Origin of the sequence: Kribbella sancticallisti (genome assembly GCF_039530625.1) — a bacterium.
Classification (GTDB): domain Bacteria; phylum Actinomycetota; class Actinomycetes; order Propionibacteriales; family Kribbellaceae; genus Kribbella; species Kribbella sancticallisti.
The window spans coordinates 89,032-131,256 of sequence record NZ_BAAAOS010000038.1 but is presented as its reverse complement, the minus strand read 5'-3'; the positions used below and the strand labels follow the sequence as shown (position 1 = coordinate 131,256).

The following is a 42,225-nucleotide window of genomic DNA, read 5'->3' as shown; positions in this document are numbered from 1 at the left end:
CTACTGACCGCTGAAAGTGAACGAAGAGCCCGGTTGGGTGACGATGTCACCGTCCGCGGAGTTGGTGACGGTCACGTTGGACAAGATGGCGTTCCCGCGGGCGCCGCCCATGGCGAGGATGCCCGCGCCGTTGTTCGACCTGTCGATCCGCACGTTGGTGATCCGGACGTCCTGCATGACGCCACCACCGGTCTTGAACTGGATCCCGTCGTACGTCGAGTCGATGATCTCGGTGTCCCGGATGGTGACACCGGGGATCGGCAGGTTCTGCGGGAACAGCGTGATCGCACCGAACTCCTGGTCCTCGTTCCAGAACACACCGCCACAGCGGTAGAGCCCGTTGTTCGCGATCAGCGTGGTGCCGGAGAAGGGCAGCGGGTCGTGGTCGGTGGCCAGCATGATGCCCGGGTAGTTCATCGTGTCGTAGATCAGGTTGTTCTCGATCTTGTTGCCGTAGCCGCCGTAGATCGCGATGCCGTTCGCGCGCCAGGGCAGTTGCACGGTGTTGTTGGTGAAGGCGTTGTCGTGGCCGACGTCGACCGACTGGTCCTTCACGTACTTGTTCGCCCAGACGGCCAGCGCGTCGTCGCCGGTGGTCCGGAAGGACGAGTTGAACACCTTCGAGTTCCGGCTGCCGTTGCTCAGGTTGATGCCGTCGGCGTAGGTGTTGCGGATCCGCATCCCGCTGAACTCCAGCCCGTCGGCCGGGCCCCACAGGTCGGGGATGTTGTCGTAGTCGCGGCCGACCCAGACCCCGACGTTGGCGTGCTCGATCCAGACGTTGGTGATCTTGGTCCCGGTGCCGAACCGGCCGTTCAGGCCGACGCCACCCTCGGCGTTGCCGTCACCGCCGCGGATCCGGCCGGACCCGAAGATCGCGAGGTCCGAGATCTGCGTGAACTTGTCGATGTCGAAGCCGAAGTTGCCCTCGTGCGGGTGGTTGATGCCGTTCGCGTTCTGCGGCTCGATCGTCGAGTACAGCTGCGAGTGCCACATGCCGGCGCCGCGGATGGTGACGTTGCTGATCCCGACCTGGTTGAACTGACCCCGGTTCAGCGGGTCGTCGGTGAGGATCTTCTTCTCCTGCCGCCACTGGCCGGCCGGGATCCAGACGCAGCCGATCACGCCGTTCTGGTCGTCGGTGACGGCCCGCTGGATGGCGTCCGCGTCGTCGATCCCGTCACCCGGGACAGCGCCGTACTGCGTGATGCTGGTGCAGCCCGCGGGCTGGCTCGACGCTCCGGCCACCTGCTCGAGGTCGATCGTGTCGATGATGTAGAACGACGCGGTGTCGCCGGAGTCGCGCTGCAACTTGAACTTCGTTCCGGGCGGGTACGACTGCGACAGCAGCGCGTGCGACTCGTCGAACAGCCGGCGGGCGTCGCCACCCGGGGTGTTCGTCAGCGCCTCCGGACCGTCGGAGTTGCCGTAGAGCCAGCTGTGCCGCGAGGACAGCGTCAGCTTCCGCGCGAAGGTGCCGTTGACGTACAGGCTGATCGTCGCCTCGAGGCCCTGGCCGTTCGCCGAGTCGGGGATCGAGTTGCGGACGACGATCGAGTTGGACTGGTTGGTCGAGGTGAACTCGACGAACTGGCCCGTGCTGTTCAGCCGCACCGACTGCCGCCCCGAGGACTCGGTGGCGAAGTTGGTGTGCCCGAAGGTGCGCAGCGGGTCGCTGACCAGCAGGGTGCCCTGGTAGCTGGCGGCTTCGGCCTCGTAGGAGACCCACGGCACCGCCGCACCTCGCCCGACCACGATCGACCGGGACAGCGAGTTGTTGGTCTCGTTGGTCTCGGCGACGACGTTCGCCGAGTCCGCGGTGGCGTTGAGGGTCGCTCCCCCGCTGGTGGCGGTCCAGCTCCCGCTGATGGCGACGCTGGCGGTCGCTCCCGCCGCGATTGACGCAGTACTGCCGGTGAGAGTGCTGCTGCCGACGGTGAGCCGCGTAGTACTGGCTGCTGCTGCCGCCGTACCCCGGTTGTTGACTGCCACGGTGAAGGTGACCTGTGCACCGACGGCTGGGTTCGGCGGGTTGGAGGTGATGCTGAGGACCTGCAGATCGGGGCCGGGCGCCTGCGCGACCACCAGTTGGGTCGGCGCGGTGAAGGTGTTGTTGTCGTTGTTCTGTTCGACGATCGTGTTGGTCGGATCGACCACGGTGGACACGCTGTAGGTGCCCTCTGCCCGCGGCCCGGCGGTGAACGAGACAGTTGTCGAGGCGCCGGCGGCGAGGGCGCCTACCGCTGCACTGCCGACGACCGTGCCGCCGAGGTTGAAGTTGACCGTGGTCGCGCCCGCGGCGGCGGTGCCGATGTTCTGCACGGTCGCGGACAACGCGATCGGGCTCGTCTCGTTGGGCGACGCGGGAGTCCAGTTGGTCGAGGTGACGACGAGGTCCGGGTTCGGGGCCGCGGTGCCGATGACTTGCAGTTCGGCGACCTGACCGCCGGGTGCCCCGGTGTTGCTGAACATCTGCAGCCGGAGGTCGGCGACGCGGCCGGCGACGGGGATCGTCACCGTGTTGCCCGACGCGGGACTGAAGTCGTAGTTGGCGCGGGCCTTCAGCGTTGTGAAGCCGGTGGCGCCTTGGTCGCGACCGAGCACCTCGATGCTCTGCGTCCGGGGTCCCCACGCCTGGTCGGGGTTCAGCTTGACCACGACCGAGTTGAGGTCGGCGTTCGAGCCGAGCTTGACCGTGAGGGTCGACGGGAAGCCGTTGGACTCCCAGTAGGTGGTGAGGTTGTTGTCGTTGGCATTGGTCGCGACGAAGTTGTGGATCGTCGAGGACGCCTCGATAGGCTTGCCGTTGGCGAGGTTCGAGCCGTCGACCTGGCCGTTGCGGCGAACCCGGTTGCTCTCGGCCGACTGGTTGCCGGCGGCGTCGCGGGCGCGGACGTAGTACTCGACGGTCGCCGAGGCGGGCTGCGACTCGGTGAAGGTGAGGACGTTGCCTGCGACGGTGGTGACGACGGCGTTGTTGCGGTAGACGACGTAGCCGGTCACCCCGACGTTGTCGGTAGAGGCACCCCAGGCAAGCCGGATCTGCCCGGAGGTCGGCTCGGTGAGCGCGAGGGTGCCGGGGGTCGTCGGCGCCTGGTTGTCGCCGCCGGTGTCCGGGCCGTGGAGCTCGAACTCCGAGAGCTGCCCGGCGGGCCAGCCGGTGTTGCCGGTGATGTTCAGCCGCACGTAGCGGGTGGTTGTCGCCGGGAAGGTGATCGTGACGGTGTTGCCGCCGGCGGGCGTGAAGTTGTAGCCGGCGCTCGCCACGCGATCGGAGTACGAGGTGCCGTCGGTGCTGGTCTGGACGGCCAGGGTCTGCGTCCGGGCGCCCCACGAACTGGGCAGCTTCAGGACCAGCCGGTCCACCGCGACGGATCCGCCGAGGTCGGCCCGGATCCACTGCGGGAACGCGTTGTTGCTGGATTCCCAGTACGAGTTCTGGTTGCCGTCGCCGGCGTTGCCGACCGGGTAATCACCCAGTGAGCTGCCGGCGGTCAGAGTCTTCGTCAGGACCGCCGTGGCGGCCGCGGAGGCGGAAGTGGGCACGAGCCCGGCGAGGATCAGCACTGCCACCAGGCCGGCGCTGATCACCCGCCAACTGAGCTGCTTGCGTTTCATGGGCGTCCTAAGGGCGGAGGGACGGTTGACCTAGCCGCCGCCTCGAACCTGCAGAACACTCTGTGGAACTTGCGTCATTTTTGCAAGCTTTTTGCGAGGCGGTAGCCAAAGGTTGCAGCCCAGGAACCGGTTCGTCAACGGCTCGGCAGCAAATCAAGCGCTGGTCAGCCGGGTCCAGCTGGGGATGTCCGACCAGAGGGAGTGCGGACTGAGGTACGGGCGGAGCAGGGCGGTCAGGACCGGGGAGCCCTCGGCGTGGAGTTCGGTGACCGCGATGTGGCGAGCGGCGCCGGCGAGGAGGTCGGCAAGTTGGACCCGGGGGTCGGTGCGGGAGTCGACCATGGTCAGCCCGAGCAGGGGCGGTGGACCCTGAGTGGTGTCGGCGAGGAGCGCGCTGATCCGGCCGACGCGATGCGGTGTCAGGGCGCTCTGCTCGTCGTGGACGATGGCGACGGAACGGCCGCCGGCGCTCCAGTGGCGGGCGGTTTCGAGGAGTGCCGGGAGGAGGGGTTCGAGCGGTGGAGGCACACTCGAGCGTTCGCCGAGGAGTTCGGTGAGGACCTTCTCCACTTGCGGCCGGGCATCCCGCAGGCAGGACAGGTCGAGCCGGTCGGAGTCGAGCAGGTCGAGGTGGTAGAAGAACGCGTCCACGGCAGGACTGTTGATCACCCGGTGGCGTTTGGTGCGCATCATCGCCACGAACGCGGTGAGGAAGGCGTTCCACTTGACCTGGCCGAAAACCTCGGGGCCCTGGCGGTGCAGGGTCAGCGCCAGCGAGCGGAGTTCCGGCGCCAGGCTCGTGCCCGCGGCGTACGACGGATCGCCGATCAGCAGGTCGACCAGGCGGGTGACGACGAAGTACGACTTGTCGGTGAGGTGGACGTGGCCCCGGCCGGTCAGGGTGCGGAGCAGCCACTCCAACGCCGGGCCTTGCCGGAGCAACTGGGTGGACTTGTACTCCGTGGCCGAGTACCGGTATCTCGACCGGATCAGCGCGACGCACTCGGCCGCGGTCCGGGCGTCGACGTGGACGCTGGCGTGGGTGATGACTTCGAAGTTGGGGTCGAGGAGGTTGGTGCCGGAGAATCCGGACTCGTCACAGGCGACCTCGAGACGGCGCGACTGCATGAAAGGGTCTACTCCCTTGGGAAGGGCTGCACGCTGAGGGGACCCGGCGGGTGGCAGGGTCGTGGATCACGCGGGAGAACGCGGATCAGAAAGCGGCAGCAGCCTTCGCAGCAGACATGGGCTCATCATCGGCGAACCGGCAGACCTGCGCCACCGGTTTAGAACTCGCCGCCCCTCAGAGCTCGCGGGTTCAGAGCTCGCGGGTTCAGGTCTCGCGGGTTCAGGGCTTGCGGGTTCAGGTCTCGCGGGTTCAGAGCTTGCGGGTTCAGGGCTTGCGGGCGAGGCCGACCTGCAGGAGGCGGCTGGCTCCGGTCGGCGTGATCCGGTTGGGGCCGGCGGGCCACCAGTCGCTGACTCTGGTCAAGCCGGGCTCGAGCAACTCGACGCCGGCGAAGAGGCAGCGGATCTCTTCGGGAGTACGGAACGTCATCGAACCCCACGCGTTCCTGAGCTTGCCCTCCACCGCGTCCGCGAACTCGGCCAGCCGGCTGCCGTCGTGCGGATTGCTCAGGTGGGTGATCGCCAGGTAGGAGCCGGACGGGAACGCGTCCAGGTACGCGGCGACGATCTGGCGCGCCTGCTCGGTCTCCACGATGTGGTGCAGCGACATCCCCAGGATGATCCCGGTGGGCCTCGCCGATCGAGCGCGTTCGCGATGACGGGATCGGCGAGCACGGCCTCGGGCTCACCCAGGTCACCGGCGGCGAAGTGCACGTAGCGCTCGTCGGCCAGCAACGCCAGTCCGTGCGAGATCGCCGTCGGGTCGTTGTCGAGATAGACGACGGTCGCCTTCGGGTTGCACCGCTGGGCGACCTCGTGGGTGTTCTCGTTGGTGGGCAGGCCGGAGCCCAGGTCGAGGAACTGGTCGATCGCCGCCTCACGCGCCATCCGCTCCACCGCTTCACCGAGCCAGCGGCGATTCGCCCGGGTGACCTCGGGTGCTTCGGGAGCAACCTTCAGGACCTGCTGATAGACGTACCGGTCGACCTCGTAGTTGTCCTTGCCGCCGAGGAAGAGGTCGTAGACGCGGGCGATGCTCGGCCGGTTGGGGTTGACGTCGGACGCGCGCCGGCGGTCGCGGTCGTCCGCCTGGTCCATCAGACCGCCCTCGCATCCGAAAATCTCGATTACCGGAGGCTACCGCAGCCTCGCTCTCCGCAAACGCCACCCTCTCACGCAGGCCTTCCTGACCAGCACCGACAGACGTCGTTTCCCAGGCCTCCTTGAGATCCGCGGGAACCTCCCCGCCCCGTCAGACACAAGCTGGACGCAAGGGCAAAGCGTGTCGACGAGGGATGGGAGCGCGCGGATGGGCAGCGTGAAGACCGGGAACAGCTCGTGATCAGTCTGCGGGCCGGGCAGACTGGCGAGATCATGGCGACGAGTTCGGACCGGAGTCTGTGGGAGCGGGCCGCGGAGGGGGACTCGGAGGCCTTCGGGCAGTTGTACGACCGGCATGCCCGGGCGATCTACAACTTCCTCTACCGGCGAACCGCCTCGTGGAGCGATGCCGAGGACCTCACCTCGGCGGTGTTCCTGCACGCGTGGCGACGGCGTACGGAGGTCGTGCTCGATCGTGACTCCGCGCTCCCCTGGCTGCTCCGGACGGCCGACTACACGGTCCGGAACGAGTGGCGCTCCAAGCTGCGCTATCGGCGCGCACTGGCCGCCGCGCACCTGATCGCCGACCACGTCCGGGACCACGCCGACGACGTCGTCGGCCGGGTGGACGACGACCGGCAGATCCAGGCAGCCCGGGACTCGCTGAAACGCCTGCCCAGGCAGGAACGCGAGATCGTCGAGCTGTGCATCTGGGCCGGCCTCGACCAGCAGGCTGCTGCCGCCGCCCTGGACGTCCCGCTCGGCACGGTGAAGTCCCGGCTCTCCCGGGCCCGCAAACACCTGCGCGAGCTCGACCCTTCTTTCCCCCTGGAGACGCGATCATGAACAGCCAACTCATTCCTCCGCCGGACCACGACCTTCGGCCCGCCACCCGGGCCCGCCAGCGCGACGAACTGGTCGCCATCGTCGACCACGAGTCCGCCGCGGGCACGCCGCACCGGCGGTTCGTCCCGCTGGCCGCCGCCGCGGCAGTCGTCGCGGTCACCGCGGGCCTCGCGCTCGCCGTACCGGCACTGCGAGGCGAGGAGGCTCAGCCGCCCGTGGCCGGCCAGGACACCGCAGCCGCGAAACCTGCTGTCGAGCCATTGTCCGAAGCCGAGCAGGCGACCTATGGGAAGAGCTGCGTCGGCAAGGAGTTCCGAGGCCCGAAGGGCGATCAGACCTACACCGTGATCGACGGTTTCAGGTGGGTGAAACCTGCCGACCCCGCAGCGAGCGGCGTGGTCCTGATCCGACGGTCGAAGGGGATCCAGGCTTGCGCCGTCGATTCCAAAGGGCAAGCCAGGTTGATCGCCTTCGCTTTCCCCGGTGAGACCCAGGGGATGCCGGTGGTGGGGTCCGTTGCGGGCACCTACACGAAACAGGTGACCCGGATCACGGTCGCGGCCGGCAGCGGACCGACGACCGAGGCCGTTCTGCGCCACGGGTTCTTCTTCGCCCCGCTGAAGCGGGTGGACTCCCAAGGCCGGCCCGCTCCCGACTCCCCGCCTGCCTACACCGTCCGTGGCTACGACGCCGATGGCAAGCTGATCTATGCAACGCCCCAGACCTACCGGGGACAGCAGGCCGAGATCGACGCCTGCTTCACCGACCCCGAAGGCAAGCGGGTCGTCTACAGCAACATCGACATCCTGAAGAACCCCACCGTCGACCAGTGCAAGCGCGGCGTCGCCTGGAACTGGTGACACCCCCGCGATGAGTTTCTCCGGGCCGGCTCGTCTCTACTGAGGCAGAGCCGGTCGATCGGAGGAGACGCATCATGGCGAAGTTGTTGTACTCGGTGACGATGTCGCTGGACGGGTTCATCGCGGGTCCGGGCGGGGACATGTCCTGGATGACGGAGTACCTCGGGCCGAATCCCGAGGTCGACGAGTTGATCCCGCGGATCGGCGCCCTGCTGATCGGGAAACGCACCGCCACGGGCGACGATCCGCTCAAGGGCCAGGAGGGCGAGGGGAAGGCCTTCGGCGGAGGCTGGGAGGGCCCCGAGTTCGTCGTCACCCACGACATCCCCGGCACCGAGTCACCCGGTACGACGTACGTGGGCGACCTCCCCACCGCGGTGGCGCAGGCCAAAGCGGCGGCCGGCGACAAGTACGTCAACATCCTCGGGGCCAACGTCGCCAAGCAGTGCCTGGAGGCCGGCGAACTCGACGAGGTGCTCACCTTCATCGCCCCGGTGATGCTCGGCGACGGCGTCCGCCTGTTCGACCACCCGGGCGGCCGAACCGTGAGGCTCGAACGTCTCAGCACCAACCAGACGCCGATGGCAACAAGCCTGTGGTTCCGAGTGCTCTGACGTTGCCGTCACCGAATGGACGGTCCCGTCGACTCGCGTACGACGAGCCGCGGGACGAGGGATTCCTGCCGGCGAGGTGACTCCGGAGACGCAATCCGCGCGCGGAGGAGTTCCACCGCGAGCCGGCCGACCTCCAGCTTGGCCGGGGAGACGGCCGTCAGCGGCACCTCGGACAGGTCGGCGACCTCGTCGTCATAGCTGACCACCGACAGCTCGCCCGGTACGTCGATCCCCCGCGCCAAGGCGGCATTCAGCAGCATGGTGGCCTCACGATCGGCGAAGCAGATCACCGCGGTCACCTTCAACCGCAGGGCTTCGGCGAGGAACCGGTCGACCTCCGCAGCGGTCCAGCGATCAAGTGAGTCGATCAGCACCGGCACATTCCCGAGGCCCGCCCTGACCTGTGGAGCGGTGTGCGGACTGACGCGTTCGAGGTACCCAATCCGGGTATGGCCGAGCCCGCGAAGATGCTTCAGCGCGGCGCGAGCACCGGCCGCATGATTCGAGCCGACGAACTCGTGCAGCGTCGCCGGATCCTCCAACCCCCGCTCGACCAGCACGATCGGCAACTCGAGGTCCTCGAGCTGGGCCAGCCTCTGCTCGGCCGGCCCTGGTCCAGGCTGGTCAGGTGCGAGGATCAGACCGGCCACGCCCGCACCGATCAGCCCCTCGATCGCCAGCCGCTCCTCCGCCGGGTCCCACTCCGTACTGCGCAACAACATCTGCGCGCCATGCTTGGCCAGCTCCCGCTCGATGCCGACGATGATCCGCGGAAAGTAGTACGTCATCGACGGCACCGCGACGCCGATCAGCGGGCCGGTATCCGTGCTCGCGATGTACATCCCGGAACCCTGGCGGCGATAGACCAGCCCGTCCTGGACCAGCAGATCGACCGCCCGGCGCACCGTGTTCAGGCTGACGCCCCGCTCGGTCGCCAACTGCTGCTCGGTCGGCAGCTTGCCGCCGGGCCAGCGCAGCTCGGCGATCCCCCGCCGCAACTCCCCCGCCAGATGCCGCGCCTTCTGTCCGCGCGCCACCGCCGGCCCGGCCGCGGCACCGTCCGCCGGCACTTCCGATGCGCTCACAAGTCTCCCGTCGCCCACTCTGACCGCTGACTCTACTGGGTCACCGCGGGAAATTCATTCGCATGAATCCATTGACCCAAGGGATGACTTGCCACAGACTCATTCGACACAAGTCCTCAGTGAACCCGCCCCGCTGAAGGAGATCTCCCGTGAAACGACGGACCTTTCTTGCCGCCGGCACCGCTACGGCCACGGCGGCCATGACAGAGTTGACCATGAAGCTCCCCGCCGCGGCCGCACCCGCCGACTTCGCCTCGCTCAGGGCGAAGTGGGCCGCCGGCCTCACCGGCGGAGCTGCCCTCGAACCCACCGATCCCGACTACGCGGCCGCACTGACCCGCCTGGACACCGCGGTGCGGGCGTCACTGGCGAAGCTGGACCGCACAGCCACCCGCATGCTCGTCTTCAGCGACTACCCGCTGACCGCCGACCCCTCCGTCGCGAACACCTACGTCCGGTTGGAGCAGCTCGCGACCGCCTGGGCCACCCCCGGGTCGCAGTACTACGAGGACCCCGCGCTGCTGGCCGACGTACAGGCTGGGCTGGAGTCGATGGACCAGCTGATCTACAACCCGACCACCAAGGAGTTCGGCAACTGGTGGTCATGGGAGATCGGTGGCACCAGGCCACTCGCCAGCACGATGGTCCTCCTGTACGACGTCCTGCCGCCTGCCGCACGTGAGCGGTACTGCGCGGCCATCGACCACTTCGTCCCCGACCCGTACTGGATGTTCCCGACCGAGCGCAGGGTCCTGTCCACCGGCGCGAACCGCGTCGACCTCTGCCAGGCGATCATCGTGCGAGCCCTGGTCACCGAGGACGAGGCGATGTTGACCCATGCCCGCGACGGGCTGAGCGACACCTGGCAGTACGTGACGAGCGGCGACGGCTTCTACCGCGACGGCTCGTTCGTGCAGCACACCTGGGTCGCGTACACCGGCACCTACGGCCACGTACTGCTCAGCGGCATCGGCAAACTCCTTGCTCTGCTGGCGAACTCGCCCTGGGCGGTGACGGACCCGAAGCGGGAGATCCTGTTCGACTCGGTCGCCAAGGCGTACCTGCCGGTGGTCCACGACCTACGGATGATGGACTTCGTCCGCGGCCGGGCCGTGTCCCGCCACAACGCGTCCGACCACAACGACGGCTACACGGCGGCCGAGGCGATTCTCCGGCTCGCGGCAGGCGTCGACTCCACCCTGGCGACGCAGTGGCGGTCCGCGGTGGCCGGTTGGCTGCAGCGCGACACCTTCGGCAGCATGTTGTCAGGAGCAACCATTCCGCGGGTGTCCCTGGTCAAGTCGTTGCAAGGCGTCACGCCCGCACCCGAGCGGGACGGCCACACCCTGTTCGCCGGGATGGACCGGTCGGTGCACCGCCGCAGCGGCTGGGCGTACTCGATCTCGATGGCCAGCCGCCGCATCGCGTACTACGAATCCGGCAACGGCGAGAACGAGCAGGGCTACCACACCGGCTCCGGCATGACCTATCTCTACGACCACGACAACGGCCAGTACGCCGACGCCTTCTGGCCGACCGTCGATCGCTATCGCCTACCTGGCATCACCGTGGACAAGCTGCCGCTGCCGCCGAAAGCAGGTGGCGAGTGGGGAGCGGCCAGGCCACCGACAGCAACCTGGGTCGGCGGCAGCACTCTCGATGGCTACGCGGCCGTCGGCCAGGACCTCGAGGGTCCTGTCTCGCCGATGCGGGCGAAGAAGTCGTGGTTCTGTCTGGACGAGTATGTCGTCGCCCTGGGCGCCGGGATCACCGGAACCAGCGGGCATCCGGTCGAGACCGTCGTCGAGAACCGCAACCTGCACAGCGCCGGCACCAACGCCCTGACAGTGGACGGCCTCACTCGCGTCCCGCAACTGGGCGACACCGACAGCGTCAGCCGTGCTCGCTGGGCACACCTCGAAGGCGTCGGCGGCTACGTGTTCCCCAGCGGCTCTGACCTGCAACTCCGGCGAGAGGCCCGGACAGGTTCCTGGCGCGACATCAATACCGGCGGTCCGACGACCTCGATCACCCGCCGCTACCTGACTATGTGGCTGAACCACGGCACAGACCCGACCGCGGCGACGTACAGCTACCTGTTGGCACCGGGAGCATCTGCCGCCCGGACCAAGCAGCTCTCCCAAGCCCCTGGCGTCCTGGTACTGCGGAACACCGCCAAAGCCCAAGCCGTGCTCCATCTCCCCCAAGCGCTGACCCTGGTCAACTTCTGGCTGCCCGACCGAGTGGCCGATCTGGAAGCGGCTACGCCGTGCTCGGTGATCCGGCGGATCCGTGGCCGCGAGATCCAGCTGGCCATTTCGGACCCGACCCAGCTGGCGACCACCGTCCGGCTGTATGTGCACCTGCCGAGCCTGCGGGTGGCCGACGCTGACACGGGGATCACCACTCGTCGCACCGGGCGTAGTACGGAGGTGATCGTCGACGTGACCGGCGCGGCCGGTGCCAGCCGCTACCTCACCTTCAGGATCTAGTGTCCTGAGTCGGAGACGTGCACGAACTTCCGACTCAGACACTAGCTACCCTGAGCTTGGCACTCAGGGGGTGGAATGCAGCCAGGGCCGGGTCTTCTCGAACGGGATCGACCGATCGCGGAGCTGCTGGCTGCCCTCGATCACCCCGGCGGCTCGGTAGCCCTGGTCACCGGCGAGGCGGGGATCGGCAAGACCAGCGTCGTCCGGTCCTTCCTCGATCATCTCCCCGAAGGCGTTCGAAGCTTCCGCGGCGCCTGTGACGATCTGCTGACGCCGCCTGTCCTCGGCCCGCTCCGCGAGGCGTTCCGGGGCTCGGGCGGCGCCGCCGAGAAGGCCTTGTCGGGCGGGTCTCTGGACGTCGTGCTCGAAGGGATCACCGCGGACGTCAGCGGCTCCAAGCTGAGCGTGCTGGTGATCGAGGACGTGCACTGGGCCGACGACGTCACCATCGACGTACTGCGGTACCTGGCGCGCCGTCTCGACCGGACTCGCCTGCTGCTGGTGCTGAGCTATCGGCCGGACGCTGTCGATCGAACCTCCCTGCGAGCTTTGCTGGGAGACCTCCGCGGCGACAGGATCATCCGGGTCGAGCTCCCGCCGCTGTCACTGGCCGCGGTTCAGTCCCTCGCCGCGGGGTCCGCGCACGATGCCGACGAGCTGCACCACCTGACCAAGGGGAACCCGTTCTATCTGACGGAGACCCTGGCTGGTCCGGCTGGGCACGTCCCGGTCACGGTGGTGGACGCAGTACTAGCTCGGCTCGGCAGCTTGAGCGAACCCTGCCTGCGGTTGGTCGAGCAGCTGTCGGTGATCCCGTCGCAGCTGCCGCTCGCCTTCGCAGAAGACCTGCTGGGCAAGGACTTCGAGCGACTCGCGGAGGCCGAGCAGTACGGAGTACTGGTTCTGCAGGACGGTGCGATCGGGTTCCGGCACGAGATCGCTCGCCGGGCCGCGGAGCAGCAGTTGCCCGAGATCAGGCGCCGTGCCCTCAACAAGTCGGTACTCAAGGCTCTGCTGTCGGCGGACGAACCTGACCTGCCCAGGCTGATCCATCACGCCGCACAGGCTCGCGACGTCGACACACTGGTTGCCTATGGCCCTGCTGCCGCCCGCGCCGCCTCAGCGGCCGGATCCCACCAGCAGGCCGTGACCACCTTCGAGACAGTCACCCCGTACGCCGATCGGCTGCCGCCGGCCGAGCGGGCCGCGTTGCTCGACGACTATGCCTGGGAGCTCCACATCGCCCACCGGTTCGTCGACGCCGTCCAGGTCGGCGAGGAGGCGATCAAGCTCCGCGAGGAAGCCGGGGAGCCCGCTGCCCTGGCCGAGACGCTGCTGCGGGTCTCCCGCAGCCAGTACCTGTCCGGGCACACCGAGCACGCGATGACCGGGATCACACGAGCCGGCCGCCTCGCCGAGACCACTGATTCCAAGGACGTGCTCGCCTCCATCACGGCGTACCAGGGGATTCTGATCTCGGAGACCAGAGCTGGTCACGCTGTTGAGGAGCTGTGGAGGGCGCGGGAGCTGGCTCTGGAAGTCGGCCGCACGGATCTCGCGGCACTCTGCCTGAACTACATCGGTCTCAGCCACGCGTTCGACGGGAAGCCGGACGGGCTGCCGCTGATCCGCGAGAGCCTGCAAGCGGCGCTGGAGACGGGCGACCACGAGTCAGCCGCCCGCGCGTACACGAGTCTCGCCTTCGTGCTGTTCCGTGAGTACCGCCTCGACGAACTGGCCGAGTGTCTGGAGGCCGGCCTGCAGTTCACCCGCAAGCACGGCATCTGGGCGCACTCCTACAGCCTGGAGGTCCATCAGGCCCAGCTGGACCTGCGGCGCGGGAGTTGGGCCGACGCGGCGGCGAGACTCCGACGACTGCTCGACCTGAACGACGACCCGGGCATGTACGAGGTCTACAGCACACCTGTCCTCGGCCGGCTGCTTGCACGCACGGGCGAACTGAATGCTGCCGACCCGATGCTCGCTACGTCCTGGCGGCGGGCTTGGGCGCACGAGTCGCTGCCTGGGATCCTCTACACCGCCGTGGGTGGCGCGGAGTGGGCCTGGCTCGCAGGGAACAGCTTCGTCGCCGAGCACCTCTACAAGTCGGCTAGAGACCGCCCGACGCCTGGCGGCCTCGGGCACTTCATGGGCGAGCTTTACTACTACCTGTGGCTCGGCGGCATCGACGTCGAGTTGTTCGAGGGGTGCGCGGAGGTCTACCGAGCCGCGATCGCCGGTGACTGGCAGCGCGCCGTCGCACTGACCGACGACCCGTACGAGAAGGCTCTCTTCAAGATGGGCTCGGGCGACATCGAGGCAACCACTCAAGCGATCTGGGCGCTCGACGAACTAGGCGCCCGACCTGCGGCAGCCATCGCCCGGGCCGAGCTCGCGAAGCTCGGCGTCAAGCGCCTGCCTCGCCGGCCGGCAGCGTCCACCCGGGGCAACCCGGCCGGCCTCACGCCGCGCCAGGTCGACGTACTGCGCCTCCTGGCCGACGGCAAGAGCAACGCCGAGATCGCCGCGGAGCTGGTGTTGTCGGTGCGTACGGTCGATCACCATGTCTCGGCGATCCTGCTCAAGCTCGAGGTTCCCAGCCGCCGGGCGGCCGCGGCGGTCGCCGGACCGCTGCTCTAGTTCGTTCGTCCTAGAAATCCGCGGCGGCCGAGAACATCACCGGGCGGATCTCGACCGCGTGCCCGTCGATCCGCGCGTCCGGCAAGAGATCGGCCAGCTCGATCGCCCGCTGCCTGCTGTCCACATCGACCAGGTAGTAGCCGCCCAGGAACTCGTCGGCACTCTCACCCGCCAGCACAGCCGGTACGCCGCCGCTGCTGCCGCGTACCACCGTGCTCGTCGACGGATCAGCCAGCACCTGCGCACTGATCAGCTCACCGGCCTCAGAGGCGAGTTGCTGGAACTCCCGGCGCCCGGCGTACAGGGCGGTGCGTTCTTCCTCGGTCTGCTTCTCCAACACCGCGGTGCTCACCTGCAGCATCAGCAGGAACCTCATCGGCCGCCTCCATCCCGGCCGCCCAACGCGGCCCCTCACAGGAAGTACGGATCCACCCTCCGTTTCTTGACATACTCGGTCGGTGATCTCGACCCGGTGACTGGCTTCCGGCCGCCGAACACCTGGTTCAAGAACGAGTGGACCGGCGACCTCCTCTTCGGCCTACTCCGCAGCGGCTGCCCGGCCGCGGACCGCGTAGGCCCTGGCAGTCAGTGAGATCGAACCATCCGATGCCGTGCGCAACCGCTCCCTGAGCAGGTCCCGGATCGCGTCCTGGTCGGACTCGGCCAGGCTCCGCAGATAGGCCGGCGCGACGCCCTGCCCGCCCAGGAACGGCTTCCAGTAGGCGTCGAACGACTCGAACACCGTCGGTACGACGATCGAGCGGGTGGTGACGTCGGCGAAACCGGCTTCGGTGAACAACGCCTCCAGGCCGGCCGGGGTGCAGAACGGGAACCGCAGTCCCTCGTCCTGGTCGCTGTCCTCCGGCTTGATCTCGGCCGCGGCATCCCAGAAGTACTTCATCAACTCCATGCCGTCGGAGTAGTCCCAGACGTAAACCGCGACGGTGCCGCCGATCGCGTGCATCCGGCGGAGCGCGTCCTGCCGATCCGGGATGAAGTTGAGGACGAGTCCCGAGACCACGACGTCGAAGGACTCATCGCCCAGGTCCGCGGCCGACCGGACCTCGAACCGCGCGCGATCGTCGTCGATCGTGCCGCGGGCGTACTCGACGAACCCCGCGGACGGGTCCACACCGACCACCTCGGCCGGCGCCGCAGTACGGAGGATGGTGCTGCTCAGAGCGCCGGTCCCACAGCCGACGTCGAGCCACCTCAGTCCCTCCGGCTGATCCAGCCAGCTCAGGAACTCCGCGGCGACCAGCCGACTCCAGCGCCCGACGTACGACTCGTAGATCTCCCCACTCGACCACTCGTTCATTCCCGCACAGTAGATGCCCGGGCTATCCAGCAGAAGGGATCCGGTCCAGGAGGGATACACCGGTGAGGCGTTCCGCGGCCTCCCAGAGGCGTGTATTGGTCTGGGCGTCGAGTGAACGCCTCGGCGCCTTGGCGAGCTTGGTGGGCCCGACCAGACCGAGGCGCTTGCTCGGACCGTAGTACGCGCCGGCTGCGGCCTCCCGGCTCGTCGCCGCGAACAGCAGCGGCTCCGCACCTTGCTCGACTCCCTGCTTGGGCAGCGGGTTGAAGTGCTCGACCAGGGTGTGCCACCACGGCAACTTCTCCCGGCCGAGGCTCGCACCGGCCGACTGCAGATTGGTCACGGTGTAGCCGGGATGCGCCGCGTTGCTCATCAGGTTCCAGCCGCGGTCGGCCGCGATCGCCGCCAGCTGGTGGGAGAACATCAGGTCGGCGAGCTTGGACTGCGCGTACGACGCGGCCGGCCGGTATCCCTGCTCCCACTGGAGATCGTCGAACCTGATCCGGCCGAAGTTCGCCGCTCCGCTGCTCATCGTGGCCACTCGCGGCGCCGGCGCGGAGAGCAGCAGCGGCAGGAGCCGCAGAGTCAGCGCGAACGGGCCGAGGAAGTTGCTGCCGAACTGCAACTCGAAGCCGTCCGCCGTGGTCATCCGGGTCGGCGGCGCCATCACGCCCGCGTTGTTGACGAGCAGGTCGATCGGAGTGCCGTCCGCGATCAGGCCCGCGGCGAACTCCTCGACCGAGGCCAGGTCGGCGAGATCGATCCGCCGTACGTCGAGGTGCGCGTCCGGGTACTGCGCCAGGATCTCGGCGCGCGCCTGCTCCCCCTTCGCGATCGTGCGGACGGCCATCACCACCCGGGCTCCGGCGCCCGCGAGGCGGCGGACGGTCTCCTTGCCGGTGCCGCTGTTCGCGCCGGTCACCACTGCGTACCTGCCGGTCTGGTCCGGGACGACGTACATGAGGCTCTCCTTCAGTAAAAGACTGCTGGTCTGTTATGCTTCGAACGTATCAGACCGCCGGTCTGATGACAACAGACCATCGGTCTGTAGACTGTGACCGTGACGACTTTCCGGCGGGCTCGCAGCGAGGAGCAACGGGCCGAGCGGCGGCGCGCGATTCTGGACACGGCGGCGGCGATGCTGGCCGAGATGCCGGTCGCCCAGCTCAGCCTGAACGAGTTGAGCCGGCGGGTGGAGCTGGCGAAGTCCAACGTGCTGAACTACTTCGAGTCCCGCGAGGCGGTGCTGCTGGAACTCCTGGACGCCGAGTCGCGGGAGTGGATGGCGCAGCTCGATGCCGAGCTCACCCGAACGGTCGACCCGGAAGCGCCGATGGACGAGCGCGCGGCGAAGCTCGCGGACGCAATCGTCGAGACGGTGGCGTCACGGCCGATGCTGTGTGCGCTGACCAGCGCGCAGGCCGCCGTACTGGAGCACAACATCTCCGTCGAGATCGCGCTCCGGTTCAAGCGCAGCTCGATCCAGAACCTTGGGGAGCTCGTGCGCCAGGTGACCGGCCGGATCCCGGAGTTGGGCGGGGACGGCGCAACCCGCTTCATCGCGGCGATGATCATGCTGACCGGCGCCATCTGGACGCACACTCATCCCGCCGCCGCGATCACCGCGGCGTACGAGGCGGACCCCGCTGTCGCCGTCTACCGAACCGAGTTCGCCCCCGCTCTCCGCGCAGCGCTGGAGACCCTGCTGCACGGCGCCTTGCCGCGCTAGCGGAGCTCCTCGACGCCCGCTGTTCTCGCTGGTCGAGACTGCCCGCGGCGCATGTCAGTAACGAGTTAGCTTGACGCACATGACCTGCGCCACCGAACCGGCTCCCCTGCTGACCCCCGCCCGTCCCCTGTGGTCCCCGAACTTCCGCCTGTACTTCGGGGCGCGGACCACCTCGCTGCTCGGGGACGCGATGCTGCCGGTGGCGCTGTCGGTCGGCGTACTGCAAGCGGGGTACGGCGCCAGCGGGGTCGGGTATGCGCTCGGGTCCTGGCTGGCCGCGGTCGCGCTGTGCATGCTCGTCGGCGGCGTGCTCGCCGACCGGTTCACCGCCCGCCGGATGATGGTGCTGGCCGACCTGGTCCGGTTCGTCATCCAGGCCGGCATGGCCGTCCTGTTCGCGCTCGGTACGCCGTCGCTGGCCACGATCGTGGTGCTGCAGTTCCTCAGCGGCGTGGCGAGCGCGATGTTCCAGCCGGGCGTGGCCAGCATGGTCCCGCAGGTGGCGGACGACGTGCAGCGCGCGAACGGAATTCTCCGGATCGCCGAGTCGATGGCCGGCGTGCTCGGCCCGGCGGCGGCCGGAGTACTGGTGAGTGTGTCCGGGCCGAGCGTGGTGTTCGGCATCTACTCGGCCACCTACGCGATCAGCGCGATCTGCTTGTTCGGTCTGAGACTGGACACCGCTCCGGCAGCCCTTGCGGCCTCGTTCGGGAAGCAACTGATCGAAGGCTGGCAGGAGTTCCGCGCCCGGTCGTGGCTGTTCAGCGTGATCACGATCTTCTTGCTGTACGGCTGTTTCGTGGTCGGGGTGTCGCTGCCGATCGGGGCCGACCTGATTGTCACCAACCTGGACTCGGCCGCCCTCGGCATCGGCCTGGCAGCCTTCGGCGCGGGCGGAGCGATCGGTGGAACCCTGGCGATCCGGATCCGGCCGACGCGCCCACTCGCCGTCGGGTCGATCGGCTGGGCTCTGTTCGCGATCTACCCACTCATCCCCGCGCTGCGCCCGAACCTCGCCGTCCTGGTGATCGGCTGGGCTGTCGCCGGGGCCGGCATCGCCTTCTGGTCGGTGATCTGGTCGACCACCGTCCAGACCCAGGTCCCGGCGGACCTGCTCAACCGCGTCTACGCGTACGACGTGGCCGGGTCGCTGGTGACGATGGCACTCGGCCGAAGCGTCGCCGGCCCACTGGCCTCACTGACCGGCCAGCGCCCGCTGATGATCTTCTCGTTCGGCCTGGGTCTGGTCTGCGCGGCTTTGCTTCTGATCGTCCCGGCGACCCGCAGGCTGCAGGTGGTCAGAGCTTCTTGACGTAGCGGTGGCATGGCACCGGGATCGGGCCGTCGTCGGTGGTCGCCGGGTAGTCGAACGCGCCGCTGTCGGTCCAGCCGCTGCGCTCGTAGAACCGCCGCGCCCTGGCGTTCCCGGTCGCGGCCGCGAGCCACGCCTCGTCGTACCCGTTGGCCTTGATCTGCCGCTCGGCCTCGGAGAGCAGCGTGTCCGCGACCCCGGAACCTCGGTGGTCGCCGGACACGTAGACCTGCTCGACCTCGTCGTCCACCACCATCACGAACCCCGCGACCTGGTCCCCGACCAGCGCGACCGTCGTGTCGGAGATCCGCCCCCACCCGCTCCCAGAACGACTCTTTGGTGCGGATGGCAACCAACTCGTCCGGCACGTTCCCGAAGTGCCCGTCACCCCAGCCGGAGTACCAGATGAGCGCCACCGCATCGACATCAGCCGCCGTGGCAGCCCGCAGGGAAACAGTCATGCCGTCACTGTGGCATTCAGTCCGGGTCGTAGGCGAGGTTCGGGCGGAGCCAGCGCTCGATCTCGGCCAGCGGGAGGTTCCGGCGGGCGGCGTAGTCCTCGATCTGGTCCTTGCCGACGCGACCCACCGTGAAGTACTTCGCGGCGGGGCTGGCGAAGATCAGGCCGCTGACGGCGGCCGCGGGAGTCATCGCGAAGGACTCGGTCAGGCCGAGGCCCAACTTGTCCGCCTCGAGCAGGTCGAACAGCAACTTCTTCTCGCTGTGGTCCGGGCTCGCCGGGTAGCCCAGCGCCGGCCGGATACCGCGGAAGCGCTCCGCGTGCAGGTCCTCCAGCAGCGGCTCGGCGTCCGGCTCGAACCAGGCCTTGCGCGCCTCCAGGTGGATCCACTCGGCGAAGGCCTCGGCCAGCCGGTCGGCCAGCGCCTTCACCATGATCGCCCGGTAGTCGTCGTTCTCCGCCTCGTACCGCGCTGCCAACTCCTCGGCGCCGTGGATCGCCACGGCGAAGCCGCCCAGGTGATCCCCGGACGGGGCGATGTAGTCGGCCAGGCAACGGTTCTCGCGACCCTCGGGCTTCTGCGTCTGCTGCCGAAGCATCGGGAAGGAGACCCCCAGGTCGTCCAGCAGGATGTCGTCGCCCTCGCTGTGCGCCTTCCAGAACGCGTAGGCACCCTCGGCCGTGAAGGACTTGTCCGCGACGATCTGGTCGAGCAGCGTGTTCGCGTCGTCGAACAGCTCGCGCGCGACCGGCTGGTCCAGGATCGCCGGGTACTTGCCTTTCAGCTCCCAGGCGAGGAACAGGAACTGCCAGTCCACCATCGCCCGCAGCGTCTCCAGGTCGGGCGACACCCGGCGGAGTCCGGTGAACTCCGGCACCGGGATCTCGCCGTACTCGACCTGTTCGCGGTTCGCGCGGGCGTCCTCGATGGTCAGCAACGGTTTGCGCTGCTTGTTCGCGTGCTGCTCGCGCAGCGCCTCCTGAGCCGCTTGGTTGCTGATGGCAAGCTCTCCCGCGCGCTCCTCGTCGAGCAGGTCCGAGACCACGCCGACCACCCGGGAGGCGTCGAGCACGTGCACCGTGGTGTTCTCGTACGCCGGTGCGATCCGGACCGCCGTGTGCTGCTTCGAGGTGGTCGCGCCGCCGACCAGCAACGGCAGCTTGAGGCCGCGTCGCTGCATCTCGTCGGCCACCGAGACCATCTCGTCCAGCGACGGCGTGATCAGCCCGGACAGGCCGACCACGTCGGCCCCCTCGGCGATGGCCGTGTCGAGGATCCGGGCCGCGGGCACCATCACGCCCAGGTCGATCACCTCGTAGTTGTTGCACCCGAGCACGACGCCGACGATGTTCTTGCCGATGTCGTGCACGTCGCCCTTGACCGTGGCGAGCACGACCTTGCCCTGGCCGCGGACCGCCTCCTCGCGGCCCTCCAGCCGGGCCTGCTCCTTCTCGGCCTCCATGAACGGCTCCAGGTAGGCGACCGAGCGCTTCATCACCCGGGCGCTCTTCACCACCTGGGGCAGGAACATCTTGCCCGCGCCGAACAGGTCGCCGACGATCTTCATCCCGTCCATCAACGGACCCTCGATCACCTCGAGCGGCCGCTTCCGGGTCAGCCGGGCCTCCTCGGTGTCCTCCTCGATGAAGTCCACGATGCCGTGCACGAGCGCGTGCGACAGCCGCTCCTCGACCGGGCCCTCGCGCCAGGACAGGTCGACCTCACGCTTGGTGCCCTTGCCCTTCACGTTCTCGGCGAAGCTGACCAGCCGGTCGGTGGCGTCGTCGCGCCGGTCGAAGATCACGTCCTCGACCAGTTCCAGCAGGTCCGGCGGGATGTCCTGGTAGACCGCGAGCTGGCCCGCGTTGACGATTCCCATGTCCAGGCCGACCTGGCCGGCGTGGTACAGGAAGGCCGAGTGCATCGCCTCGCGGACGATGTCGTTGCCGCGGAACGAGAAGGACAGGTTCGAGATGCCGCCGCTGATATGGACGCCCGGACAGCGGTCCTTGATCAAGGGCAAGGCGTCGATGAAGGCCTTGGCGTAGCCGTTGTGCTCGGACATGCCGGTGGCGACGGCGAGCACGTTCGGGTCGAAGATGATGTCCTCGGCCGGGAAGCCGATCTTCTGCGTGAGCAGGTCGTAGGCCCGGCCGCAGATCGCCACCTTGCGCTCGACGGTGTCGGCCTGGCCCTGCTCGTCGAAGGCCATCACCACCACGCCGGCGCCGTAGTCGCGGATCCGCTGGGCCTGGGTGAGGAACTGCTCCTCGCCCTCCTTCAGGCTGATCGAGTTGACCACGCCCTTGCCCTGCACGCACTTCAGCCCGGCCTCGAGCACGGACCACCTCGAGCTGTCGATCATGATCGGGATCCGGGCCACCTCGGGCTCGGTCGCGATCAGGTTCAGGAAGGTGGTCATCGCCTGCTCGCTGTCGAGCAGGTCGGCGTCCATGTTCACGTCGAGCAGGTTCGCGCCGCCGCGGACCTGCTCCAGCGCGACGTCCACCGCGGCCTGGTGGTTGTCGGACTCGATCAGCCGGCGGAACCGGGCCGAGCCGGTGACGTTGGTCCGCTCGCCGATCATCACGAACCCGGTGTCCGGCCCGATCGAGAACGGCTCCAGCCCGCTGAACCGGGTCTGCCCGGACGGCGCGGCGACCTGACGCGGCGGGAGTCCCTGGACCGCCTTGGCGATCTCGGCGATGTGCGCCGGCGTCGTACCGCAGCAGCCGCCGACGATGTTGACCAGCCCGGACTCGGCGAACTCGCCGAGCATCCCGGCGGTCTGGTCCGGCGTCTCGTCGTACCCACCGAAGGCGTTCGGCAGACCGGCGTTCGGGTGCGAGGCGACGTAGGTGTCGGCGAACCGGGCCAGGTCGGCGACGTGCGGGCGCAACTCGGCGGCACCGAGCGAGCAGTTCACCCCGACGACCATCGGCTTGGCGTGCTCGATCGAGTTCCAGAACGCCTCGACGGTCTGGCCCGACAGCGTCCGGCCGCTCAGGTCGACGATCGTCACCGAGATCCACAGTGGCAGGTCGGGAGCCACCTCGCGGGCAGCGGCGATCGCGGCCTTGGCGTTCAGCGTGTCGAAGATCGTCTCGACCAGCAGCAGGTCGACACCGCCCTCGGCGAGCGCGGAGATCTGCTCGGCGTACGCGTCCCGGACCTGCTCGAACGACACCGCCCGGTACGCCGGGTCCTCGACCCGCGGCGACAGCGACAGGGTGACGTTGAGCGGGCCGATCGACCCCGCGACGAACCGGCCACCGGCCTCGTCCGCGGCCTGGCGGGCCAACTGGGCGGCCTGCAGGTTCATCTCCCGCACGAGCGACTGCAGGCCGTAGTCGGCCTGGCCGATGCTGGTGGCGGTGAAGGTGTTGGTGGTGGTGATGTCCGCGCCGGCGTCCAGGTACTGCCGGTGCACGTCCAGGATCAGGTCCGGACGCATCAGGTTCACCAGGTCCGGGTCGCCGGTCACGTCGTGGCTGTGGCCGGTGAAGCGGTCACCCCGGTAGTCCTCGGGGGTCAGCTTCGCGCCCTGCAGCATCGTGCCCCAGGCGCCGTCCAGAATCGCCACCCGCTGGTCCAGCAGGTTGCGCAACCTGGTCCGTCGATCCGTCATCTTCGGCCACCTCCAGAAAAGTCTCCGGAGGCGCCCTTTCGTCACAAACTCCAGGTCGAGCGTGGCGGAACCCTCCGGGCCCGTCGCAGCGCCTCTCGAGCTGGACTGCCATCTTACTGATCGAGACGAGCGATGCAGAATCCCCGACCGAGTACTGAGACCCGGTTGCTAGGTAGTGAGATGCCCTGAAATGGGTAGGCACCACCGATGCCCGCACCACCCACCCCCGACGACGCTGGAGACCACGTCACAAGGGGGAAGCCATGATCTGGAAAATCGTGGCGCTCGGGGTGGTCGAGAACTACACGACCGGCTGGGTGCTGCACTACGTCTATCTGCCCGGGCGCGCGGAAACACATCACGCGCTCGGGGCCGTCGGAACCCACAGCACCGTCGGGACCCACAGCGCCGTCGGGACCCACAGCGGGCCCGGCCACGGCGGTCCTGCCCACGGGGCCGGTGCCGGCGCGCACGGTTCGCACGAGGCCGCTGCGCAGGAACTCAGCCCACTGCTGCACTTCCTGCGCGATTCCACCCTCGCGCTGCCGGTGACGATCGCGATCCTGCTGATCGTCACGCTGGCGGTCCGGGCGATCGCAGTACGGGTCGGTGCGGACGCTGGTACCGCGCGGGTCCGGATCGCCTTCGCCTGTGCGGCCGCGATCGCCGCCGCGATGGCCAGCGTGCCTGAGGTACTCGCGCACGGCCGGCTGTTCGACGAGCAGATCGCCGGGGTCTCGATGGCCTCGCACTTGACCGGCGTCGCGCTGGTCACCCTTCGCTACACGTTCGCGCTCACCTTGATCGCCGCCGTCCTGTTCGGCGTGCCCTGGCGAGCACCACGCAGTACGGTCCGGCCGCTCGGGCTACCGATTCACGGAGAAGCATGATGCCCAAAAGAAGAGATGTCCTGAAGTACGGCCTGCTGGCCGGTGCCGCGGCGGCCCTGCCGGTCGAGCGCCTGACCAGCGCGTTCACCCGGACGGCGACGGCAGCGGTCACGTCGCCCGCGGCCCCGCTGTTCGCCACCCCGCTGGTGGTTCCGCCGGTGCTGAAGCCGACGCTCAGCATCGCCGGCACCGACTACTACGACATGACGATGCGGACCGCGCAGCAGCAGATCCTGCCCGGCGCGAAGACGCCGATCTGGGGCTACAACGGGATCTTCCCCGGTCCGACCATCCGGGCCCGCAAGAACCGCCCGATCGTGATCCGGCAGCACAACAAACTGCCGGCCGACGCGGCGGTCCACCTGCACGGCGGCAACGTCCGGTCCAGCTCGGACGGCCTGCCCGGCCAGGAGATCAAGCCCGGCAAGAACCGCGTCTACATCTATCCGAACCGGCAGCAGGCCAGCACGCTGTGGTACCACGACCATGTCCACCACCACGAGGCGTTCAACACCACCCAGGGTCTGACCGGGCTCTACCTGATCACCGATCCCGCCGAGGACAGACTCGGCCTGCCCACCGGCCGGTACGACGTACCGATGGTGATCCAGGACCGGTCGTTCAACCCCGACGGGTCGTTCCGGCTGCCTGATCCGGGCAAGGGTGAGTTCTTCGGCGAGGTCCCACTCGTCAACGGCCGGCCGAGCCCGTTCTTCGAGGTGGAGCAGCGGCGCTACCGGTTCCGGCTGCTGAACGCGGCCTCGTCGGACTGCCTGCACGAGCTCACCCTCGGCGCCGGCGACAGCTTCCACGTGATCGGTACCGACGGCGGGTTGCTGACCGCACCGGTCCAGGTCAACAAGTTGCCGTTGGCACCTTCCGAGCGGGTCGAGGTGATCGTCGACTTCAGCAAGTACCCGGTCGGCTCGCAGATCGTGCTGGCCAGTTCGGTCTTCGGCCTGCCGATGAACCTGCTGCGGTTCGACGTGAAGAAGGCGAAGGGCCAGGACCGGCTGCCGGGCAAGCTGGTGCCGATCGAGCGGCTGAAGGAGTCCAAGGCGACGGTGCACCGGGACTTCCAGCTCAACCTGGACCCGGCCCGCGGCGAGATGGTGATCAACGGCAAGTCGTTCGACCCCGACCGGATCGACATCAGGCCCAAGCTCGGCAGCACCGAGGTGTGGACCATCCACAACGCCGAGTCAGCCGAACTGCCGATCCCGCACGTCTTCCACACCCACCTGGTCCGCTTCCAGATCCTCGACCGCAACGGCAACGCGCCGGCGCCGTTCGAGTCAGGCTGGAAGGACAGCGTCACCCTGCAGGCGGGTGAGCGGGTCCGCATCATCATGCGCTTCGGCGACTTCCCCGGCCGCTACCTGTACCACTGCCACCTCCTCGGCCACGCCGACGCCGGCATGATGGCGACGATGTTCGTCACCCCCTGAGGTGCGAGATCGGGCCCGGGCACTCTGAGGGGTGAGAGTGCGCCGGGCCCGATTGCGGTCCGCTGTGGGACATGAGGGGTCAGCGGACCGGTCCGGTGGTTAGTTCGATGGTTGCTGTGTGCTGGCGGCCGATTTGGTCTAGCCAGGTGACGGAGACCTTGTCGCCGGGGTGGTGCTGGTTGAGCGCTGCCGACAGGGCGTCGGGGCTGTCGATCGCCTTGCCTCCTAGGGCAGTGATCACGTCGCCGGTTGCGATCCCGGCCTTGGCGGCCTTGCCGTTGGCGATGACGTCGTTCACTGCCGCGCCAGAGGTTCCGTCTGCCTCAACCAAGACCGAGATTCCGAGCATCGGGGAGCCACCGATGTGGACGGTCGAGGAAGAGTTGCCTGCCTCGATCTGGTGGGCGACTTGCAGGGCTTGATTGATCGGGATGGCGAAACCGGTTGTCGCGGTCTGGCCTTGGCTTTGGCCTTGGCCTTGGCTCTGACCCGGCGCCTGGTTCTGACCTTGGCCGTCGCCGAAGCCGGTGCCGGGGCCGTCGCCGAAGCCGGTGCCGGGGCCGTCGCCGAAGCCGGTACTGGGGCCGTCGCCGGAGGCGGTCAGGGTGGCGGTGGCGGAGCCTGAGGTGACGGTGGCGGAGCCTGAGGTGACGGCGGTTTCGCCGGTGGAGCCGCTGGCGGGGTTGTTGGTGCCGCCGGCGGTGTCTATGCCGATGACTTCGCCTGCGGTGTTGGCGAGTGGGCCGCCCGAGTCGCCTGCCTGGATGTTCGCATTGGTCTGGATGAGGCCGGTGAGGTTTTCGGGGTCGGCGCCGGACTCGTCGGTGGCGGTGATCGCCTGGTTCAAGCCTGTCACCTTGCCGGCCGCGTAGCTCGGAGTACCGCCTACTCCGCCGGCGTTGCCGATGCCGACCACCTGATCGCCGAGCGCGACCTTGCCGGAGTCGCCGGTCTTCGCGGTCTGCAGCCCGGACGCGTCCGCCAGCTTCAGTACTGCGAGGTCGTGGGTCGCGTCGTAGCCGACTACCCCCGCCGAGTAGGTCTTTCCGTTGCCGATGTCAACGACCGAGATCTGCGTCGCGCCCTCCACCACGTGGTGGTTGGTCAGCACCTCGCCGTCGGACGTCAGCACGATCCCCGTACCGGCCGCGCGAGCACCTTCATAACCCAGCACCGTATTCACGTCGACCAGTCCGGGTGAGACCTGAGCGGCGACCTGCGCCGGGTCGAGCACCTGCGCGAACTTCGAGGTGTTGTTGGCGTTCGACTGCTGATCGATGCCCCAGGCAACCGATCCGATCGTCGTCACCACGGCCAGGCCGAGCACGCCGACCATCGCCACCCGCCGCTTCCGCCGCCGCGGCGGCGCCGGCTGGAACCCCGGCCCCCACTGCGGCGGCCCATACTGCCCGTACTGCGGCTGCCCGTACTGCGGGTACTGCCCGTACTGCGAATACCTCTGCTGCGGGTTTCCCTGCTGCGGGTAGCTTTGCAGTCCGCCACCCTGCTGCGGGTTTCCCTGCTGCGGGTAGCCCTGCGGTCCGCCACCGCGCTGCGGGTTTCCCTGCTGCTGGTTTCCCTGCTGCGGATAGCCCTGCGGTCCGCCACCCTGCTGCGGGTTCCGCTGCTGCGGGTTCCACTGCTGCGGGTTCCGCTGCTGCCCGTTCCCCTGCTGTGCTGGTCCTTTGTCGTTCATCTCCGTTGCCTCCTCAGCCCAACCCGTCCTGCTTCCGAGTAGATCTCGGCTCCCTGAGAAGTCCTTCGGGCCAAGCGATGAATCAACTGAGAAAACGTTGTGTCTCGCGCCACACCGCGATCACCCGCCGGCGACCAACCGCTCCACCGCCGCGACCACGGCCTTCCGGCGCCGGCTGAGGCCGGGCAGCAGGTCGGCGCCGTACTCCGGATTCATCGTCGACCAACTCGTCGCGATCGACTGGACCAGCGACAACAGCTCGATCGGGCTGAAGTCCGCGGGGATCAGCCCGTCGGCCTGCGCCTTCGTCAACGCCGCGAGCCGGTCCGCGTTCACCTCGAGCACCACCCCCAGCCGGGAGCCCTGCGGCCGCTCCAGCCGGAACCAGGTGGCCAGCCGCAGATGGTCCGGGTGCTCCTCGAAGTAGTCGAAGACGCGACCGGCATAGCTCGGCAGGTCGCTGGCGTCGAAGCCGACCTCGTCGAGATAGGCGTCCACGTAGGCACTGAAGACCGCGTCGAACAACGCGTTCTTGCTGCCGAAGTAGGCGTACAGCATCGCCTTGTTGCAGCCGGACACCTCGGCGATCCGGTTCACCCGGGCGCCGGCGATGCCCATCGCCGCGAACTCGTCGGTTGCGGCCGCGAGGATGCGCTGCCGGGTCCGTGCCGCGTTTCTCTGCATCCGGACAGCATACAACCAACCGGTTGGTTGCTTTTGCAGGCTCGGTGAGGTTCCATGGAAGTATCCAACCAGTTGGTTACTTAGGAGAGAGAAGATCATGAGCAAGACCTGGCTCATCACCGGCAGTTCCCGTGGCCTCGGCCGGGAGTTGACCCAGGCGGTGCTGGCCGCCGGCGACCGCGTCGTCGCCACCGCCCGCAAGCCCGAGCAACTCGACGACCTCGTCGCGCAGTACGGCGAGGCCATCCGCGCCGTCGCACTCGACGTCACCGACGCGAAGGCGGCCGAAGCGGCGGTCCAGACCGCGATCGACGAGTTCGGCGGCCTCGACGTGGTCGCGAACAACGCGGGCTACGCGAACAGCGCGCCGATCGAGGAGACCACCGACGAGGACTTCCGGGCGCAGATCGAGACCAACCTGTACGGCGTCGTGAACGTCACCAAGGCCGCCCTGCCGTACTTCCGGCAGCAGCGGGCCGGCCACTTCCTGCAGTTCTCCTCGGTCGGCGGCCGGGTCGGCGGTACGCCGGGCATGGGCGCCTACCAGACCGCCAAGTTCGCGGTCGAGGGCTTCTCCGAGGTGCTGAACAACGAGGTGAAGCCGTTCGGCGTCAAGGTGACGATCATCGAGCCCGGCGCCTTCCGGACCGACTGGGGTGGTTCGTCGATGGCGATCGCACCGGTCGGCGCGGACTACGAGGCGACCGTCGGCGAGATCAACCGGTACCGCGTCGCCGTCGACGGCCAGCAGCCGGGCGACCCGGCGAAGGCCGCGAAGGCGATCCTCGACATCGCCGCCCTGGACGAGCCGCCGCTGCGCCTTCTCCTCGGCAAGGACGCGTTGGAGCACGCCGACCGCGCCTCCCGCTCCCGCGCCGACGAGGCCGCCCGCTGGGCCGGCGTCACCACCTCGACCGACTACGAGTGATCGCGCACTGAGGCGACGGCGTCGGCGAGAAGATCGATGCCTTCGACAACGGCCGCCTCGGTGAGGCCGCCGTACCCGAAGACGAGACCGGCCGGACCTGCGCGGTCGACCCAGTACGGCGCGAGGCCGTAGACCCCGAGCCCGCGATCGAGCGCCGCCCGCATCACCGCGTCCTCGGAGAGGTCGGGCGGCAGCCAGGTCATCACGTGCAGACCCGCCGACACCCCGATCGGCTTCAGGTCCGGGAGCCGATCGGCCAGCCGGTCGACCAACGCGTCCCGTAACTCGCGGTACCGCGGCCGCATCCGGCGCAGGTGCCGGTCGAACTCGCCACGCGCCACGAAGTCGGCGAAGGTGAGTTGGTCGAGCACCGGCGACCCGCGATCGTCGACGACCTTCGCGGCCGCCATCGCCTCGACCAGCCGGCTCGGCAGGATCAGCCAGCCCAGCCGGAGCCCCGGCGCCAGCGTCTTGCTCGCCGTTCCCGCATAGACCACCCGATCCGGCGCGAGCCCCTGCATCGCGCCGATCGGCTCCCGGTCGTACCGGTACTCCGCGTCGTAGTCGTCCTCGATGATCAGCGCGTCCCGCCGGCCGGCCCACTCGACCAGCGCCGCCCGGGTCTCCGCCGACGCCACCGCACCCGTCGGGAACTGATGCGCCGCAGTCACCAGTACTACGTCCGCCCCCGACCGCTCGAGCGCCTCCACGTCCAGTCCAGACTCCAGAACCGGTACTCCGACCGTCTTCAACCCAGCAGTCTCGGCGACGTCGCGTAACTCGTTGTCCGAGGGGTCCTCCACTGCCAGCCGCTGGAACCCGGACGCGGCCAGCACCTGCAGCAGCAACCTCGACCCCTGGGCGAATCCGTTGCAGATCAACATGTTCTCGGGCAGGGCCGAGGTCCCGCGGACCCGGTTGAGGTAGTCCGCCAGCGCCATTCGCAACTCGTCGGCACCCCGCCCGTCGAGGTACGCGAAACTCAGATGCGGTGTCTCGTTCAGCACCCGCCGGATCGATCGCAGCCAGGCGGCTCGCGGGAATTGCGAGACGTCCGGGCGGCTGTACTTGAAGTCGATCCTGGGCGGGCCGCTGGGCTGCTTCTTCGTCCCGGCCTGGGGAGCGCGGGCCGCCGCCGGCGCGACCTGCGTGTAGCCGCCCGTGCGGCTGACGAGATACCCCTCGGCGACCAACTGCTGGTAGGCCTCCACCACGACTCCGCGGGACAGGCCGAGATCGGTCGCGAGCGCCCGCGTCGACGGCATCACCGTGTCCGCGCGCAGCAGACCCTGCCGGATCCGCTCCCGGATCCCGCTCTCCAACTGCTGGTGCAGCGGCACGGCCGTCTCCCGCCGGAGCTCGACCAGCAGTTCCCCGGCGCCCGAATTGGTCCTGGATCGGCTCATGCAACTGGACCTTATCCGGGTACCGCTTCGCTGTCAGGGTGGTGAGCACAGGAACTTTCCAGCAAAGGAGCCCGCCATGACCACCACCGAGAACCAGCCGCAGACCCAGCCGCAGACCCAAACCCGGAACCTGACCCTGCTGAAGGACGGAGACGCCGGATACGACGAGGCGCGCAGCGTCTGGAACGCGATGGTGGACCGCCGCCCCGCGGTGATCGCCAAGTGCCGAAGCACCACCGAAGTCGCCACCGCCGTGCGCTACGCCCGCGAGCACGGACTCGAGATCGGTGTCCGCTGCGGCGGTCAAGCATCGCCGGCCACGCCGTACCCGACGGCGGCCTGATGATCGACCTCACGCCGATGAGCGAAGTACGGGTCGATCCTGAGCAGAAACTCGCATGGGTCCAGGGCGGCGCTCTGCTGGGCGAGCTGGATCGGGCGGCGCAGGAGCACGGCCTGGCGACCACGGCCGGGAACGTCTCGCACACCGGCGTCGGCGGTCTCACCCTCGGCGGCGGGATGGGATGGCTGGCCAGGCAGTACGGGCTCGCCTGCGACAACGTCGTCTCGTACGAACTGGTCACCGCCGACGGCGAGGTGGTCCGCGCCAGTTCCACGGAGAACCCCGAGCTGTTCTGGGGACTGCGGGGCGGCGGTGGGAACTTCGGGATCGTCACGTCCTTCGAGTTCCGCCTGCACGAGGTCGGGACGCGGACGCTCGTTGCCGAGTTCACCTATCCGTACGAGGAAGGCTTCGCAGTACTCAAGGGCTGGCGCGAGCTGAACACCACGGCCCCACGGCAGGCGACTTTCACCGCGAGCGTGCGCGGCGAGGAGGTCTGCGTCGGGTTCGTCTGGGTCGGCGATCCCGCCGACGGCGCGGATCTGCTGACCGCCTTCCGCGCCCTGGGCACGGTAGTTGCCGAGAGCATCGAAGAGCTGTCCTACCCGACCCTGCAGACCCGCGACGACAACGTCCAGGGCCACCGCTACCGGCGCTACTGGAAGGGCCACTACTTCAAGTCGTTGCCCGACGACGCCATCCGCGCACTGCTGCGGAACCCCGGGGTCGGCGCGAGCCTGCAGGCCTACGGCGGCGCGATCTCCGACGTACCGGACGAGGACGCGGCGTTCAGCCAGCGCGACACCCTCTTCGAGTTCGTCACCGCCACCCGCTGGGAGGACGCCGACGACGACTCCGACCGCATCGCCACCCTCCGCGCGTACGCCGCCACCCTCGAGCCGTACGCCGGCGGCGCCTACCTCAACACCCTGAACGGCGAGAACGTCAGCCGGGCCTTCTCCCCCGCCAAGCTCGCCCGCCTGATCGCCCTGAAGACCACCTGGGACCCGGCCAACGTCTTCCACCTGAACCAGAACATCAAGCCCGCGCCGCGGCCGTGAGGCGATCGGTCAGCGTGCGGGTGTGGTCGATCAGTTCGGGCGGGGACTCGATCGTGAACGGGTGGCCGAGCAGGCCGACATAGAGGAGCAGTTCGTCCAGCGAGTTCGAGCCGGTGGCGAGCACGCAGGAGCCGGCGTCGATGGGTTCGACCGTGCCGATCGTGCTGCCGATCCGGTCGGCGATCACCTCGGCCGGAGCCTGCAGGACGAAGCGGGCCTGGTAGCGGTAGGCGGCCGACGCTACCCCTCGCGTCGTCTCGTCGAGCTCGGGCGCGTCCCTCGGGGTGAAGCGGGGACCGGTAGGGATTCGGGGCTCCAGTCGGTCCAGGCGGAACGTGCGCCAGTCCTCTCGGTCCAAGTCCCAGGCGACCAGATACCACCGCCGCCCGGTGTGGATAAGGCGGTGCGGTTCGGTAGTACGGACTGTTGAGGCGCCGCTATGGCTCCGGTAGTCGAAGCGGAGTCGTTGGTGATCTCGGCAGGCGGTGGCGACCGCCATCACGACATCGGGAGCGACGGCGGCGCCGACTGTCGGCGTCACCGCGACCGACTGCAACAGCCTGATCCGGTGCCGCAGGCGTGACGGCAGCACTTGCTCGAGTTTCGTGAGCGCGCGGACCGACGACTCCTCGATCCCGGTGATCCCACCCATCGCGGCCGCCCGCAGCCCGATCGCGACGGCGACCGCTTCGTCGTCGTCGAGCAGCAGCGGCGGCAGAGCAGCGCCGGCACCGAGCCGGTAGCCGGCGACGCCCGCCACCGCGTCGACCGGGTAGCCGAGGTTGCGGAGTTTGTCGACGTCGCGGCGGACGGTCCGCACTCCGACGTCCAACTCCTCGGCGAGCGCGGTGCCACTCCAGTCGCGAGGTGACTGCAGCAGCGAGAGCAGTTTGAGGAGGCGTGCGGAGGTTTCCAACATGCTCACAAGTCTGTCATCCAGCTAGGACTGAAGCTGTCCTAACCAGGTGACAGAGTCATCCCCATGATCAAGCCATTCGTCATCGACATCCCGCAGAGCACCCTCGACGACCTCCAGAGCCGACTCGACAACGCGCGGTTCCCCGCCGCACTCCCCGGCGACGGCTGGGACTCCGGAGTACCGGTCGCCTGGCTTCGCGAGATCGTCGAGTACTGGCGGAGCGGCTATGACTGGCGGGCCGCTGAGAAGCAGTTGAACGACTTCCCGCAGTACACGACCGAGATCGACGGGCAGCAGATCCACTTCCTGCACGTGAAGTCGCCCGAGCCGGGGGCGTTGCCGCTGATGCTGACGCACGGCTGGCCGGGGTCCATCGTGGAGTTCCTGGACGTGATCGGGCCGCTGAGCGACCCGGCGTCGTACGGCGGGGACCCGGCGGACGCCTTCCACCTGGTGATTCCGTCGCTGCCGGGGTTCGGGTTCTCCGGGCCGGTGCACGAGAACGGCTGGGACGCGGCCCGGATCGGCCGGACCTGGGCGGAACTGATGAACCGCCTCGGCTACGACCGGTACGGCGTACAGGGTGGCGACAAGGGCGCGAGCATCTCCCCGGAGGTGGCGCGGGCGGCTCGCGAGAACGTCGTCGGGGTGCACCTGAACGGGCCCGGCCCGATCCCGCCGATGCAGATGTCCGAGGACGAGTTGGCCTCCCTGACTCCGTTGGAGCAGGACCGGGTGGCCAGGGTCCAGGCGTTCATGCGGGAGGAGTTCGGCTACATCGCGATCCAGTCGACGCGGCCGCAGACGCTCGCCTACGGACTGGTGGACTCGCCGGTCGGGCAACTCGCCTGGATCATGGAGAGGTTCCGCGAGTGGACGCATCCCCGCACGACGTTGCCGGACGCGATCATCGACAGGGACCGGTTGCTCACCAACGTGATGATCTACTGGCTCACCGGCACGGCCGGCTCGGCGGCTTCCGTCGGGTATGCCCAGGACCCCGCGTGGGGCGCGACCAAGGAGAACTCCGGGGTGCCGACCGCCGCGCTCGTCTTCGCCCACGACGTCGGCATCCGCCGCTACACCGAGCAGGAGAACACCATCGCGCGCTGGACCGACGTTGACCGCGGCGGCCACTTCGCGGCCCTCGAGGAGCCGGAGATCCTGACCACCGACATCCGCGAGTTCTTCCGCACCGTGCGGTGAACAGACCGCACCCGGCTCCTCCACGACGGGAGGAGCCGGGTGGGGAGAACCTACTGGCGTTCGAGGAGGACGATCGGGATCTGCCGGTCCGTCTTCTTGGTGTAGTTGTCGTAGTCGGGCCAGACCTCGGTCATCAGCGGCCAGATGCGGGCGCGTTCCTCGTCGGTGGCGACGCGGGCGCGGGCGGCGAAGCGGTCGGCCTTGATCTGAACCTTGACGTTCGGGTCGGCCTCGAGGTTGAAGTGCCAGCCGGGGTGCGCGGCGGCGCCGCCGTCGGAGGAGACGATCGCGTAGGCGCCGTCCACCTCACGGAAGATCAGCGCGTTCTTGCGCTCCAGACCCGACTTGCGGCCGACCGTGGTGAGGATGAGGATCTCGGCGTCGAGTGGGCCGAACAGGTAGCCCTCCGCGCCGTCCGTCTCCTCGTAGCGCTTGACGTGTTCCTGTCCGTACAGCATCGAAACTCCTTGCTCACGCGGGTAGTTACTTCACACAACAACTACCATGTACCCAGTTGTTCCCGGGATGAACAAAATCAGCGGCGAGCAGGGACCGAGATCCTCATCAGGTCGGCAGCGACGACGATCTCGCCGGAGAATTCTTCCGCGGCCTCCTCGTGGAAGGGGGCCGGGTCGGTGTAGCGCTGGGAGAAGTGGGTGAGGACGAGTTTGCGGACGTCGCATTCCTGCGCGACCCGAGCCGCCTGCCGGGCGGTCAGGTGGCCGAAGTTCGTGGCGAGGGACCGCTCGGACGACAGGTACGTCGACTCGATCACCAGCAGGTCCGCCTGGTCGGCCAGCCGGAACACGCCCTCGCACAGCCGGGTGTCCATCACGAAAGCGAACCGCTGACCCGGTCGCGGCTCGCTCACCTCGTCGATCGTGACCGTGCGCCCGTCGACGACGAGCGACCCGGCCTGCTGCAGACGGCCCACGTCCGGCCCGACCACCCCGTACTGCGCCAGCCGGTCCGGCAGCATCCGCCTGCCGTCGGGCTCGATCAACTGATACCCGTACGAATCGACCGGGTGCTCCAGCCGCCTGGCCCAGAGTTGGCCGAACGGTCCGACCGAGAGCAGGCCGTCTTCCTCGATCGGCTCCTCGAGCACCGTGGCCCGCTCGAAGTACGACGCGGCGTACCGGAGCCTGGTGAAGTACTCCTGGCCCGACTCCGGGTAGTGCGCGTGCACGGGATGCTGCACCTTGTCGAGCGACAGCCGCTGGATCACCCCCGGTACTCCGAGGCAGTGGTCGCCGTGGAAATGCGTGACACACAACCGGGTGATCGCGCCGGCCGGGACCCCGGCGTACAGCATCTGCCGTTGGGTCCCCTCCCCCGGATCGAAGAGGAAACCGTCGGAGTCCCAGCGCAGGAAGTAGCCGTTCTGGTTGCGCTCCCGCGACGCCACCTGACTACTGGTGCCAAGGACAACGAGTTCGCGCACGGACCTCAGGCTAGTGCAGCGAAGGCATCGAGGAAGTGGTTCACGTGCTCCTGCTGCCAGATCAACGGCGGGCGGATTTTGAGGACGCTGCCGCCGGGGCCGGTGGTCCCGACGAGCACGCCTTGGTCGCGCAGGCGTTCAGCGAGTTCGGCCGCAGTCAGCGGAGCGTCCGGGGGAAGTGCGACACCGGCCATGAGGCCCTGGCCGCGTACCTCGGCCGCCGGGTGCAAATCCGCCGCGAGAGGAGCCAGCCCGGCTGCCAACGAGGCACCGATCCGGCCCGAGTTCTCGACCAGGCCGGTCTGCTCGATCACGTCCAGCACGGTCAGCGCCGCGACACACGAGACCGGATTGCCGGCGAACGTGCTGAAGAACTCGTCCACCGCGGCGAACTGCTCGGCGATCTCCCGCCGGGTGATCAGCGCGGCGATGGGATGGCCGTTGCCCATCGGCTTGCCGAGCGTGACAAAGTCCGGCGTCAGCCCGAAGTCGCTGAACCGCCAGAGGTTGCGCCCACCCCGCCCGAAACCAGCCTGTACTTCGTCCGCCAGGAACAGCCCGCCGACCGCGCGAGCCTCGTCCTGCAGTCCCTGCATGAACCCGTCGACCGGGGTGAGAATGCCGGCGCTGCTGAACACGCTGTCCACCGCCAGCAGGGCGAGATCATGCTCGGACGCGCGCAATTCGAGGCGGGCAAGGCGAACCCGCTCGGCTGCAGCCAGAGCATCCGGCTGCTGCCCGTTCGGGCCGGTCCGCGGCGCCTCGAAAGTCGCGATGTGCTCCGGGCGGTCCGACGCCGGGTAGGTGTTCGTCGACCAGGCCGCGGTCGCCTCGCTGACTCCGTGGTAGGCAAGGTCCGCGACGACGGCACCCGTCCGGCCGGTGACCAGTTTGGCCATCCGCCAGGCCAGATCGTTGGCTTCGCTCCCGGAGTTCACGAGGATGCAGGTGTCCAGGCCGGCCGGCATCGACGCGGTCAGGCGCTCGGCCAGCTCGACCGCGTGCGGATGCAGGTAGCGCGAGTTGATGTTCAGCAGCGCGGCCTGCCGCGAGATCGCCTGCACCACCGCGGGATGCGCGTGGCCGACGACCGGAACGTTGTTGTAGGCATCGAGATACTGCCGGCCGTCAGCGGTGTGGACCCAGGCTCCGGACCCACGGACCACCTGCAGCGGCTCGCGGTAGAACAGCGGCGACAGCTTCCGCCCACCCAACGCCGTACTACGGCGCTGCGCGAGCGTGGAGTCAGCCTGTTGCGACGACCTCACCCGCGAGGTCCCGCACAACCGGTGGAAGCGCTCCGCCAACTCGGCGGGATCCAGATCGGCCAGCAGGTCGAGCCCATGCCAACTCCCGGCGACCAAGCTCGTCAGATACTCCTCGTTGTCCGGATAGAGCGGCGCACGCCAAGCCGACATCAGCACACTGGCGGCGAGTCGGGCGAGCACCAGCTCACCGATCAGCTCGACCTCTTCCGGCTCCAGCGGCAGCACCCGCTGGTAGGCGTCGAGGAACGCCTGCGCGGCGGGCCACGGATCGGCGGACTCCCGCAGCAACGAGGTCAGGCTGATCGCGAGATCGGACACGCGCGCGGTGTGGTGCATGTCGCCGAAGTCGATCACTCCGGAGATCCCGTCCGCGGCGAGCAGCACGTTGCTCAACGTGACGTCACCGTGCAGCACGAACGCCGGCAGCCGCCGGGTCGCCTCTTCCAGCCCTTCGAAGCGATCCAGGAGCTTCTCCATCGGAGCCCGCCGGGCCGGATCGGGCAACTGTTGCGCGAACGGCCGCAACGAGGTGACGAGCCGCGGATCCCAGTCCAGCCGGCGATCCGCCGCCGGGTGGCCGAAGCCCTGCAGTGCCCGAGTCAGCCGCGCACAGACCTCCCCGAACTCCGCCGCGAACCACTCCGGCAGGACGGCGAGATCGCCGACCGCGCCCGGCATCACCGTCATCACCCGGACCTGGTGCACCCGCCCGTCCGCGGCCTTGAGGACGACGCCCGGCGCGCCGTCGGCGGCCTCGACGATCCGTGGAATCGGCAGGCCGGGATCGACCAGCGCGACGTGTCGCATCGCCGCGCTCTCCATCGCGATCTGACCGGGATCGTCACCGGAGTTGGACACCTTCAGGACCAGCCGGCGCCCTTCGGCGGTGGTCGCCAGGAAGTTCAGGTCCCGTTCGCTGCGCAGCAACTGCAACTCGGCGTCGACCCCGTACTGCGACCGCAGGAACTCCGCCGCCGTGGCCAGGTCGACCTCCGGTGGCTCCTCGATCAGGCTCGACGTCTGCCCCACGGTCTGGTTCGCGGTCTGGCTCACGGGGTCTCCTCGAATGTGGCGCGGCTGCGACCCCGGAACACCAGCGGCTCCGGGCGGACGACGTACTCCAGTGGCTCGCCCACCCGGAACGGCGCGTCGTGCCCGGGACAGACGATCTCGGCCAGGCTCGCGACGCGGGCGATCGAGGCGTCCGCCTTCGCGGCGTCGTACGGGCGACCCGAGGCGCGCCGCGAGCGCAGTACGGCGGCGGTCGGTACGGCGTCGCCCGTCAGCACGGTGATGCCGGACTCGGCGGTCACCGCAAGGCCGATCGAGCCCGGTGTGTGGCCGGGAAGATCCAGTACCTGAACACCCGGCAGGAGTAGGTCGCCCTCCCCCGTCGACTGGACATCGAGCCCGTCGAGCACGGCCTTGGCCCAGCGGGGCGTGCCGAGATCCTCAGCAGGCGGCGCGTCCAGGTTCTTCAGCTCGTCGGCGTGCAGCAGGACTCGGGCCTGCCGGAAGAAGTCGACGTTCTGCACGTGGTCCCAGTGACCGTGGGACAGCACGACCGTGTCGATGTCCCCCGGCTTGAGACCCTGAGCGGACAGTGCCTCCAGCAGCTTCCGGCGGCGACCGGCGTGGCCGCAGTCGAACAGCACTCGCCCGCCCTCGCTCTCGACCAGGTGGATCGAGCAGAAGGCGGGATTTCCCTGATCGGTACTCAGTGAGTAGCCGTTGAGCAGGGTGGTGAGCTTGGGAGTCATCTACCCCTCGTCGTGGTGTGGTGGAGCAGCAGCGCCCCGCGCGGGTTTATGAGCACGCGTCACGCGGGGCGCTGCTGGTTCAGGGGAGGACGAGCGGGCCGGCCTCGATCAGCAGGGACGGGACGACGATGCTCTCCATGAACGTCTGGTCGCAGCGCTCGCGAACGGCGCCGACGGCCAGAACCGCGTTCATCACGTCGACCATCCGGAAGGTGAACCGCAGCTGCGGATGCCAGGCGACGAGCTTGCCGTCCTCGGCCCAGTACGTCGCGTCGCGGGTCGTCCCGGTGACGAGGGTCTCCTTGGGGTGCAGCACCCGGAGGTAGTCGAGCCGGTTCACGACGAGCCCGCTGCCGCACTCGGCGAGCAGCTCGTCCTCGGTCGCCTCGCCGGGCGCCAGCAACAGGTGCGACGGGACCGGGTCGCCGCCGAACCGCCAGCCGTCCGGTACGGCGTGCCCGGTCGGCACGCCACCGGTCAGGGCGGCGCGGCGCTGGTCCGACACGACGCCGGTGAGCACGCCCTTGTCGAGCAGCGTGGTCCGGCGGCGAACGTTGCCTTCAGCATCGAATCCGCTGGGGAGGCCGTCGAGGTCGGTGCCATCGTCGACCAGGGTGATGAGGTCGCTGGCGACCTTCTCGCCGAGCCGCCCGGACACGGCCGACCGGCCGGTGGCGTAGGCGTTCGCGCCGAGGACCGCGTAGCCGTAGGTGGCGATCAGGCTGTTCACCGCCTGCGGCTTCAGCAGCACCCGGCAGGTGCCGTGGTGGGCCTCGCGGACGGGGAGCGGAGTCAGCGCCTCGCGCAACCGGGCGGGGATCTCGTGGACCGGGATCTGGTCGGCGTCACGATGCAGCAGCTTGACGCTGGCGGACTGGCCGTCCTGCTTGGCGATCGCCTGGATCGAGGCTTTGGTGAGGGTCTCCGCGCGGAACAGGCCGGTGGAGTCGGCGACCACGCGGTCCAGTACGTCATACCGGATGGCGCCGCCGAGCTTCATGCTCGGGTCGAGTCCGGCGCGGACCGTGCTGAACCACTGGTGGCGGACGGCCGGATCGGCTTCCAGGACAGAGCTCGCCGGAACAATCTCAGGCTGACTGCCCTGCTCACCGTTGTTTGTTTCTTGGGTCACTGCAGGCGCCGATGCGGCGGATAGGGATCCAGTGGCTGATGTCGCTCCCGCTGGATGTTGGGTCGGGGAAGGCGCATCACCGGAGGCGGCGGTGGGCGTGGGGGCGGCTGGGAGTTCGGAGAGGGCGGCGGAGAGGCGGTTGGAGAGGGTGCGGACGGCTTCTGGGTCGAGGGTTTCCAGGGAGCCGGCGACGGCTCGGCCGTCGCGGCTGATGCGGACTCGGACGCGGAGGCGGCGTTCGCTGTGCTGGGCGGTGATCTCGGACTCGGCGAAGCGCAGCAGGTCGGCGTTCTCGCCGAGGACGTCGAGCCGGGTGCCCTCGCCGAAGATCTTCAGCGCCTGCTCGATCTGGGCCTGGTCGATGCTCATCGTCCCACCTGCACATTCTGGAAGCGGCCCGGAACCGTGCCGTGACCGACATGGGCTACCTGCAGCGGTTCACCCTTGTTGCAGGACGGAACGCCGTGCACCTTCCACTCGTCCGGCCCGCCGAGGGCGTCCAACTCGGCCCAGAACTGCGGCGTCACGCCCTGGTAGCTGCAGTTCTTCAGCAGCCGGCCGACCTTGCCGTCGCGGATCTCCCAGCCGACCTCGGTCTGGAACCGGAACGACATCCGCTGGTCGTCGATGGAGAAGCCCCGGTTGGTGTCCACCAGGATGCCGCGCTTGGTGCCGGCGATCATCTCGGCCAGCGACGAGTCGCCCGGCTCGAGGCAGATGTTGGTCATCCGGACCAGCGGCAGCCGCTGCCAGCCGTCGGCCCGGGAGGCACCCGTCGGCTCCCCGCCCAGCGCCGCGGCGTGCTCGCGCCCGGACATGTAGCCCAGGAAGATGCCGTCCTTGACCAACTGGGTGCGCTGGGCCGGCACGCCTTCGTCGTCGTACCCGAAGGAGCCGAGTCCGCCGGGAATGGTCGCGTCGGCGTACGCGGAGACGATCGGGGAACCCCAGCGGAAGTTGCCGCGCCGCTCGGGGGTGGCGTAGGTGCCGCCGGCCAGGCTGGCCTCGGTGCCGAGCGCGCGGTCGGCCTCCATCGGGTGGCCGGCACACTCGTGCAGCACCATCGCCAGCTGGTTGCTGCCAGCAACAAGTGTGGTGACCTCGTCCGGGCACTGCGGAGCGGTCAGCAGCGCGACCGCCTCCGAGGCGACCCGGGCCGCGTTCTCCGGCAGGCCGAGCGACAGGACGTGCTCGAAGCCGGCCGTGGCGAAGTCGCCGCGCTGGCCGCGGATCTGCCGCGGGACGCCCTGGGGGTAGGAGCGGCGCTGGACGTCGTTGCCGTCGCCGGCGTTGACCATCAGGCCGCCGCCGCTCTCGGTCAGCGTCTGCTCGATCAGCGCGCCCTCGGTGTTCGCGAACACCTTCTCATCGCGGTAGAAGTCCACCGACGCCTCGATCTGCTGGACCAGCGGACCCGCGGTCGAGGCCTCCTTGACGGTGGCCGCCAGGAGATCGAGCTTGGTGGACAGCGGAACGGTGAACGGGTCCACCTGCATCGGCGAGGACCAGGTGTCCCGGGTGGTCACCGGCTGCCCCATCGTGACGTGTCCGCCGCCACCGGCGGCCCGGGCCTGGCCGACCGCCTGGGCGATGACGGCGTCGAGCCCGTTCGGGTCCAGCCGGTGCGTTGCGGCGAAGCCCCAGTGTCCGCCGATCACGACGCGCAGCCCCAGACCCAGCGAGTCGTCGTAGTTCACCTCGCCCGGACCGTCGAGCTCGACCAGGACCTGCTCGTGCGTCCGCCGGACCACCCGGATGTCGCCGTACTCGACGTCGGACGGAAGTAGCGCGAGGACGGTCTCGGCAGTGTCACGCATCACCGGAGCCTCCTGTGTCGTCGGGAGTCAGCAGTCACTTCTGGATCCTCCGATTCGTCTGGGCTGGCACCTCCTGAACGACTGTAGCAGATACTACGAGATTCTTGAATAGCGTTGTGTTCACTACAGGCGGCCGTCTTCGGACGCACCGCGGCCCCGCATGGACCGAGGTCGCATGCGGGGCCGGATGTCAACAGGACAAGGGCTTCGGGCCCTCACTGCCGCTTCGGGCGGACATCGATCGCGAGGCTGATCGCGAACGCCACGACGATCGCGGCGCCACCCAGCAGGGTCAGGCCGGTGTCGCCGAACAACTCCACCTTCATCGCCACGAACAGCGCGACGAGCGCGAGCACCACGGCGACGGCGATCTTCCAGTCGTCACCGATCAGGAAGTCGTACCAGAACTGGCCGAAGGACTTCAGGAACTTCATTTCTTCACCTCCACCGGGACGTTGGCCGGCGCGACCGGAGCCGCGGGGGTCTTGAGGACGGCGACGAAGATCCGGCTGAGCAGCAGCCAGACGAGCAGCAGGCCGATCAGCGCCAGGTCGTGACCCGGCCAGTCGAGGCTCTCGCGGTCACCGCGGAAGATGCCGATGCCCTCCACCGCCCAGTACGTGCCGAACGACGCCAGCAGCAGGCCCACGCCGTACTTCAGCAGGTTCTCGTTGATCATCGACAGCGGCCGGCGCAGCGCGATCGCGATCACCAGCACCACCACGACGGCGACCAGCGCACCGGCGCTCGCGCCGGGGATGTTGTCCGCGTTCAGGCCGAAGGTGATCACGATGAACACCACCTCCATGCCCTCCAGGAAGACACCCTTGAACGACACCATGAAGGAGAACATGTCGACGCTGCCGGTGCTCTGCCCCGCGGCCTTGGCGGCCGCGACCTCGTCCTTGTAGATCTGCGCCTCGTCATGCACGGCTTTTCGCCCTGATGACCGCAGGATCGCCTTTCTCAGCCATTGGAGCCCGAAGACCAGCAGCAGTCCGCCGATCGCCAACTGCAACGCCGACTCCGGCAGCCAGGTGGCCAGCGCGTAGCCGGCGAACACCGTCACCACGGCCAGCGCGCCGAGCGCCGCCAGGGTGCCGAGCAGCGCCGACTTCCAGCTGCGGGTGTAGCCCATCGCCATCACGATCGTGGTGGCTTCCACCATCTCCACGAAACACGCGACGAACGTCGCGATGATGAGGCCCCACGTTGCCGCGTCCATCTCTCACTTCCTTCGCTTGATGCAACATATGCTTCATCGAACGATAGTTACGATGTTCTTTCAGTGTCAACACGAAGGCCGATTTATTTGCTAGAGGCAACTTTTAGGCATGGCGAAGCGCCCGAGGAGACCCGGAGGGGCCGGGGTCTCCTCGGGCGCCGCCGCG

The 42,225-nt window shown here is 68.6% G+C and carries 33 protein-coding genes and 1 pseudogene; 13 read left to right on the top strand and 21 right to left on the bottom strand.

The features are described from left to right. From ABD255_RS26610 to ABD255_RS26600, 3 genes and pseudogenes are all read right to left on the bottom strand, one after another. Nucleotides 1-3,618 (bottom strand): CARDB domain-containing protein, encoded by a 3,618-nt coding sequence (locus tag ABD255_RS26610; protein WP_344218627.1) that lies wholly within the window; start codon nucleotides 3,616-3,618, stop codon nucleotides 1-3. A gap of 153 nt (nucleotides 3,619-3,771) precedes the next feature. Continuing rightward, the gene (locus tag ABD255_RS26605) at nucleotides 3,772-4,746 is read right to left on the bottom strand and encodes a hypothetical protein (RefSeq protein ID WP_344218625.1); all 975 of its coding nucleotides are present in this window, start codon (nucleotides 4,744-4,746) and stop codon (nucleotides 3,772-3,774) included. A gap of 265 nt (nucleotides 4,747-5,011) precedes the next feature. Next, nucleotides 5,012-5,844 (bottom strand): annotated as a pseudogene (locus ABD255_RS26600) (SAM-dependent methyltransferase). Between the two features lie 240 nt (nucleotides 5,845-6,084). Between ABD255_RS26600 and ABD255_RS26595 the strand changes: the two are divergent. From ABD255_RS26595 to ABD255_RS26585, 3 genes are all read left to right on the top strand, one after another. Further along, nucleotides 6,085-6,693, top strand: a complete 609-nt coding sequence (locus ABD255_RS26595) for an RNA polymerase sigma factor (RefSeq protein ID WP_344218623.1) — start codon at nucleotides 6,085-6,087, stop codon at nucleotides 6,691-6,693. Continuing rightward, nucleotides 6,690-7,553, top strand: a complete 864-nt coding sequence (locus ABD255_RS26590) for a hypothetical protein (RefSeq protein ID WP_344218621.1) — start codon at nucleotides 6,690-6,692, stop codon at nucleotides 7,551-7,553. The genes ABD255_RS26595 and ABD255_RS26590 overlap by 4 nt, the downstream gene beginning before the upstream one ends. Nucleotides 7,554-7,627: 74 nt before the next feature. Continuing rightward, a complete protein-coding gene (locus ABD255_RS26585; RefSeq protein ID WP_344218619.1) occupies nucleotides 7,628-8,167 on the top strand; it encodes a dihydrofolate reductase family protein in 540 nt (179 codons plus the stop codon). Between the two features lie 8 nt (nucleotides 8,168-8,175). On the opposite strand, the gene ABD255_RS26580 is transcribed toward ABD255_RS26585, so the two are convergent. Next, a complete protein-coding gene (locus ABD255_RS26580; protein WP_344218618.1) occupies nucleotides 8,176-9,252 on the bottom strand; it encodes a GntR family transcriptional regulator in 1,077 nt (358 codons plus the stop codon). Nucleotides 9,253-9,401: 149 nt separating this feature from the next. Between ABD255_RS26580 and ABD255_RS26575 the strand changes: the two genes are divergently transcribed. Both ABD255_RS26575 and ABD255_RS26570 read left to right on the top strand, forming a co-directional pair. Next, nucleotides 9,402-11,744, top strand: coding sequence for a polysaccharide lyase 8 family protein (locus ABD255_RS26575; RefSeq protein ID WP_344218617.1), 2,343 nt, complete (start codon nucleotides 9,402-9,404; stop codon nucleotides 11,742-11,744). A 75-nt stretch (nucleotides 11,745-11,819) separates the two neighbouring features. Next, nucleotides 11,820-14,384 carry an ATP-binding protein gene (locus ABD255_RS26570; RefSeq protein ID WP_344218616.1) on the top strand — a complete coding sequence of 855 codons (2,565 nt, stop codon included), beginning with the start codon at nucleotides 11,820-11,822 and terminating at the stop codon, nucleotides 14,382-14,384. A gap of 10 nt (nucleotides 14,385-14,394) precedes the next feature. Here ABD255_RS26570 and ABD255_RS26565 read toward each other — a convergent pair whose 3' ends face one another. The 3 genes from ABD255_RS26565 to ABD255_RS26555 form a co-directional block, all read right to left on the bottom strand. Continuing rightward, nucleotides 14,395-14,760 carry a YciI family protein gene (locus ABD255_RS26565; protein ID WP_344218615.1) on the bottom strand — a complete coding sequence of 122 codons (366 nt, stop codon included), beginning with the start codon at nucleotides 14,758-14,760 and terminating at the stop codon, nucleotides 14,395-14,397. 162 nt (nucleotides 14,761-14,922) lie between these two features. Further along, nucleotides 14,923-15,702: a class I SAM-dependent methyltransferase gene (locus ABD255_RS26560; protein WP_344218613.1), complete on the bottom strand. Its 780-nt coding sequence runs from the start codon at nucleotides 15,700-15,702 to the stop codon at nucleotides 14,923-14,925. A gap of 22 nt (nucleotides 15,703-15,724) precedes the next feature. Continuing rightward, nucleotides 15,725-16,663: an SDR family oxidoreductase gene (locus tag ABD255_RS26555; protein WP_344218611.1), complete on the bottom strand. Its 939-nt coding sequence runs from the start codon at nucleotides 16,661-16,663 to the stop codon at nucleotides 15,725-15,727. Nucleotides 16,664-16,762: 99 nt separating this feature from the next. Between ABD255_RS26555 and ABD255_RS26550 the strand changes: the two genes are divergently transcribed. Both ABD255_RS26550 and ABD255_RS26545 read left to right on the top strand, forming a co-directional pair. Then, nucleotides 16,763-17,431, top strand: a complete 669-nt coding sequence (locus ABD255_RS26550) for a TetR/AcrR family transcriptional regulator (RefSeq protein WP_344218609.1) — start codon at nucleotides 16,763-16,765, stop codon at nucleotides 17,429-17,431. Between the two features lie 79 nt (nucleotides 17,432-17,510). Next, nucleotides 17,511-18,743, top strand: coding sequence for an MFS transporter (locus tag ABD255_RS26545; RefSeq protein ID WP_344218607.1), 1,233 nt, complete (start codon nucleotides 17,511-17,513; stop codon nucleotides 18,741-18,743). Here the strand turns inward: ABD255_RS26545 and ABD255_RS26540 are convergent. Then, nucleotides 18,730-19,095, bottom strand: coding sequence for a GNAT family N-acetyltransferase (locus ABD255_RS26540; protein ID WP_344218605.1), 366 nt, complete (start codon nucleotides 19,093-19,095; stop codon nucleotides 18,730-18,732). The two genes, ABD255_RS26545 and ABD255_RS26540, sit on opposite strands and share 14 nt — an antisense overlap. Before the next feature lie 125 nt (nucleotides 19,096-19,220). Further along, nucleotides 19,221-22,832, bottom strand: coding sequence for a methionine synthase (gene metH / locus ABD255_RS26535; RefSeq protein WP_344218603.1), 3,612 nt, complete (start codon nucleotides 22,830-22,832; stop codon nucleotides 19,221-19,223). Between the two features lie 263 nt (nucleotides 22,833-23,095). Between metH and ABD255_RS26530 the strand changes: the two genes are divergently transcribed. Continuing rightward, nucleotides 23,096-23,722: a hypothetical protein gene (locus tag ABD255_RS26530; RefSeq protein ID WP_344218601.1), complete on the top strand. Its 627-nt coding sequence runs from the start codon at nucleotides 23,096-23,098 to the stop codon at nucleotides 23,720-23,722. Further along, entirely contained in the window at nucleotides 23,722-25,170 is a 1,449-nt protein-coding gene (locus tag ABD255_RS26525; protein WP_344218599.1) for a multicopper oxidase family protein, read from the top strand. The genes ABD255_RS26530 and ABD255_RS26525 overlap by 1 nt, the downstream gene beginning before the upstream one ends. 79 nt (nucleotides 25,171-25,249) lie before the next feature. Here the strand turns inward: ABD255_RS26525 and ABD255_RS26520 are convergent, their stop codons facing one another. Both ABD255_RS26520 and ABD255_RS26515 read right to left on the bottom strand, forming a co-directional pair. After that, nucleotides 25,250-26,866 (bottom strand): S1C family serine protease, encoded by a 1,617-nt coding sequence (locus ABD255_RS26520; RefSeq protein ID WP_344218597.1) that lies wholly within the window; start codon nucleotides 26,864-26,866, stop codon nucleotides 25,250-25,252. A 120-nt stretch (nucleotides 26,867-26,986) separates the two neighbouring features. Further along, the gene (locus ABD255_RS26515; protein WP_344218595.1) at nucleotides 26,987-27,550 is read right to left on the bottom strand and encodes a TetR family transcriptional regulator; all 564 of its coding nucleotides are present in this window, start codon (nucleotides 27,548-27,550) and stop codon (nucleotides 26,987-26,989) included. Nucleotides 27,551-27,647: 97 nt separating this feature from the next. On the opposite strand from ABD255_RS26515, the gene ABD255_RS26510 reads away from it, so the two are divergent. Continuing rightward, a complete protein-coding gene (locus ABD255_RS26510) occupies nucleotides 27,648-28,478 on the top strand; it encodes an oxidoreductase (protein WP_344218593.1) in 831 nt (276 codons plus the stop codon). Here ABD255_RS26510 and pdxR read toward each other — a convergent pair. After that, nucleotides 28,469-29,884: a MocR-like pyridoxine biosynthesis transcription factor PdxR gene (pdxR, locus tag ABD255_RS26505; protein WP_344218591.1), complete on the bottom strand. Its 1,416-nt coding sequence runs from the start codon at nucleotides 29,882-29,884 to the stop codon at nucleotides 28,469-28,471. The two genes, ABD255_RS26510 and pdxR, sit on opposite strands and share 10 nt — an antisense overlap. A 76-nt stretch (nucleotides 29,885-29,960) precedes the next feature. Here pdxR and ABD255_RS26500 point away from each other — a divergent pair, with 76 nt between their 5' ends. Together ABD255_RS26500 and ABD255_RS26495 are read left to right on the top strand one after the other, a co-directional pair. Then, nucleotides 29,961-30,227 carry a hypothetical protein gene (locus tag ABD255_RS26500; protein WP_344218589.1) on the top strand — a complete coding sequence of 89 codons (267 nt, stop codon included), beginning with the start codon at nucleotides 29,961-29,963 and terminating at the stop codon, nucleotides 30,225-30,227. Next, nucleotides 30,227-31,288, top strand: coding sequence for an FAD-binding oxidoreductase (locus ABD255_RS26495; protein WP_344218587.1), 1,062 nt, complete (start codon nucleotides 30,227-30,229; stop codon nucleotides 31,286-31,288). The genes ABD255_RS26500 and ABD255_RS26495 overlap by 1 nt, the downstream gene beginning before the upstream one ends. Here the strand turns inward: ABD255_RS26495 and ABD255_RS26490 are convergent. Then, the gene (locus ABD255_RS26490; RefSeq protein ID WP_344218585.1) at nucleotides 31,266-32,207 is read right to left on the bottom strand and encodes a helix-turn-helix transcriptional regulator; all 942 of its coding nucleotides are present in this window, start codon (nucleotides 32,205-32,207) and stop codon (nucleotides 31,266-31,268) included. The genes ABD255_RS26495 and ABD255_RS26490 overlap by 23 nt on opposite strands. 63 nt (nucleotides 32,208-32,270) lie before the next feature. On the opposite strand from ABD255_RS26490, the gene ABD255_RS26485 reads away from it, so the two are divergent. Beyond that, nucleotides 32,271-33,413 (top strand): epoxide hydrolase family protein, encoded by a 1,143-nt coding sequence (locus ABD255_RS26485; RefSeq protein WP_344218583.1) that lies wholly within the window; start codon nucleotides 32,271-32,273, stop codon nucleotides 33,411-33,413. Between the two features lie 50 nt (nucleotides 33,414-33,463). Here ABD255_RS26485 and ABD255_RS26480 read toward each other — a convergent pair whose 3' ends face one another. The 8 genes from ABD255_RS26480 to ABD255_RS26445 form a co-directional block, all read right to left on the bottom strand. After that, complete coding sequence (locus ABD255_RS26480) at nucleotides 33,464-33,871, bottom strand: nitroreductase family deazaflavin-dependent oxidoreductase (RefSeq protein WP_344218582.1); 408 nt, start codon at nucleotides 33,869-33,871, stop codon at nucleotides 33,464-33,466. Nucleotides 33,872-33,948: 77 nt separating this feature from the next. Then, nucleotides 33,949-34,857: a ribonuclease Z gene (locus ABD255_RS26475; protein ID WP_344218580.1), complete on the bottom strand. Its 909-nt coding sequence runs from the start codon at nucleotides 34,855-34,857 to the stop codon at nucleotides 33,949-33,951. Between the two features lie 5 nt (nucleotides 34,858-34,862). Next, a complete protein-coding gene (locus ABD255_RS26470; protein WP_344218578.1) occupies nucleotides 34,863-37,178 on the bottom strand; it encodes an aminotransferase class III-fold pyridoxal phosphate-dependent enzyme in 2,316 nt (771 codons plus the stop codon). Then, nucleotides 37,175-37,885 (bottom strand): MBL fold metallo-hydrolase, encoded by a 711-nt coding sequence (locus ABD255_RS26465; RefSeq protein WP_344218576.1) that lies wholly within the window; start codon nucleotides 37,883-37,885, stop codon nucleotides 37,175-37,177. Before ABD255_RS26465 ends, ABD255_RS26470 begins: the two co-directional genes overlap by 4 nt. Before the next feature lie 79 nt (nucleotides 37,886-37,964). Further along, nucleotides 37,965-39,386 (bottom strand): metallopeptidase TldD-related protein, encoded by a 1,422-nt coding sequence (locus ABD255_RS26460; protein ID WP_344218574.1) that lies wholly within the window; start codon nucleotides 39,384-39,386, stop codon nucleotides 37,965-37,967. Then, nucleotides 39,383-40,834, bottom strand: a complete 1,452-nt coding sequence (locus tag ABD255_RS26455; RefSeq protein ID WP_344218572.1) for a TldD/PmbA family protein — start codon at nucleotides 40,832-40,834, stop codon at nucleotides 39,383-39,385. Before ABD255_RS26455 ends, ABD255_RS26460 begins: the two co-directional genes overlap by 4 nt. A 215-nt stretch (nucleotides 40,835-41,049) precedes the next feature. Beyond that, nucleotides 41,050-41,268 (bottom strand): hypothetical protein, encoded by a 219-nt coding sequence (locus ABD255_RS26450; protein ID WP_344218570.1) that lies wholly within the window; start codon nucleotides 41,266-41,268, stop codon nucleotides 41,050-41,052. Beyond that, on the bottom strand, nucleotides 41,265-42,059 hold the full coding sequence (locus ABD255_RS26445; protein ID WP_344218568.1) for a COG4280 domain-containing protein: 795 nt from the start codon (nucleotides 42,057-42,059) through the stop codon (nucleotides 41,265-41,267). The genes ABD255_RS26450 and ABD255_RS26445 overlap by 4 nt, the downstream gene beginning before the upstream one ends. Nucleotides 42,060-42,225: the final 166 nt, after the last annotated feature.

Bases quoted from the DNA above. Each gene is read 5' to 3' on its own strand.
- ABD255_RS26565 (WP_344218615.1), bottom strand. From the start codon at position 14,760: ATGAGGTTCCTGCTGATGCTGCAGGTGAGCACCGCGGTGTTGGAGAAG.
- ABD255_RS26520 (WP_344218597.1), bottom strand. From the start codon at position 26,866: ATGAACGACAAAGGACCAGCACAGCAGGGGAACGGGCAGCAGCGGAAC.
- ABD255_RS26605 (WP_344218625.1), bottom strand. From the start codon at position 4,746: ATGCAGTCGCGCCGTCTCGAGGTCGCCTGTGACGAGTCCGGATTCTCC.
- ABD255_RS26515 (WP_344218595.1), bottom strand. From the start codon at position 27,550: ATGCAGAGAAACGCGGCACGGACCCGGCAGCGCATCCTCGCGGCCGCA.
- ABD255_RS26480 (WP_344218582.1), bottom strand. From the start codon at position 33,871: ATGCTGTACGGACAGGAACACGTCAAGCGCTACGAGGAGACGGACGGC.
- ABD255_RS26525 (WP_344218599.1), top strand. From the start codon at position 23,722: ATGCCCAAAAGAAGAGATGTCCTGAAGTACGGCCTGCTGGCCGGTGCC.
- ABD255_RS26545 (WP_344218607.1), top strand. From the start codon at position 17,511: ATGACCTGCGCCACCGAACCGGCTCCCCTGCTGACCCCCGCCCGTCCC.
- ABD255_RS26485 (WP_344218583.1), top strand. From the start codon at position 32,271: ATGATCAAGCCATTCGTCATCGACATCCCGCAGAGCACCCTCGACGAC.
- ABD255_RS26560 (WP_344218613.1), bottom strand. From the start codon at position 15,702: ATGAACGAGTGGTCGAGTGGGGAGATCTACGAGTCGTACGTCGGGCGC.
- ABD255_RS26495 (WP_344218587.1), top strand. From the start codon at position 30,227: ATGATCGACCTCACGCCGATGAGCGAAGTACGGGTCGATCCTGAGCAG.
- ABD255_RS26590 (WP_344218621.1), top strand. From the start codon at position 6,690: ATGAACAGCCAACTCATTCCTCCGCCGGACCACGACCTTCGGCCCGCC.
- pdxR (WP_344218591.1), bottom strand. From the start codon at position 29,884: ATGAGCCGATCCAGGACCAATTCGGGCGCCGGGGAACTGCTGGTCGAG.
- ABD255_RS26510 (WP_344218593.1), top strand. From the start codon at position 27,648: ATGAGCAAGACCTGGCTCATCACCGGCAGTTCCCGTGGCCTCGGCCGG.
- ABD255_RS26460 (WP_344218574.1), bottom strand. From the start codon at position 39,386: ATGAGCATCGACCAGGCCCAGATCGAGCAGGCGCTGAAGATCTTCGGC.
- ABD255_RS26570 (WP_344218616.1), top strand. From the start codon at position 11,820: ATGCAGCCAGGGCCGGGTCTTCTCGAACGGGATCGACCGATCGCGGAG.
- ABD255_RS26490 (WP_344218585.1), bottom strand. From the start codon at position 32,207: ATGTTGGAAACCTCCGCACGCCTCCTCAAACTGCTCTCGCTGCTGCAG.
- ABD255_RS26455 (WP_344218572.1), bottom strand. From the start codon at position 40,834: ATGCGTGACACTGCCGAGACCGTCCTCGCGCTACTTCCGTCCGACGTC.
- ABD255_RS26500 (WP_344218589.1), top strand. From the start codon at position 29,961: ATGACCACCACCGAGAACCAGCCGCAGACCCAGCCGCAGACCCAAACC.
- metH (WP_344218603.1), bottom strand. From the start codon at position 22,832: ATGACGGATCGACGGACCAGGTTGCGCAACCTGCTGGACCAGCGGGTG.
- ABD255_RS26450 (WP_344218570.1), bottom strand. From the start codon at position 41,268: ATGAAGTTCCTGAAGTCCTTCGGCCAGTTCTGGTACGACTTCCTGATC.
- ABD255_RS26445 (WP_344218568.1), bottom strand. From the start codon at position 42,059: ATGGACGCGGCAACGTGGGGCCTCATCATCGCGACGTTCGTCGCGTGT.
- ABD255_RS26555 (WP_344218611.1), bottom strand. From the start codon at position 16,663: ATGTACGTCGTCCCGGACCAGACCGGCAGGTACGCAGTGGTGACCGGC.
- ABD255_RS26530 (WP_344218601.1), top strand. From the start codon at position 23,096: ATGATCTGGAAAATCGTGGCGCTCGGGGTGGTCGAGAACTACACGACC.
- ABD255_RS26465 (WP_344218576.1), bottom strand. From the start codon at position 37,885: ATGACTCCCAAGCTCACCACCCTGCTCAACGGCTACTCACTGAGTACC.
- ABD255_RS26610 (WP_344218627.1), bottom strand. From the start codon at position 3,618: ATGAAACGCAAGCAGCTCAGTTGGCGGGTGATCAGCGCCGGCCTGGTG.
- ABD255_RS26585 (WP_344218619.1), top strand. From the start codon at position 7,628: ATGGCGAAGTTGTTGTACTCGGTGACGATGTCGCTGGACGGGTTCATC.